Raw genomic sequence first — 52,704 nt, 5'->3', positions numbered from 1 at the left:
GGTGTCGGTGTCGGCGCTGTGCATGGCGCACTACCTCAACGACAGCGCGCGCCTGGGCTGGGCCTTGCGCCGCGCGATCGAAGACGAGTACGACGGCACAGTGGCCATCCTGGCCAGCGGCTCGCTGAGCCACCGCTTCGCGCAGAACGGCCTCGCGCCCGAATACGCCTTCAAGCTCTGGAGCCCCTTCCTCGAAACCCTGGACCGCGAGGTGGTGCGCCTGTGGCAGGCCGGCGAATGGCAGGCCTTCTGCGAAATGCTGCCCGAGTACGCGGTGAAGGGCCATGGCGAAGGCTTCATGCACGACACGGCCATGATGCTGGGCGCGCTCGGCTGGAGCGAGTACCGCGGCCAGGCCGAGGTGGTCACGCCGTACTTCGGCGCCTCGGGCACCGGCCAGATCAACGTGGTGTTCCCGGTCACGCCCGTCACGGGCAGCGCCATCCCGGCCGCCCAGGCCTCGTCGGCCCAGGGCTTCCAGGCCGTCTCGCGGCTGTAGTCGGAGCGCGCCATGCCCCACCTCGTGCTCCTCTACAGCGGCAATCTCGACCGCCCCGCCGCACAGGGCGGCACCGACATGGGCGTGCTGTGCCGCGCGCTCTGCGACGCCCTGCTCACCGTGCGCGACGAACAGGACCGCCAGGTCTTTCCCACCGGCGGCACGCGCGTGCTGGCGTTCCCGGCCGCGCACTGGGCCATCGCCGACGGCGGTGCGGCCGGCGAGGCCGCGGGCCGCGGCGGCGACTACGCCTTCGTGTACCTGAACCTGCGCATGGCCCAGGGCCGCAGCGCCGCGGTGCACCAGCGCACCGGGCAGACCATCGAGACCGTGGCCAAGGCGCACTTCGCGGCGCACCTGGCCGGGCGCGCCATCGGCATCACCGTGCAGGTGGACGAAGGCCATGAGGTCTTCGACGCCAAGAACAGCTCCATCCACCCCTTGTTCGCCCCGCGCAAGACCTGACATGCTCGACGACGCCACCATCGAACAACTCGCGGCCGAACTCGACCGCTCGGCACAGACGCGCGAGCCGCTGCGCCATTTCTCGCAGCGCTTTCCCACCATGACCATCGACGACGGCTACCGCGTGGGCCGCGCCTGGGTCGCGCTGCAGCGCGGCCGCGGCGATCCGGTGATCGGCCACAAGATCGGCCTCACGAGCCGCGCCATGCAGCTCTCGAGCCAGATCGACGAGCCCGACTTCGGCACGCTGCTGGGCTCGATGAAACTCGTGGCGCGCGCCGATGAAGAGCTGGAGATCCCCGTGAGCCGTTTCCTCGCGCCGCGCGTGGAGGTCGAACTCGCCTTCGTGCTCAAGGCCCCGTTGAGCGGCCGCGTGACCGTGGGCGAGGTGCTCGCCGCCACCGAATACGTGACGCCCGCCATCGAGATCATCGACGCTCGCATCGAGCAGTTCGACCGCGACACGAAAAAGCCGCGCAAGGTCTTCGACACCATCAGCGACAACGCGGCCAACGCCGCCATCGTGATCGGCGAGGGCGATGCGCGCTACCGCGTGAACCCGCTCACCACCGACCTGCCCTGGTGCGGCGCGGTGTTGCGCCAGAACGGCGTGGTCGAAGAAACCGGCCTGGCCGCGGGCGTGCAGGGCCACCCGGCCATCGGCATCGCCTGGCTGGCCGAAAAACTCGCGCCCTGGGGCGACCAGCTGCTGCCCGGGCAGATCGTGCTCGCGGGCTCGTTCACCCGCCCCGTGGCCGCCCGGGCCGGCGACCGCTTCGAGGCCGACTACGGCCCGCTCGGCGTGCTGCGCTTCCGATTCATCTGACCTTCCTTCACCGCCCATGCAGACCCCCGTCAACCCCTTCAAGCAGGCCCTGGCCGCCGGCCAGGCGCAGATCGGCCTGTGGGCCGCGCTCGCCAGTCCCTACAGCACCGAACTCGTCGCCAGCACCGGCTTCGACTGGCTGCTCATCGACGGCGAGCACGCCCCCAACGACGTGCGCAGCACGCTCGCGCAGCTGCAGGCCGTGGCCAGCGCGCAGAACGCCTTCCGCGACGCGCGCTCGCACCCCGTGGTGCGCGTGCCCGTGGGCACGGGCGAGGTCGGCACCGCGCTCATCAAGCAGTACCTGGACATCGGCGCGCAGACGCTGCTCGTGCCCATGATCGACACCGCCGAACAGGCCGCGCAGGTGGTGGCCGCCGCGCGCTACGCGCCGCTGGGCGTGCGTGGCATGGGAAGCGCGCTCGCGCGCGCTTCGCGCTGGCAGGCCCATGCGCGCTACGTGCACGAGGCCGACGAGCAGGTGTGCGTGCTGGTGCAGGCCGAAACCGCCACCGCCATGAAACACCTCGACGCGATCGCGGCCACGCCCGGCGTCGACGGCGTGTTCATCGGCCCCGCCGACCTGAGCGCGAGCATGGGCCACCGCGGCAACCCCGGCCATCCCGAGGTGCAGGCCGCCATCGCCGACGGCATCCGCCGCATCCGCGCCGCGGGCAAGGCGCCGGGCATACTGGCCACCACCGAGGCCGGTGCGCGCCAGTGGCTGGAGGCCGGCGCCCTGTTCGTGGCCGTGGGCGCCGACACCATGCTGCTCGCGGCCGGGGCCGCGCAACTGCTCGGCCAATTCAAGGGCCCCGTGGCCCAGGGACCCAACGGCTATTGAAGCCCACACCAGGAGACGCCCGATGAACGCCGCCCTGCAAACCAGCACCGTGCTGCCGCCCGGCATGCACCCCGACGAGTGGGCCGCGCGCCTGGAGCTTGCGGCCTGCTATCGCGTGTTCGCCATGCTCGGCTGGACCGAGATGATCTACAACCACATCACGCTGCGCCTGCCCGAGAGCGTGACGGGGCCCAGAAGCCCGCGCCCCGCCGCCGGGCCGCCCCAAGGCGGGGCAGCCCCCTCGGGGGGCAGCGAACCACGCGCAGCGGGGAGCGTGGGGGCCCAGTTCCTCATCAACCCCTTCGGCCTGCACTACAGCGAGGTCACCGCGAGCAACCTGGTGAAGATCGACCTCGAGGGCCATGTGCTCGACGGCTCGGCCCACCGCGTGAACCCCGCGGGCTTCGTGGTGCACGCCGCCATCCACGACGGCATCGAGGGCGCGCACTGCGTGATGCACACGCACACCACCGCGGGCGTGTCGGTGGCCTGCCTGAAGGACGGCCTGCAACAGACCAACTTCTACACCGCGCAACTGCACGGCATGGTGGCGTACCACGACTTCGAGGGCATCACCATCCACGCCGACGAAGGCCCGCGCCTGCTGAAGAGCATCGGGGACAGGCCCGCGGTGATCCTGCGCAACCACGGCCTGCTGGCCTGGGGCAGCACGCTGCCGCAGACCTTCGCGATCCTGTGGACCTTGCAACGCGCCTGCGAAATCCAGCTCGCCACTTTCAGCATGGGCGGGCCGCAGGCCGCGCTGCCCGTGCCCGAGGCGATCGCCGCGAAATGCACGCGCGACGCGCTGCAGTTCAACCCGAGCCACGGCGCCGGCCGCGATGTGTTCGACGCCCTGGTGCGCCAGGTCGACCGCATCGATTCGAGCTACCGCGCATGAGCGCCGCCGGGCCGCTCCCAAGGCGCTCAGCCCCGCAGTGCGCAGCACGGAGGGCAGTCCAGTGAGCACCGTCGCGCTTCAGCACGTCGCCATCGTCGGCGCCGGCGCCATCGGCGGCTGGCTCGGCACCCGGCTGGGCCTGGCGGGCTGCCAGGTGAGCGCGCTCGCGCGCGGTGAAACGCTCGCCGCGCTGCGCAGCCACGGCCTGCGGCTGCAGCAGGGCGGCGAGCTGCTGCAATGCGCCGTCCATGCCTCGGACCGCGCGGCCGACCTGGGCGTGGCCGACCTGGTCATCGTCGCCGTGAAAGCGCCCGCGCTGCCTGGCATCGCGCCCGCCATCGGCCCGCTGATCGGCCGCCACACCGTGGTGCTCACCGCCATGAACGGCGTGCCCTGGTGGTTCTTCGAAGGCTTCGGCGGCGCGTTGAAAGGCACGCCGCTGCCGGTGGTGGACCCGGGGGGCGCCATGGCCGCCGCCGTGCCCGCGCGCCACCTGCTCGGCGGCGTGGTGCACGCGAGCTGCTCGCTCGACGCGCCCGGCCTGGTGCGCCACCACTTCGGCAACGGCCTGATCGTGGGCGAGCCCTCGGGCGCGCCGAGCGAACGCGCACAGGCCGTGGTGGCCCTGCTGGCCAGCGCCGGCGTCAACGCCACGCTGTCGGCGCAGATCCAGAAAGACATTTGGTACAAGCTCTGGGGCAACATGACGGTCAACCCCGTGAGCGCGCTCACCGGCGCCACCACCGACCGCATCCTGGGCGATCCGCAGGTGCGCGGGTTCATCAGCGCCGTGATGCTCGAGGCCAAGGCCATCGGCGAGCGCATCGGCATCCCGATCGACCAGCAGCCCGAGGACCGCCACGCGGTCACGCTCAAGCTCGGCGCCTTCAAGACCTCGATGCTGCAGGACGTGGAGGCGCGCCGTCCGGTGGAACTCGACGCGCTGGTCGCCGTGGTGGCCGAGCTGGGCCGCCTCACGGGCGTGCCCACGCCCTTCACCGACGCGCTGCTGGGCCTGGCCAGGCTGCAGGCGCAGACGCTGGGGCTGTATCCGCAGGCGGTGCAGCAGGGTTAGTCCGCTGGTGCGTGCGGCGGCCGGCTTTCGAGAATCAAGCCATGCCCGCCATCTGGTCCTTTGATGCGCCCGCCGACGGCGCGCCCTCGCTGGGCGCGGCCGCGGTGTCGGCCCTGCTCGACTGCGCCAGCGCCCCGCCCAGCGCCGCGCGGCTGCTCGCCGCGGTGCGCGCGGTGGTGCCGGTGGAGTACCTCTCTCTCGTGGGCTTTCGGCGCGACACGCCCGAACTGGTGGAAGGCAGTTCGCGCCACACCCATGAGCGCGACGTGGTCGCCGAGTGTTTCGCCATCTACCGCCGCAGCTACTGGCGCAGCGACGCGCTGGTGCGCTTGGCCGACCGCGTGGCCCGGCGGCCCGCGCGCGAGGTGGCGGTGCTGCATTGCCGCGCCGACGAATTGCCCGTGGCCGGTTGGCGCAACGAGATCTACCGGCGCGAGCGCCTGACCGACCGCTTCACCCTGCTGCACGCGCCCGCGCCGGGGGCGGTGCAGGCCATCCACCTGTACCGCGACGAGCGCCAGGGGCTGTTCCAGCCCGATGAGATCCAGCGCCTGCTCGGCCTGGCGCCCCTGCTGCGCCAGGCGCACCAGGCGTCGCTGGCCGCCGGGGCGGTGGCGGCCGACCGGCAGGCCCAGGTGGCGCGGGCCCGGGACCGGCTGCAGCGGCTGGGGCCCGCGCTGTCGCCGCGCGAGGCCGAGGTGGTGGCCCGCATCGCCTGCGGGCTGGGTGCCGAGGGCATCGCCGCCGAGCTCGACGTGGCGCCGTCGACGGTGGTCACCCTGCGCAAGCGCGCCTACGCCAAGCTGGCGGAAGCCGGGCTGCCGGCCGACCGGCTGCGGCTGGCGCGCTGGCTGGCCTGATCCCCTGTCCATCCCCCCCGAAGGGGACGGGCCGCCCCGGCGCGCGGCCTAGCATGGCCGCCACACCCAAGCCGAGGAGACACCGCATGTGGCTGCGCAATTGCTGGTACGTGATCGCCTGGGACCACGAGATCCCGCCCGCCGACTCGCCGCAACTCTTCACCCGCACCGTGCTCGGCGAACCCGTGCTGGTCTACCGCACGCAGGCCGGTGAGCTCATTGCACTGGAAGACCGCTGCTGCCACCGCCACGCGCCGCTGTCGGTGGGCAAGCGCGAGGGCGACTGCGTGCGCTGCGGCTACCACGGCCTCAAGTTCGACCACCGCGGCCAGTGCGTGGAGGCGCCGGGCATCGAGATCGTGCCCGCCAAGGCGCGCGTGCGGCGCTACCCGCTGGTGCTCAAGAACCGCTGGGTCTTCGTGTGGATGGGCGATCCCGCGCTGGCCGACGACGCGCTGCTGCCCGACAACTTCAGCTGCGATTCGCCCGACTGGCAGCACAAGCCCGGCTACCTGCACTACGACACGCCCTACCTGCTCATTTGCGACAACCTGCTCGACTTTTCGCACCTGAGCTTCGTGCACGAAAAGACCCTGGGCGGCTCCACCCGCATCGCGCAGGCCCGCCCCACCATCGAACCCGTGCCCGGTCCCAACGCCGGCTGGCCGCAGATCGGCATCAAGGTGTCGCGCCACGTGCACGACGTGCCCGCGCCGCCGTTCTACCAGCGCTTCCGCCGCTTCGACACGAACCTTGACCGCTGGTTCGTCTACGACTTCCTGTTGCCCGGCACGCTGCTCATGCACTCGGGCGGGCGGCCCACCGGTACCGGGCCCGACCAGACCGGCCCGTCGGTGCGGCTGCATTCGTGCCAGACGCTCACGCCCGAGACCGCCACCACCACCCACTACTTCTTCCAGCAATCGCACCCGGTGGGCGAGGGCGATGCCACGGTGACGCAGAGCATCTACGACAGCCTGGTGGCCGCCTTCAACGAAGACCGCGACATGATCACCGCGCAGCACCGCAACCTGCAGCACAACCCCACGCTGCCCATGATGCCGCTGGCCATGGACGCGGCGCTGATCCAGTTCCGCCGCCTGCTCGAGGCCCGCGTGCAGGCCGAGCAGCAGACGCCGAGCCCCTGGCCGCACGCCCCCGTGGCCGCCTGAGCCTTGCCCTTTCCCCCCACGACAACCACGGAGACTTCCCATGAACCGCAAGACCTTCACCCTGGCCACCCTGCTGGCCCTGAGCGGCGCCGCGAGCGCGCAAACGGTGCTCAACGTGTCCACCTGGCTGCCGCCCACGCACGGCGCCAGCATGGCGCAGGTGCAGTGGTGCGAGGCGGTGGAAAAAGAAACCCGCGGCAGTGTGAAGTGCAACCACCTGCCCAAGGCGGTGTCGGCCCCGCCCGGCACCTTCGACGCGGTGCGCGATGGCCTGGCCGACGTGTCCTTCACCGTCGACGGCTACACGCCCGGCCGCTTCGTGTTCACCCAGCTCGCCGAATTCCCGTTCCTGGGCGACAGCTCGACCGCCACCAGCGTGGCCTACCAGCGCATCTACGAGAAGTACTTCGCGCCGCTGGGCGAGCACCGCGGCGTGAAGACGCTGGCGGTGTTCACCCACGGGCCCGGCATCATCTTCACCGTCAAGCAGCCGGTCACCAGCGCGGCCGACGCCGCCAGGCTCAAGTTCCGCATCGGCGGCGGCAACATCAACGAACTCTCCAGGCTCATGGGCTGGAACACCACCCTGAAGCCGGCCACCGATTCGTTCGAGCTGCTGTCCACCGGCGTCATGGACGGCACCTTCTTCCCCGACGAATCGCTGCAGTCCATGAAGCTCTCGATGGTGAAGCACGCCACCACCTTTCCTGGTGGCCTCTACAACACCAGCTTCGTGTTCATGATGAACCCGGCCAGGTACAACGCGCTCAAGCCCGAGGAGCGCGCCGCGATCGACAAGGTGTCGGGCGAGGCCGCCACGCGCCTGTTCGCCGCTGGTTGGGACCGCACCGACGCGGCCTCGCGCGAGATCCAGAAGACCACCGGCGTGCAGCGCCAGATGGCCAGCGAGGCCTTCGTCAACGAGGTCAAGGCCAAGCAGGCGCAGCTCGAGGACAAGTGGGTGGCCGCGGCCGAAGCCCGCGGCCTCAAGAACGCGCGCGCCGTGCTGGCCGAGTTCCGCGCCGAGACGCAGAAGCTCAAGTGAGGCTCAGCCCGCCAGCGCCGGGAAGATCTTGGTCAGGCCCGCGGCCATCACCTCCACCGACAGCGCCGCGAGGATCAGGCCCATGAGCCGGGTCATCACGTTGATGCCGGTCTGGCCGAGGAAGCGCGCGATGGGCTCGGCCAGCGTGAAGCACACCGCGGTGGCCAGCGCGATCACCACGCCATAGCCCACCAGCATGGCGTGCTGGAAGAAGGTGCGCGCCTGGTCGGCGTAGATCACCACGGTGGACATGGTGGCCGGGCCGGTGAGCAGCGGGATGGTGAGCGGCACCACCGCGATGCTGGTGCGCGCCGAGGTTTCGCTCAGGTCCTGGTCGTTCACCTTGGCCTCGGCCGGCCGCGCGTTGAGCATGGACAGCGCCGAGGTCAGCAGCAGCATGCCGCCGCCCACCTGGAAGCTCGCGAGCGAGATCGAGAAGAACTCGAGGATCTGCAGGCCGACCAGCGCGCAGGTGGCGATGACCGCGAACGCGCTGAAGGCCGAGATCATCACCGTGCGCTGGCGCTGCTGGCGGCTGAAGCCCTGCGTGTAGTGGATGAAGAAGGGCACGATCGCCAGCGGGTTGACGATGGCGAGCAGGGTGATGAGGGGCTTGAAGTCCATGGCGGCGGCGGGTGAACGCGCCGCATTGTGCGCCCGTCGCCGCCGATCCGGCGCCGGGCCGCCCCAAGCCGCATCAGCCCCCTCGGGGGGCAGCGACCGGCGCAGCCGCGGAGCGTGGGGGCTCAGGGTTCCTTAGCCGAAACATGCCATAGCCTTCCATTCGCAGCACCGGATCGCCGTGCTGGTTGAACATCTCCCAGGTGGTGCGCACCAGGCCCACGTCGGGGCGCTTGGCCATCACGCGCTTTTCGGTGATGGTGTGGCGCAGCGAGAGCGTGTCGCCCGGGTAGACCGGCTTGAGCCACTTCAGGCTGTCCAGCCCCGGCGAGCCCAGGCTCGAGGTCTCGTGCAAGAAGTTCGTGACCATGAGCCGCATGGCCATGGCGCAGGTGTGCCAGCCGCTCGCGCAGAGCGCGCCGAACACCGAGTCCTTCGCGGCTTCGGGGTCGAGGTGGAAGGGCTGCGGATCGAACTGGCTCGCGAAGGCCACGATTTCTTCGGCCGTGGGCGTGATGCTGCCGAGGTCGCGCACCTCGTTGACCGCGAGGTCTTCCCAGAAGTACTTGATGGGGGTTCGGCCGCCGGGCCGCCCCAAGGCCGAACGCGCCCCCTCGGGAGGCAGCGACCCGTGCAACGGCGGAGCGTGGGGGTCTTGCATCACCGGCCTCCGGACACGTCGATCAGCGCGCCCGTGGTGTAGCTGGCCGCGTCCGAGAGCAGCCAGGCGATCAGGCCGGCCACCTCGTCGGCCTTGCCCGCGCGCTGCATCGGGATCATGGGCGCGAGCTCCTTCGGCCGCTCGGGCCGGCCGCCGCTGGCGTGGATCTCGGTCTCGATCAGGCCCGGCCGCACCGCGTTCACGCGCACGCCTTCGGTGGCGAGTTCGCGCGCCAGGCCGATGGTGAAGCTGTCGATCGCGCCCTTGCTGGCCGCGTAGTCCACGTATTCGGTGGCCGAGCCCAGGCGCGCGGCCACGCTCGAGAGGTTCACGATGGACCCGCCGCTGCCGCCGTGCCTGGTGCTCATGCGCCGCACCGCCTCGCGCGCGCACAGAAAGCTGCCGATCACGTTGATGTCGAACATGCGCTTCCAGCGCGCCACGCTCATTTCATCGAGCCGGGCGCGCTGGTCGACCACGCCCGCGTTGTTCACCAGACCGGTGAGGCGGCCGAACTTGGCGTCGACCTGCTCGAACATGCGCAGCACCTGCGCCTCGTCGGCCACGTCGGCCTGCACCGCCATGGCCCGCCCGCCCGCGGCGCGGATCGCGCGCACCACCTCGTCGGCCGCGAGCGAGTTCGCGGCGTAGTTGACCGCCACCGCCCAGCCCGCCTGCGCGGCCAGCTGGCAGGTCCGCGCGCCGATGCCGCGCGAGCCGCCCGTGACCAGCAACACCTTGTCTGTCATACCCTGTCTCCTGCAACGTTCACGCGCATGGCGTACAAGATCGCCTGCGCCGCCCACCCCCCTGGCGGGCGTTGCCGATGATTACAACAGCCAACGGAGACCGCCATGCGTCGCCAGGTCGACTACTTCTTTGCCACCATGAGCCCCTGGGCCTACCTGGGCCATGCGCGCTTCGTGCGCCTGGCCGCCAACGCCGGCGCCGAGGTGCGCGTGCGCCCCATGGACCTGGGCAAGATCTTCCCGCTTTCGGGCGGGCTGCCGCTGGCCAAGCGCGCGCCGCAGCGCCAGGCCTACCGGCTGGTGGAGCTGCGCCGCTTCAGCGAATGGCTGCAGCTGCCGCTCAACCTGCAACCGCGGTACTTTCCGGTGGCGGGCGACCCCTCGGCCCGCCTCATCAGCGTGGTGGCCGAGCGCGACGGCAGCGCGGCCGCGCTGCACCTGAGCGGCGCGGTGCTGGCCGCGGTGTGGGCGCACGAGCAGGACATCGCCGACCCGGCCACGCTGGCCGCGCTGCTGCAGCAGACCGGGCTGAGCGCCGAGCGCCTCGCCCAGTCGCAGACCGACGCGGCCCAGGCGCTGGCCGACGCCCACACCCAGGGCGCGATCGACGCCGGCGTGTTCGGTGCGCCGAGCTACGTGATCGAGGGCGAGCTGTTCTGGGGCCAGGACCGGCTCGACTTCGTGGAGCGCCGCTTGCTGGCCTGAGCCCTTTCCCTTTTTCGTTCAACGCACAGGAGCACAAGACCATGGGCAAGACCCTCACCCTCCAGGCCGCCGACGGCCACCGCTTCCCCGCCTACGTGGCCGAGCCCGCGGGCCGGCCCAAAGGCGGCATCGTGGTGCTGCAGGAGATCTTCGGCGTCAACGCGCACATCCGCGCCGTGGCCGACGGCTACGCCGCCGCGGGCTACTTCGTGGTGGCGCCCGCCACCTTCTCGCGCATCGGCAAGGGCGAGGTGGAGCTGGGCTACACCGAGGCCGACATGAAGGAGGGCATGGGCCTGAAGGCCGGTGTCGAGGCGCTGCCCGCGCCCGGCGTGATCGCCGACATCCAGGCGGCGGTGGACCACGCGGCCCAGGCCGGCAAGGTCGGCATCGTGGGCTATTGCTGGGGCGGCCTGCTCACCTGGCGCGCGGCCGCGCTGGTCAAGGGCCTGAGCGCCGCGGTGCCGTATTACGGCGGCGGCGTGACCACGCCCGAGGAGGCCGCGCGCCAGCCGCAGGTGCCGGTGCTCGCGCACTTCGGCGAACAGGACCACTGGATCCCGCTCGACACGGTGGCGGCCTTCAAGCAGGCGCAGCCCGCGGTCGAGGTGCAGGTGTACGCGGCCAACCACGGCTTCAACTGCGACCACCGCGGCTCCTACGACAAGGCCTCGGCCGATCTCGCGCGCGAGCGCACCCTCGCGTTCTTCGCGAAGCACGTGGGCTGAGCATGAAGCGGGCCGCGCTGGCGCTGCTGCTCGGGCTGGGCGCGATGGGCATGGCCGCGGCGCAGTACCGCGGCCCGCTGTTCGACGCCCACCTGCACTACAACACCGAGGCCTGCCCGCACGAGGCCACGCCCCTGCCGGCCTGTCCGCACCCGCTGGCCGACGTGCTCGATCGCATGCAGCGCAATGGCGTGCGTGCGGTGCTGGCGAACTCGCGGCCCAACGACGGCACGCTCGCGCTGGCCAGGGCGCAGGACGCCACGCGCGCGGCCGGCGTCACGGTGGTGCCCTTCGTGCGGCTCTACCGCAACCGCGACGACTACAACAACTGGTTCCGCGACCCGAGCATCGTGGCGATGGTGAACACCGAGCTCGCGCGCGGCACACCGGCCGGCCCCTACCGCGGCCTGGGCGAGTTCCACCTCTACGACAGCGCCAACGCCGACGGCCCGGTGGCCCGTCAGCTCATGGCGCTGGCCGATGAGAAAGGCCTCGCGGTGCTGGCGCACGTGGACGACGTGGCGGTGGAAAAGCTCATGGCGCACACGCCATCCAAGGGCCGCCAGCTGCGCCTGATCTGGGCCCACACGGGCATCGGCGGCACGTCGGCGGCGCGGGTGGACGCGCTGTTCGCGCGCTTTCCCGGCCTGCACGGCGAGCTCTCGTACCGCCCGGGGCTGACCTGCGGCGAGGGCACGCTGTGCCCCGAGTGGCGCGCGCTGCTGCTCAAGTACCCCGACCGCTTCATGATCGGCTCGGACACCTGGGTGAACCAGCGCTGGCAGGCCTACGACGGCCTGATGCAGGGCTACCGCGCCTGGCTGGGCACGCTGCCGCCCGAGGTGGCGAAGAAGATCGCCTGGGACAACGGCGCATCGCTGTTCGGCCTGCCCGAACCCGCGCCGCGGTGAAGCGGGCGGCCCGACCCGCTAGCGGCCCGACGACGAGCGCAGGTAGCGCTTGCGCCAGAAGTACACGCTGAGCCCCACCGCCACGAACACCATCGAGCCCATCGCCCACCAGAAGCCGCCGCGCTCGTGGATGAAGGGGATGAACTCGAAGTTCATGCCGAAGATGCCCGCGATCAGGTTGAGCGGCAGGAACACGGCGGTGAGCGCCGTGAGCGTGCGCATGATGTCGTTGGTGCGGTTGCTCTGCGCCGAAAAATGCATCTGCACCGCGGTCTCGGCGTTCTGTTCGAGCCGGCGCACGTGGTGCACCACGCGCTCGATGTGTTCGAGCACGTCGCGGCTGCGCACCTTGAGCAGTTCCAGCCCGCGCTGGCCGCCGATGGCCTCGCCGGGCTCCCAGTCTTCGAGCGCCTCGGTCCAGTCCTGGATGGCGCTGCGCTGGTCTTCGCAGATCTCGTCGAGCTGGTGCAGCGAGATGCGCGCGTCGAGCAGCGAGTTCCAGTTGGTGAAGCGCGTGCGCGGGCTCAGCAGCTCGGCCTGCCAGTGATCGAGCTGGCGCGTGAGCTCGCGCCGCAGGTCGAGGTAGCCGTCGACCATGTGGTTCACGATGCGCAGCATCTGGTCGGCCGGGCTCGTGGGCAGGCCCGCGCCCGCGTTGCGCGAGGGCAGGCCGGCACTCGCAAGCAGGCGCGCCGCGTACTGGTCGAGCACGCCGCAGCCCGCGGGGTGCACGGTCACGAGCACGCGGTCGAACACCGCGAAGCCCACCGGGCTGGTGTCGATGCGGCGCAGCACCGGCGGGCCGCCGCGGCGCACCGGCTCGGTGAGCACCGCGCCGGGCTGGGCCATGTCGGTTTCGGACTGGCCCGCGGCGAGGCGGCGAAACACCAGGATGTCGTACTGCGAGGTGTAGTCGTAGTGCGAGGGCAGCTGGTTGTTGAGCAGGTCGGACACGTGCAGGTCGACCAGCGTGGTCCCGCACATCACCTGCAGCGCGGCCTGCACGTGGCCGTGTTCGAGCTCGAATTCGCGCCGTCCGCAGGCGACCCAGACGAAGCCGCGCGGCGGCAGCACCAGGGGCAGGGTGTGCGTCTCGGTGACCGCGCCGGGCTGGACGTGGAAGACCCGCATGCGTGGGGCCGCGGTGTCAGCCGCGCAGCAGGCGCGCGGCGTCGCGCGCGAAGTAGGTGAGCACGCCGTCGGCGCCCGCGCGCTTGAAGGCCAGCAGGCTTTCCATCATCACGGCGTCGTGGTCGAGCCAGCCGTTCTGCGCCGCGGCCTTGAGCATCGCGTACTCGCCGCTCACCTGGTAGGCGAAGGTCGGCATGGCGAATTCGTCTTTCACGCGGCGCACGATGTCCAGGTAGGGCATGCCGGGCTTGACCATCACCATGTCGGCGCCTTCGGCGATGTCGATGGCGACTTCGCGCAGGGCCTCGTCGGTGTTGCCCGGGTCCATCTGGTAGACCTTCTTGTCGGCCTTGCCCAGGTTGGCGGCCGAGCCCACGGCATCGCGGAAGGGGCCATAGAAGGCGCTCGCGTACTTGGCGCTGTAGGCCATGATGCGCGTGTGCACGTGGCCCGCGGCCTCGAGCGCGTTGCGGATGGCGCCGATGCGGCCGTCCATCATGTCGCTGGGCGCCACGATGTCCACGCCCGCCGCGGCCTGCGCGAGCGCCTGCTTCACGAGGATCGCGACCGTGGGGTCGTTGAGGATGTAGTTGTGCGCGTCGAGCACGCCGTCCTGGCCGTGGCTGGTGTAGGGGTCGAGCGCCACGTCGGTCATCACACCGAGCTGGGGGAAGCTGGCTTTCAGCGCGCGCACCACGCGCGGCACCAGGCCGTCGGGGTTCATGGCTTCCTGGCCATCGGGCGTCTTGAGCGCCGGGTCGATCACCGGGAACAGCGCCATCACGGGAATGCCCAGCTTCACGCAGTCCTCGGCCACGGGCAGCAGCAGGTCCAGGCTCAGGCGCTCCACGCCGGGCATGGAGGCCACGGCCTCGCGCCGGCCCTCGCCCTCGAGCACGAACACCGGGTAGATCAGGTCCGAGGGGTGCAGCCGGTGCTCGCGCACCAGATCGCGGGTGAAGGCATCGCGGCGCAGGCGGCGCGGGCGGGCGGCGGGGAAGGGGGCTGGGGTGTGCATGGGCCCATTGTGGCAAATGCGGCGGCGGGCAATGAGCCCGGGTTTGCGTGCGGCAATCCACAAAAACTAAAACTTCCCGCTACATGCCTCTGTCTTTGGCGGCATTTCGGGTGCAAATTTCGTTTCATCGACAAACCCGGTCCGCCCCGTCAGAACTTTTCTCTGCCCGGCGGCCCACATGGATTCACGGAACACAGCCTTGAAACGTCCTATGGCCACGCCCAAAAAAGACCAGCCAGGCGCCGCCGGAGCGGCGGGCTCGTTGCGCAGCAACGAGGCCTGGTCGTTGTCGGAGCACGCGCCTGCCCTGCTGGCTTCGGCGGCGGAGCAGATCGGTGAAGCCCTGCAGGTGCTGCAGGGCGGCATCGACCAGTTGCAGGCCCAGAGCCGGCTGGGCCCGCAGGCCCAGTGGGCGCTGAGCGTGCCCATGCACCGCATCAAGCGCCTCACGGTGGTGATGCAGCAATTGCAGCGCTTCCACTCGGGCCGCATCCGCCAGTCGCACGAGAAGGTCGACCTGGCGCGCGTGGCCGAAGACTGCCTGCAGGACCGCCGCAAGGAGTTCGCGCTGCTCGGCGTCGAGATGCGCCGCAAGCTCAAGCCGGTCGACGTGCTGATCGACCCCACCGTGGCGCATGCCTTCCTCAGCGCACTGGTCGACTGGGCCCTGCCGCTCGGCCGGCGCATTGACGTGCGCGTGGACGTGAACCACTGGCCGCCGCACGCGCGCCTGCAGGTGCGCATCCACAACGACGGCGCGCCGCCCTCGTCGTCGGCGCCGGTGCTCGACAACCTCGACTGGGCGCTGGCGCGCCAGATCGCGGCCACGGCGGGCGGCATCGACCTGCAGCGCGAGGCGACGGCCGAAGGCATCACCGCGATCGCCCTGTTCCATCGCACCGCGCAGTCGGTCGACGGCATTTCGGCCATCGACCTCACCGCCGACGACCCCACCTCGGCGTTCAAGTCGCTGCAGGGCATCTACGCGCTGGTGATCTCGCCCGCGCTGCAGGTGCGCGCCGACGTGCGCGACGCGCTGCGCGAGATCGGCGTGGCCGCCGACAGCGTGGTGGACCTGCAGCAGGCCGCCGATGCGGTGCGCCACCGCATGCCCAGCATCGTGGTGATCGACGCCGACCTGCGCGGCCCCGACTTCGACCGCTTCCGCAGCCAGTTGCTGCGCGAGGCCATGGACATGCCCTTCGTGGAAATCTCGGGCGACGACAGCGCGTTCGCGATGTCCGGCTTCAGCGAGACCTCGATGGCCAGCGTGGGGCGCGGCAGCATCCGCGAATCGCTGGGCACGGCGGTGATGTTCGAGCTCGCGAAGTCGATCTGATCCGCAACCGGTTTTGAGGCGCGGCCGGGACGGCCGCAACAGAGAAGGGCGCCACTGGCGCCCTTCTCGCTTTCCGGGGGCGGGTGATCAGCCGGCGTCGAGGGATGCCACCAGCGCTTCGCCCCAGGCCCAGGGGCCGGTGAGCGTCACGGTCACGGCCAGCCAGTCGCCGTCGCGCTGCTCGTGCACGTCGGCGTCCCAGACGCCACCCTCGTCGAGCGGCCCGCGCGGGCCCGGGCTCAGGCGCTCGGCGCGCGCGAGCACCGCCTGCACCTCGACCATCAGCGCGGCGCGCTCGGCCTCGCGCACGCTGGCCATGGCCTCCCAGGTGCCTGTGCCCTCGCCGTCGTCGCTGGCGTCGAAGATCAGGTACTGCAAGGCCACGCGCGCACCGGCCTCAGCCCGCCTTCACCTTCAGGCGCCAGGCGTGCAGCAGCGGCTCGGTGTAACCGCTGGGCTGCTCCTTGCCCTTGAACACCAGGTCGAGTGCCGCCTGGTAGGCCTTGCTCGTCTTGGCGTTGCCGGCCAGCGGGCGGTAGAGCTTGTCGCCGGCGTTCTGCTTGTCCACCTTGGCGGCCATGCGCTCGAAGGTCTCGCGCACCTGCGCTTCGGTGACCACGCCGTGGTGCAGCCAGTTGGCGATGTGCTGGCTGCTGATGCGCAGCGTGGCGCGGTCTTCCATCAGGCCCACGTCGTTGATGTCGGGCACCTTGGAGCAGCCCACGCCCTGGTCGACCCAGCGCACCACGTAGCCCAGGATGCCCTGCACGTTGTTGTCGAGCTCGGCCTGTTTCTCGGCCGCGCTCCAGTTCGGGCTGGTGCTCACCGGCACGGTGAGCAGGCCGGTGAGCAGGTTGTCGCGTTCCTGGTCGGCGTTGGTTTTCTCGAGTTCCTTCTGCACGTCGCGCACCAGCACCTGGTGGTAGTGCATGGCGTGCAGCGTGGCGCCGGTGGGGCTGGGCACCCAGGCGGTGTTCGCGCCGGCCTTGGGGTGGGCGATCTTTTGCTTGAGCATCTCGGCCATCAGGTCGGGCATGGCCCACATGCCCTTGCCGATCTGCGCCTTGCCGCGCAGGCCGCACGACAGGCCCACCAGCACGTTGTTGCGCTCGTAGGCCTGGATCCAGGCGCTGCTCTTCATGTCGCCCTTGCGCACCATGGGGCCGGCCAGCATGGCGGTGTGCATCTCGTCGCCGGTGCGGTCGAGGAAGCCGGTGTTGATGAAGGCCACGCGGTCGGCGGCGGCGGCAATGCAGGCCTTGAGGTTGACCGAGGTGCGGCGCTCCTCGTCCATGATGCCCAGCTTCACCGTGGCCTGCGGCAGGCCCAGCAGCTGCTCGACGCGGCCGAACAGCTCGGCCGCAAAAGCCACCTCGCGCGGGCCGTGCATCTTGGGCTTGACGATGTAGACCGAGCCCTTGCGCGAGTTGCGCAGCGGGTGCTTCTTGTCCTTCTTCAGGTCGTGGATCGCGATCGCGGTGGTGATGACCGCGTCCATGATGCCCTCGGGGATCTCCTGCGCGTCGGGGCCCCAGAGGATCGCGGGGTTGGTCATCAGGTGGCCCACGTTGCGCACGAACAGCAGCGAGCGGCCGTGCAGGCGCACCGTCTTCTTGCCGTTCGGGGCGGTGTACTCGCGGTCGCCGTTGAGGCCGCGCGTCATCACCCGGCCGCCCTTCTCGAACGACTCGGTCAGCGTGCCCTTGAGGATGCCCAGCCAGTTGCGGTAGGCCAGCAGCTTGTCTTCGGCGTCCACCGCAGCCACCGAGTCCTCGAGGTCGAGGATGGTGGACAGCGCGGCCTCGACCACCAGGTCGCTCACGCCCGCGGGGTCGGTCTTGCCGATCGGGGTGTCGGGGCGGATCTGGATCTCCAGGTGCAGGCCGTTGTGCTGCAGCAGCACCGCGCTCGGGGCCTTGGCCTCGCCCTGGTAGCCGATGAATTGCGAAGCGTCTTCGAGCTTGCTGGTCTTGCCGTCGGCCAGCGTGACCACGAGCTCGCCGTCCTTCACGCGATAGCCGCGCGAGCCCACGTGCGAGCCTTTCTTCAGCGGCGCCGTGCGATCGAGCACGTAACGCGCGTACTCGATGACCTTGGCGCCGCGCTTGGGGTTGTAGCCGCCCTTGGGGCCGACCTTCTCGGTGCCTTTTTCTTCGGCGATCGCGTCGGTGCCGTAGAGCGCGTCGTAGAGCGAGCCCCAGCGCGCATTGGCCGCATTGAGCGCGTAGCGCGCGTTCAGGATCGGCACCACCAGCTGCGGGCCGGCCTGCACCGCGAGTTCGTCGTCCACGTTCTTCGTGGTGGCCTTGACCTTGCCCGGGTCGGGCACGAGGTAGCCGATGGTTTCAAGGAACTTGCGGTAGGCCGCCATGTCGCGCACCGGGCCGGGGTTGGCGCTGTGCCAGGTGTCGAGCTCGGCCTGCAGGCGGTCGCGTTCGGACAGCAGCGCGGCGTTCTTGGGCGCCAGTGCGCGCACCAGCGTGTCGAAGCCCTGCCAGAACGCGGCGGGCGCGACGCCGGTGCCGGGCAGCACCTCGGCGTTGATGAAGTCGTGCAGCGCGGTGTCGACCTGCAGGCTGTGGATCGTGGTGCGGTTCGTCATGCAAAGGCTCCGGAGGCGATGAAGAAAAGGGGATCAGAAGAAATCGAGCACCGCACGCAGGTTGGTCCCGATCGCGGTGGGCTGGGTGTCGAGCTGTTCGAAGGGCAGGTTGGCGCGGTTGACCCACAGCGTCTGGTAGCCGAACCAGGTGGCGCCAAGCACGTCCCAGGCGTTGCTGCTCACGAACAGGATCTGCGAACGCGGCAGGCCCGTGGCCAGTTCGCCCAGCGCGTACAGCTGGGGCGAGACCTTGTAGGCGCGCGCGTCCTCGGCGCTGATCACGGGGTCGAGCAGGCCGTCGAGCCCGGCGCTGCGCAGCGCGATGCCCAGCATCTCGGGGTCGCCGTTCGACAGGATGCCGGTGGTCACGCCCTGCAGCCGCAGCCCCTGGATCACCTCGCGGTTCTCCGGAAAGGCCGAGAGGTGGCGGTACTGGTTCATGAGGCTGGCCGCGGCCGGGGCGTAGGCGTCCCAGTCGTCGGCGGCCTGCGGCACCAGCGCCTGGATGGCGTAGCGCAGCGCGCGCTCGGTGAGCTCCCAGAACGGGCGGTGGCGCGCGGGGTCGCCGCTCATGGTCACCAGGCGCGAGTAGTCGATCTGGCGCTCGCGCCAGAGCACCGCGAGCCGTGCGCCGCGACCGGGGAACAGCTGTTCCGCGCGCAGGCCCACGCTGTACACGTCGAACAGCGTGCCGTAGGCGTCGAAGAGCACGGCCTGGGGTTTGGGCATGGGGCGTACTCTATTGCTGACTTCGAAAATCATTGATGGCGCCTCGCGCCATTTATCCATGACTTTTTTGGGTGTAATCTGCGCCACCCGACGCCATGGACAAACTCAAACAGCTCGAAACCTTCGTCTCCGTGGCCAGCCGCGGCAGCCTCACGGCGGCAGCGCGCGCCGAATCGGTGGCGCCCGCCATCATCGGCCGCCGGCTCGACGCGCTCGAGGCCCGGCTGGGCGTGAAGCTGCTGGTGCGCACCACGCGGCGCATCTCACTCACGCACGAGGGCAGCGCCTTCCTCGAAGACTGCCAGCGCCTGCTGACCGACCTCGCCAACGCCGAAGCCAGCGTGAGCGCGGGCGGCGTGAAGGCCAGCGGCCACCTGCGCATCACCGCACCCGCGGGCTTCGGCCGGCGCCACGTGGCGCCGCTGGTGCCGCGCTTTCGCGAACTGCATCCCGAGGTCACGGTCTCGCTCAACCTGTCCGACCGCGTGGTGGACGTGGCCGGTGAAGGCTACGACTGCGCGGTGCGCGTGGGCGACCTGCCCGACTCCTCGCTGGTGAGCCTGCGCCTGGCCGACAACCGCCGGCTCTGCGTGGCCGCGCCGGCCTACCTGCAGCGCCGCGGCACGCCCGCGCTGCCCGCCGAGCTGGCCCGGCACGACTGCCTCACGCTCTCCAGCGACGCCTCGCAGACCCGCGGCTGGGCGTTCTCATTGCCGGTGGAGGGCGGCGAAGCGGGTCAGCGCGAGGTGCACTACCTGCGCCCTTCGGGCCCGATGGACTGCAGCGACGGCCAGGTGCTGCACGAGTGGTGCCTGGCCGGCCTGGGCCTGGCCTGGCGCAGCACCTGGGAAGTGGAGGCCGACATCCGCGCCGGTCGCCTGGTGAGCGTGCTCGACGCCTTCGCGGCGCCGCCCAACGGCATCTACGCGCTGTTTCCGCAGCGCAAGCACCTGGCGCTGCGGGTGCGCCTGTGGATCGACTTCCTCAAGCACGAGTACGGCCGCAGCGACTACTGGCGCGGCTGAAGCGGCCGCGCGCAGGGTTCAGAACAGGCTGGCGAGCAACCAGGCCGCGGTGCCCCACATCATCAGCGCCACCAGGCCGTCGAGCAGGCGCCACAGGTGCAGCGAGTTGAGCCGGCGGCCCATCCAGAAGGCCGCCGTGCCGAGCACGGTGAACCAGATCACCGAGCCGGTGGCCGCGCCCAGGCCGAAGACCTCGCTCGCGGGGCCATAGGCCAGCGAGGCGGTGCCGATCAGCACGGCGGTGTCGAGCCAGGCGTGCGGGTTGAGCCACGAGAACGCGAGCGCCGAGAGCACGGCCTGCTTGCGCGAGGTGGGCGGCGGCGCGAGCGGCTGGCCGTCGGCGCTGCGCGGCGCGGGGGAGCGGAAGCGCTGGAAGGCCTGCCAGCCGTACACGCCCAGGAACAGCACGCCCGCGCCGATCAGCGCACCCTGCAGCTTGTCCGACAGACCGCCCAGCTGGGCCAGGCCGAGCACGCCGAGCGCGATCAGCACGATGTCGGCCAGCGCGCAGACCGCCACCGTGAGCCACAGGTGCTGGCGCTGCAGGCCCATGCGCAGCACGTGCGCGTTCTGCGGGCCGATGGCCATGATCAGGGACAGGCTCAGCACCATGCCGGCGGAGAAAACGGGAAAGCTCAGGGTCATGATCGGCTCGCGCGGGGAAACGGGTCGGCGGGGAACAAGGGGTGACAGCGGGTCGCATGGTGCCGCAAACCGGGCTGGTGTTTAATCGAGTTGATTCGAACTCCATTCGCTCAATTCCTTTTTAAGCAAATGCTCGATCCCCGCCAACTCGAAGCCCTGGCCGCCGTGGTGGAGCACGGCGGCTTCGGCCCGGCCGCCCAGGCGCTCAAGCTCACGCTCGCGGCGGTCTCGCTGCGCATCAAGTCGCTCGAGGACCAGTTGGGCCAGCGCCTGCTGGTGCGCGGCAAGCGGGTGCGCGCCACGCCCGCGGGCCAGGCCCTGCTGGGCCACGTGAAGCAGGTGCGCCTGATGGAGGCCGACCTGCTGGCCGGTCTGCGCGGCGGCGAGGCGCGCGCGGGCGAGCGCTGGCAGAGCCTGTCGGTGGCGATCAACGCCGATTCGGTGTCGAGCTGGTTCCTGCCCGGCGTGGCGCCGCTGCTGGCGCGCCAGCGCCTCTTGCTCGAGATCGTCATCGACGACCAGGACCACACGCACGACGCCCTCAAGCGCGGCGACGTGATGGGCTGCGTGACCACGCGCGCCGACGCCATGCGCGGCTGCGTGGCCGAGCCGCTGGGCGTGATGCGCTACCACTGCGTGGCTTCGGCCGCGGTGGTGCAGCGCTGCCGCACGCCGCGCGGCGCGTTGTCGCCGCACAAGCTGCTGGCCCAGCCCGCGGTGATCTTCAACCGCAAGGACGCGCTGCAGGACGCCTTTCTCGAGCAGCACATCGGCCTGAAGCAGCCCGCCTACCCGCGCCACTACGTGCCCGCGGTGGAGTCGTTCGAGACCGCGATCGAGCTCGGCCTGGGCTGGGGCATGGTGCCGGAGCAGCACCTGCCCAAGCACCCCACGCTGACCGAGCTGCTGCCTGGTGCCACGGTGGACGTGGCGCTGTACTGGCAGCACTGGGCGCACGAGCCGCCGTCGGCGCAGCGCCTGACGACCGCTGTTAAGGCCGCGGCGCGCGAGCGGCTGGCACCCCTGGCCGCCGCCTAAAATCCCGCGATGCTCCAGATCCAACAAGACCTGCTCGCCGCGCTGGCCGCCGAGCTGGAAAAAATCAGCCCCGGCGCGGGCGCGAAGGCCGCGTTCGAGTCGCCCAAGGTGGCCGCGCACGGCGACTTCGCCGTCACCGCGGCCATGCAGCTGGCCAAGCCGCTCAAGCTCAACCCGCGCGCCGTGGGCGAGCAGCTGCGCGCCGCGCTGCTCGCGCAGCCGCCCTACGAGCGCTGGGTCGAGGCGATCGAGATCGCCGGCCCGGGCTTCATCAACATCCGCCTCAAGCCCGAGGCCAAGCAGCAGGTGGTGCGCGAGGTGCTGGGCGCGGGCGCGCACTACGGCCGCCAGCCCGACAACGGCCAGCGCCTGATGGTGGAGTTCGTGTCCGCCAACCCCACGGGCCCGCTGCACGTGGGCCACGGCCGCCAGGCCGCGCTCGGCGACGCCATCTGCAACCTCTACGAGACGCAGGGCTGGCGCGTGCACCGCGAGTTCTATTACAACGACGCGGGCGTGCAGATCAACACCCTGGCCACCTCCACGCAGCTGCGCGCCCAGGGCCTCAAGCCGGGTGACGCGGGCTGGCCCGAAGCGGCCTACAACGGCGACTACATCCAGGACATCGCCAACGACTTCCTCGCGAAGAAGACCGTGCAGGCCGACGACCGCGCCTTCACCGCCAGCGGCGACGCCAACGACCTCGACGGCATCCGCCAGTTCGCCGTGGCCTACCTGCGCCACGAGCAGGACCTCGACCTGCAGGCCTTCGCGGTCAAGTTCGACCACTACTACCTCGAGTCCAGCCTGTACACCAGCGGGCGCGTCGAGGCCGCGGTGAACAAGCTGATCGCCAACGGCAAGACCTACGAGCAGGACGGCGCGCTGTGGCTGCGCAGCACCGACTACGGCGACGACAAGGACCGCGTGATGCGCAAGTCCGATGGCTCGTACACCTACTTCGTGCCCGACGTGGCCTACCACATCGCCAAGTGGGAGCGCGGCTTCACCAAGGTGGTGAACATCCAGGGCACCGACCACCACGGCACCATCGCGCGCGTGCGCGCCGGCCTGCAGGCCGCCGACGTGGGCATTCCCCAGGGCTACCCCGACTACGTGTTGCACACCATGGTGCGCGTGGTGCGCGGCGGCCAGGAGGTGAAGATCAGCAAGCGCGCCGGCAGCTACGTGACGCTGCGCGACCTGATCGAATGGACCAGCAAGGACGCGGTGCGCTTCTTCCTGCTCAGCCGCAAGCCCGACACCGAATACACCTTCGACGTCGACCTGGCCGTGCAGCAGAACAACGACAACCCTGTGTACTACGTGCAGTACGCGCACGCGCGCATCTGCTCGGTGCTCGCGGGTTGGGGCGGCGACGTCGCCACGCTGGTCGAGGCCGACCTGTCGCCGCTCGACAGCGCGCCCGCGCAGGCGCTGATGCGCCAGCTCGCCAAGTACCCCGAGATGCTCAGTGCCGCTGCGCGCGATTTCGCGCCGCACGACGTCACCTTCTACCTGCGCGAGCTTGCCGCGAGTTACCACAGTTACTACGACGCCGAGCGCATCCTGGTCGATGATGAGCGCGTCAAACGCGCGCGGCTGGCGCTGGTCGCGGCCACCGCACGCGTGCTGCACAATGGCCTGGCCGTGCTGGGCGTGAGCGCCCCGCAGAAGATGTAGTTGCCCGCGAGCCCCATGAAGAAATCCGCCTCCTCCAAATCCCGCAGCAGCAGCCTGGGTGGCACGCTGATCGGCCTGGCGATCGGCCTGCTCGTGGGCCTGGCCGCGGCGCTCGCGGTGGCCGTGTACGTCACGCGCGTGCCGGTGCCCTTCGTCGACCGCGGCCTCACGCGCAGCGCCGAAGACGACGCCAAGGAAGCCGAGCGCAACAAGGGCTGGAACCCCAACCGCAGCATCAGCGGCATGCCCGCGGCCAGCGGTGCGCCCACCCCGCCGCCGGTCACCACACCGGGCAGCGAAGGCGCGATCTCGGTGCCGCCCGCCGATGGCCGGCCCCTGCCGCCCAACACCAACGCCTCCAAGGACCCGCTGGGCGACCTCGTGAATTCACGCCTGGCCCAGCAACCGGCGGCCGCACCCGCACCCGCGACTGCGCCGGCCGCTGCCGCCGCGCCCAAGGCCGGTGCCGCAGCCCCCGCCGCGGGCGGTGACGCCGGCGTGGGCGCCGACCCCTTCACCTACTTCGTGCAGGCCGGCGCCTTCCGCAGCCCCGACGACGCCGAGGCCCAGCGCGCGCGCCTGGCCATGCTGGGCATCTCGGCCAACATCGACGAGCGCGAGCAGAACGGGCGCACCGTGTACCGCGTGCGCGTGGGCCCGTTCGCGCAGAAGGCGCTGGCCGACCTCACGATCGAGCAGCTGCAGGTCAACAAGGTCGACGCCGCGCTGGTGCGCGTGCAACGCTGAGGCGGCGCGGGGCGCGCGGGAACTTTCCCCCGCCAGCCCTGCCCAAGCGCTCGTTCCCAACGACGGAGTTCTTCTTCCATGTACCGCCGCGATTTCACCCTTTCCCTGCTGGCCAGCGGGGCTGCGCTGCCCGCATTCGCCCAGCGCGTCGCCCCGCGCGAGGGCACCGAGTACCAGCGCCTGCCCAAGCCGGCGCCGGTCGACACGCCCGCCGGCAAGATCGAGGTGGTGGAGTTCTTCGCCTACTCCTGCGTGCACTGCTTCAACTTCGAGCCGCTGCTCGAAGACTGGGAGAAGCGCCTGCCCGCCGACGTGGTGCTGCGCCGCACGCCCGTGGCCTTCTCGCCGGCCTTCGTGCCCATGCAGAAGCTGTACTACACGCTCGAATCCATGGGTCTGGTGGGCCGCCTGCACGCCGCGGTGTTCAAGGCCATCCACGTCGATCGCCTGCCCCTGACCACCGACGGCCCCATCACCGACTGGGTGGTGCGCCAGGGCGTGGACCGCGCCAAGTTCACCGAGACCTTCAACAGCGGCGCCGTGATGACCAAGGCCTCGCGCGCCGCCGCCCTGCAGGACGCCTATGCCGTCGAAGGCACGCCCGCCCTGGGCGTGGCGGGCCGCTTCACCGTGCCCGGCCAGGGCCCCAACACGCTGGTGGTCGCCAACGCGCTGATCGCCAACGTGCGCAAAGGCTGAGGCCGGCGGCAAAAAAGTCTCGCGCCGGGTCGCCCTGGCCCGGCGATCGGCGCACCGGGGTGTTTAGAATGGCATGCAAGTTTCGTGCCCTCCATATGCCCCGCCGCCCACGCTCCCACCCCCTGTCCGCCGCCCTGCTCGCCGCAGGCCTGGCCGTTTGCGGCGTGGCCGCGCACGCCGAGCAGGCCGACCGGCTCAAGCCGCTCAACGCCGAGGCCGACAACCTGCGTTACGACGACGCACGGCAGGTCAGCATCTTCACGGGCAACGTGGTGATCACCAAAGGCACCATCGTGATCCGCGGCGCGCAGGTCGAGGTGCGGCAGGACGCGCAGGGCAACCAGTTCGGCATCGTGCAGGGCAGCCCGGGCTACTTCAAGCAAAAGCGCGAAGGGGTCAACGAGTTCATCGAAGGCGAGGGCAAGCGCATCGAGTACGACAGCCGTGCCGACACCGTGCGCTTCATCGGCGACGCCGTGATGCGCCGCTACCTGGGCACGCAACTCAATGACGAGACCCGGGGCAACGTGATCGTGTACGACAACCGCAACGAGGTCTTCACCGTCGACGGCAACCCCGGCGGCGGCAACACCACGGGCACGCTGGGTGGCCGCGTGCGCGCCACGCTCACGCCCATGCCGCGCCCCGGCGAGCCGGGCGCCGTGCCCACGCCGCCGGCTTCGAGCACACCGCTGCGGCCCTCGGGCTCGATGGGAGGGGCCCGTCCGTGAGGGGGGCTTCGCCGGTCTCCGATTTCGCGCCCACCGAGTTCATCCCCGGGGGCGCCAGCCGCCTGCAGGCGCGCGGCCTCAAGAAGGCCTATGGCAGCCGCCTGGTGGTCAAGGACGTGTCGCTCTCGGTCGACAAGGGTGAGGTCGTGGGCCTGCTGGGCCCCAACGGCGCGGGCAAGACCACCTCGTTCTACATGCTCGTGGGCCTGCTGCGCGCCGATGGCGGGCAGATCCTGCTCGATGGCCAGCCCATCGAACGGCTGCCCATTCACCGCCGCGCGCGTCTGGGCCTGGGCTACCTGCCGCAGGAAGCCTCGATCTTCCGCAAGCTCACCGTGGCGCAGAACGTGCGCGCCGTGCTCGAGCTGCAGGAAGACGAACGCGGTCGCGCGCTGGGCAGCGCCGCGATCGAACAGCGCTTGGACGCGCTGCTGCGCGACCTGCACGTCGAGCACCTGCGCGATTCGCCCGCGCCCGCGCTCTCGGGCGGCGAGCGCCGCCGCGTCGAGATCGCGCGCGCCCTGGCCACCAGCCCGCGCTTCATCCTGCTCGACGAGCCCTTCGCGGGCATCGACCCGATCGCGGTGATCGAGATCCAGCGCATCATCGGTTTCCTCAAGTCGCGCGGCATCGGCGTGCTCATCACCGACCACAACGTGCGCGAGACCCTGGGCATCTGCGACCGGGCCTACATCATCAACGACGGCCACGTGCTCACCAGCGGCACGCCGTCGGAGATCGTCGAGAACGCGGACGTGCGCCGCGTGTACCTCGGCGAACACTTCAAGATGTGATGAAGCAGAGCCTGTCGCTGCGCGTCTCCCAGCACCTGGCGCTCACGCCCCAGCTGCAGCAGTCGATCCGCCTGCTGCAGTTGTCCACGCTGGAGATGGCGCAGGAGGTCGAGCAGATGCTCGACGAAAACCCCTTTCTGGAGCGCAGCGAGGACGGCAGCGAACGCGAGGCCTTCGGCGTCGACGGCGCGGCCGACGCGCCGGTGAGCGCGGGCGAGCAGATCGCCGACGCGGCTTCGGTGGCCACGGCCGGCACCGGCGAGGCGGTGGCCGACAGCGCCGACGCGGGCGATGCCGACGCGCTCGAGGCGCGCCTGGACGGCGCGAGCCCGGTCGAAGAAAGCTGGGAGGGCGACGGCTCGGTGGAGATCGCGCCCGACGACAGCGAGTGGGGCGGTGACGCGCCCGCGCGCACCAGCGGCAGCGGCGACGACGACGAGACCGCGAGCGCGGCCGAGCTCGCGCGCTCGCAGGTCTCGCTGCAGGACCACCTGCACGAACAGGCGCGCTGCATGCGCCTGGGCGACGAAGACCGCGCGGCCCTGGTCTTCCTGATCGAATCGCTCAACGACGACGGCTACCTCGACGACAGCCTCGAGGCCCTGGTGCCCGCGTTCCTGCAACTGCTGGGCCGTCCCTTGCCCGACGACCCCGAGGCCGCGCTCGAAGCGCGCGAGGCCGCCGAGCAGCAGTTGCGCACCGCGCTGCAGTGGCTGCAGCACATGGACCCGCCCGGCGTGGGCGCGCGCGACCTCGCGGAATGCCTGCGGCTGCAGATCCTGGAGCTGCGCAACACGCCCGAGGCGCGCGCCGCGCTCGCGCTGTGCGGCCAGCCGCTCGAGCTCGTGGCCAAGCGCGACATCCGCAAGCTGTGCAGCGCCTGCCGGCTCGACGACGAGACCGTGCGCGCCGCGCTCGCGCTGATCGCGCGGCTCGAACCCAAGCCCGGCCGGCGCTTCGTCGACGTCGAGCGCAACATCGTCGTGCCGGACGTGATCGTCACGCGCGCGGGCCGCGGCTTCAAGGTCATCCTCAACCCCGACGTGATGCCGCGATTGCGCGTGCACGACGTCTACGCCAACGCCCTGCGGCAGAACCGCGGCGGGCGCGACAGCGGCGGCGAAGGCGGCCATGCGGCCATGCAGCAGCGGCTGCAGGAAGCGCGCTGGTTCATCAAGAACATCCAGCAGCGCTTCGACACCATCCTGCGCGTGTCCAGCGCCATCGTCGAACGCCAGCGCAACTTCTTCATGCACGGCGAGCTCGCCATGCGCCCGCTGGTGCTGCGCGAGATCGCCGACGAGCTCGGCCTGCACGAATCCACCATCAGCCGCGTGACCACCGCGAAGTACATGGCCACGCCCTTCGGCACCTACGAGCTCAAGTACTTCTTCGGCTCCTCGCTGGGCACCGAAACCGGCGGCAACGCCTCGAGCACCGCGGTGCGCGCGCTGCTCAAGCAGTTCATTGCCGCCGAAGAGGCCAGCAAGCCGCTGTCGGACAACCAGCTGTCCGACCTGCTCAAGGAGCAGGGCATCGAGTGCGCGCGCCGCACCGTGGCCAAGTACCGCGAAGCCATGCGCATCGCCCCCGCGAACCTGCGCAAATCCCTGTGAACCAGCTACAGCTCTTTCTGCCTTGCGCCGCCGGCGTCGAGGACTTCCTCGCCGCCGAGGTGCAGCGCATCACCGGTGTCGGGCAACTGCAGCGCTCGCGCGGCGGCGTCTCGCTCGAAGCCTCGTGGCGCGATGCGCTGCGCCTGAACCTGCACAGCCGGCTCGCGCAGCGCGTGCTGGTGCGCCTGTGGCACGGCCCCTACCGCGACGAGCGCGACCTGTACGACGCGGCCATGGACGTGGCCTGGGAGATCTGGTTCACGCCGCAGCAGACCATCAAGGTCGAGCTCACGGCCCAGCACAGCCCGCTGCAGAGCCTGAACTTCGCGGCGCTCAAGCTCAAGGACGCGGTCTGCGACCGCTTCCGCGACAAGCGCGGTGAACGCCCCAGCGTGGACACGCAGCGCCCCGACGTGCGCCTGTTCGGCCACCTCACGGCCGAGACCCTCACGCTCTACATCGACACCACGGGCGAGCCGCTGTTCAAGCGCGGCTGGCGCGAAGACAAGGGCGATGCGCCGCTGAAAGAGACCCTGGCCGCGGCCATGATCGCCGCCACCGGCTGGGACGCCAGCGCCGACCAGCCGCTGGACGCCATCGCGCCGCTCTACGACCCCTGCTGTGGCAGCGGCACGGTGGTGATCGAGGCCGCCCAGATCGCGCTCCACATCGCACCCGGCCTGCGCCGGCGCTTCGCCTTCGAACGCCTGCTGCCCTTTCAGGCCCACGTGTGGCAGGCCCTCAAGGCCGACGCGGTGGCGCAGCAGCGCGAATGGCCCGCGGGCCACGCGCCCATCGTGTTCGGCAGCGACGTGTCCTTTCGCATGGTCGACTTCGCGCAGCGCAACGCCGAGCGCGCAGGCGTCGCCCATGCGGTCGAACTGCGCGGCGGTGACGCCTTGCAGCGCACGCCGCCCACCGCGCGCCCCGGCGTGCTGCTGCTCAACCCACCCTATGGCGAGCGCATCGCGGCCGCCGGCGTGGCCGGGGAAAACGCGGCCGCGCGCGCGCAGCGCATGGCGCCACGCGCGCCCCGCACCTTCACCGTGGGCGCGCCGCGGCCCGCCGCCGCAGGCCAGGGCCGCGAAAGCGCGCAGATGGCCGACGGCAGCGACGGCAGCGATTTCTTCAACCGCCTCGCCGCGCACTGGAAGACCCACTACGCGGGCTGGAGCGCGTGGTTGCTCACGCCCGATTTCAAGCTGCCCGGCAAGATGCGCTTCAAGGAGTCGCGCCGCGTGCCGCTGTGGAACGGCCCCATCGAATGCCGGCTGTTCCGCTTCGACCTCGTGGCGCGCGCGCCGCGGCCGCCCGCGCAAGCCTGACATGGTCATCGACACCGCCCTGGTGCTCGACACCAACATCGCCCTCGATCTCTTCGTCTTCGACGACCCCGCGACCGCACCCCTGCGCGCGCGCATCGAGGCGCAGCCCGGCACCTGGCTGGCCACGGCCGCCATGCGTGAAGAACTCGTGCGCGTGCTCGCCTACCCGCAGATCGCGCGCCGCCTCCAAGCGCAGGCGCGGCCCGCGCAGGCCGTGCTCGAGGCCTTCGACCGCTGCGCGCGCCTGGTGCCCGAGGCGCCCAAGTCGGCCTACACCTGCAAGGACGCCGACGACCAGAAGTTCATCGACCTCGCCTCGGCGCACCGCGCCACGCTGGTGAGCAAGGACGACGCCGTGCTGTGCATGGCCAGGCGCCTGTCGCGCCTGGGCGCGACCGTGTGCCGCGAATGGAAGGAGCCCGTGCATGCGCCGTGAACCGGTGTTCGCCCTGGTGGCCCTGGCGGCCGCGCTCAGCGGCCCGCCCGCGCAGGCCGTGCCGCGCTGCGAGCTCAACGGCGAAAGCGTGAACCCCAACAACGGCCACACCACCGCGGGCAAGAGCGGCGTGATGCGCTGCACCGACGACGACGGCATGGTGCGCCTGCGCGAGCAGACGCTGCGCGACGGCCGCTTCGTGGGCCCGGTGGTGGTGGTGACGGCCGACGGCGAGCGGCGCGAGTTCAGCGTGAACGAACGCGGCAACCGCCACGGTGTGGCCCGCACCTTCGACGCGCGCGGCACGCTGCGCCAGGAAGAAAACCTCCACGACGGCAGCGCCGTGGGCGTGCAGAAGACCTTTGCCGAGGCCGGGTACCTGCAGACCCTGCGCTTCGTGGCCGATCGCCGCACGCTGCTGAGCATCGGCTACCTCGCCGACGGCACGCTCAGCGAGCTGCGTTGCGCGCCGGTGTCCTTGGTGCCGCAGGACCGCGAGGTCTGCGGCCATGCGGGCCGCGCGGCCGAGGCCACGCTGTACCGCGAACCGGGCAAGCCCTCCGGCAGCGTGAGCCACCTGCAGGGGCAGTTGCAGCGGCAGACCGTGCTCGATCGCGAAGGCCGGCTGGTGCGCGACGAAACCCTGCGCGAAGGCCGCCGCGTCAAGCGCGTCTACTACGCCTCGGGCAGGCCGCGCTCCGAAACCGATTTCATCGAACGCGACCCCAACGGCCCGGGCGGGCGCGAAGGCGTGGCGCGCGAATGGCACGAGAGCGGCCAGCTGACGCAGGAAACGCACTGGGCCGAGGGCTACGAGCAGCGCGTGCAGCAGTGGTACCTCAATGGCCAGCCCAAGCTGCGCCAGCAGACCCGCCGCGAGGGCCGCGACCAGGAGCGCACCACCGAGAGCTTCTGGGACAACGGCCGCCCCGCGGCCGTGAACACCGAGCGCAACGGCCGCCTCTGGGGCTGGCAGAAGTACTTCAGCGAAGACGGCGTGCTGCTGCGCGAAGACGAACACGGCGAGCGCGGCCTGCTGCTGCGGCGCAAGCGGTACAACGCACAGGGTGTGCTCGAGCGCGAAGAGCGCTTCCTCGAAGACGGCTCGCGCATCTGAGCGTCGCGCGCGCGACGCCTCGTGCGCTCAGGCCGGCAGCGAGAAGCTCTCGGCGCTCGCGCGCCGCCACCAGGTGGTGAACACCGCGTGCTCGCCCTCGGGGTCGTCATCGAGCAGCGCGCCCGGCGCCGTGGTGGGCAGCAGGTTGGCGAGCAGGCGCACCTCGTTGTCGCTCACGCGCCGCACCAGGTGCTGGGCCGTGATCTCGCCCGGGTGGCGCAGGCCCGCAGCCTGTACCAGTTCCTGCAGCGCGCGCAGCGTGTTCTGGTGAAAGCGCCACACGCGCTCGGCCTTGTCGGGCACCACCAGCGCCTGCTGGCGCAGCGGGTCCTGGGTGGTCACGCCCGTGGGGCACTGGCCGGTGTGGCAGCTCTGCGCCTGGATGCAACCGAGCGCGAACATGAAGCCGCGCGCGCTGTTGCACCAGTCGGCGCCGATGGCCAGCGCGCGCGCGATGTCGAAGGCGCTCACCACCTTGCCCGCACAGCCCACGCGGATGCGCTCGCGCAGGTTCACGCCCACCAGCGTGTTGTGCACCAGGCGCAGGCCTTCCTGCAGCGGCGCGCCCACGTGGTCGATGAACTCCAGCGGCGCCGCGCCAGTGCCGCCCTCGGCACCGTCGACCACGATGAAGTCGGGCGTGATGCCGGTCTTGAGCATTGCCTTGACGATTGCGAACCACTCCCAGGGGTGGCCGATGCACAGCTTGAAGCCCACGGGCTTGCCGCCCGAGAGCTGGCGAAGCCGCGCGATGAAGGCGAGCATTTCCAGCGGCGTGCCGAAGGCGCTGTGCGCGGCGGGCGAGACGCAGTCCACGCCCTCGGGCACGCCGCGCGCGGCCGCGATTTCGGCCGTCACCTTGGCGCCGGGCAGCACGCCGCCGTGGCCGGGCTTGGCGCCCTGGCTCAGCTTGAGCTCGATCATCTTCACCTGCGGATCGAGTGCGTTGGCCACGAACTTCTCCTCGCTGAAGCGGCCGTCGTCGCTGCGGCAGCCGAAGTAGCCCGAGCCGATCTCCCAGATCAGGTCGCCGCCGTGCAGGCGGTGCCATGCCGAGATCGAGCCCTCGCCGGTGTCGTGCGCGAAGCGGCCGCGCGCCGCGCCCGCGTTGAGCGCCTGGATCGCGTTGGCCGACAGCGCGCCGAAGCTCATGGCCGAGATGTTGAAGACGCTGGCCTCGTAGGGCTGGCTGCAATCGGGTCCGCCGATGGTGATGCGGAAGTCGTGCGTGGGCAGCACGGTGGGCGCGATCGAGTGGTTGATCCACTCGTGGCCGTTGGCCTTCATGTCGCGCTGCGAGCCGAAGGGGCGCTTGTCGGTCTCGCCCTTGGCGCGCGCGTAGACCAGGCTGCGCTGGCTGCGCGAGAAGGGCTGGGCCTCGGTGTCGCTTTCGATGAAGTACTGCCGGATCTCGGGCCGCACGTACTCGAGCATGAAGCGCAGGTGCCCGATCACCGGGTAGTTGCGCAGCACCGCCTTGCGCGTCTGGCGCAGGTCCCACACGCCCAGCGCGGTGAGCGCCCCGAACAGCAGGAACCAGCCGCCGCCGACGCCGAAGGCCACCCACGTGAACAGGCTCAGCAAGGCGATCACGGCGCACACGGCGAGCGCCGTGTAGCGGACGGGGTAGAGGGCATTGAGTCGTTCGAGCATCGTGGGGCCCTGGGTGGGGGATCGGCTTGGGCGCGAAATGGTGCCTGGGCATTATTTGCCAGCCGGGGGCCGGTCCGAACAATGGCTTGCACACCCCGCCGCGCGTGGCAGGCCGAGCGGTCCGGGTTCCTGCCCATCCGCCTGCGTGGAGCCGACCATGTTTCCCATCCTCATGGACGAACCGGATTCGATGAAGGTGCCGCCGGCCAGCTGGCAGTTGCTGCAGAACGCCTGGCGACCCGCGGCACCGCGGGCCGAACGGCGCGACGTGCGCGCGCGCCGCGAGCAGGCCCGCGAAGCGCCCGCGCCCACGCCGCTGGCCACGCTGGCCTTCGGCCTCACCGGTCAGCCGCCGCGCCCGCACTGACCGCCGCCGCCGGGGGCGGCGCACTACACTGGCGGCCTTTTGCCGCCGCCCGGCCCACCGTCCCCATGAGCCAAGACCCTGGCGCGCCGCTGCAAGGCGCCGACTTCGAAGAACTCGACACGCTGCTCGACGAGCTGCGCACGCGCGACGACGAGGTGCCCGAATGGGAGTTCCTCGAAGGGGCCATGGCCGCGCTGGTCTGCACGCGCCGGCCGGTGCCGGCCTCGGAATGGCTGCCCCTGCTGCTCGGCACGGGCGATCTGCCCACGCTGCCGCAGGCCGAGGGCACGCACTTTCCGAACACCGCGGCCTACGAGCGCTTCATGGCGCTGTGGGCGAGGCGTGAGGCCGAGGTGCGCCAGGCCCTGGCCACCGAGGTGCAAGGCCTCGACGACGAGCGCAGCTACCACCCCGAGGTGATGGACGTGCGCGGCGCGCTCGCTGCGCTGCCCGAGGCCGAGCGCCCGCCCGCCGACCAGCCCGTGCCGTCCTACGGCCAGGTGTGGGCGCTGGGCTTCCTGTTCGTGGTCGAGCAGTGGGACGACGACTGGGCCCTGCCGCGCGACCGCGAAACCGCGCAGTGGATCGAAGAAGCGCTCGACACCATCGACGTGCTCACCCAGGACGACACGGGCAAGCCCTCGGTGAACCTGCACGACGAGCAGGCCCCGCCCAGCGTGAGCGAAGCGCGCATCGACGAGTTCGCGGCGGCCCTGTGGGCGGTGTACGACCTGCACCGCATCTGGCGCAGCCTGGGGCCGCGCGTGCAGCCGCTGCGCCAGCAAGCCACACCCGGCCGCAACGACCCCTGCTGGTGCGGCAGCGGCCAGAAATTCAAGAAGTGCCACGGCGCCTGAGCGCCGCACGGGCCGTGCGCGGGGCGGCGCCTCAGCCCAACAGCTCGAACGGGCCGCCCTTGTCGATCGCGCGGTGGTAGGCCGGGCGGTCGTGGATGCGCTGCAGCCAGTCCATCAGGCGCGGGCGGCTGTTGTCGAGGCCGCCGCGCGCGGCCGCGGCCTCGATCGGGAAGCTCATCTGCACGTCGGCCGCGCTGAAGGCCGGGCCCGCGAACCACGGTGAGCTGGCGAGCTCGGCCTCGAGGAAGTCGAGGTGGGTGCGCAGGTTGGGCGTGATGAAGCGCCCTTTCACCGTGGCCGAGATGGCCTTGGCCACGGGGCGAACGATCAGGGGCGCTTTCTCCACCTGATCGAACACCAGCTTGAGCAGCAGCGGCGGCATCAGCGAGCCCTCGGCGTAATGCATCCAGTAGCGGTAGCGCTGGAACTCGGGCGTGCCCGGTTCAGGGCGCAGCTGCGGGCCGTGGCGCTCCACCAGGGTTTCGATGATCGCGCCCGATTCGGCCAGCACCAGGGGGCCGTCGGTGACCACGGGCGACTTGCCGAGCGGGTGCACCTTCTTGAGCTCGGGCGGAGCGAGCATGGTCTTGGGGTCGCGCTCGTAGCGCACGATCTCATAGGGCAGGCCCAGCTCTTCGAGCAGCCAGAGCACGCGCTGCGAGCGCGAGTGGTTGAGGTGGTGGACGCGGATCATGGGTATGGCCTGCTCGGGTTGGGTGGTGTGCCCGCAGTATGCCGCGCCGGCTTCAGGCCAGGGCCTCGGGCAGGGCGTTCGCGAGCAGGTCCCACACCGCGCGGATGCGCGGGTTGCTGCGGATCTCGCGGTGCACCACGAGCCACACGGGCAGTGGCGGGATCGGCAGACCAGGCAGCACCTGCACCAGGCCGGGCCGCTGGCGCGCCGCGTAGCGCGCGATGAAGCCGATGCCCAGGCCCGCGGCCACCAGGGCCTCGCCGGCCATGAGGTCGTCGGTGCGCAGCGCGAAGTGCTCGCGCCCGACCGCCAGCCCCATCTGCGCGAAGCCGCGCAGGATGTCGGTCTGCCGGTCGTTGCCGATCAGCTCGTGTTGCAGCAGGTCGGCGGGCTGGCGCGGCGTGCCGCGCCGGCGCAGGTAGTCCTGGTGGGCGTAGGCGCCCAGGCCCACCTGGCCCACGCGGCGGCTCACGAGCGAGCCCTGGTCGGGCCGCACCATGCGGATCGCGATGTCGGCCTCGCGCTGCAGCAGGTTGCTCACCGCGTTGCTCACCACCAGTTCGACCTGGATGTCGGGCCACTGCAGCCGCAGGCCTTGCAGGATGGGCGGCAGCAGCACGCAGGCGACCGGCTGGCTGGCGCCGATGCGCACCGTGCCGGGCAGCACGCGCTGCGCGCCACTGGCCTGGCGCCCGAGCTGGTCGGCCGCCGCCGCCATGGCGCGCGCGGCGTCGGCCAGGCGGGTCGCGTCGGGCGTGGGCAGCAGGCCGCGGCCGGTGCGCTCGAACAGCGTCAGGCCCAGTTGCGCTTCGAGTTCGGCGATGTGCCGGCCCAGCGTGGGCTGGTGCATGTTCAGGGCGCGGGCGGCGCCCATCAGGCTGCCCTGGTCGAGCGCCGCCAGGAACGAGCGGATCAGTGTCCAGTTGAAGTTGGCCTCATTCATGGATGCATGGCTGGTATCCCGATTCATGGAATTGTGAATGGGTGAGCGGCTCACCACAATCCGGCTCACCGCATCAACAGGAGCCTTCCATGGACCGCCGTTCCCTCTTGCGCATCGCTGGTGGTGGCGCCATCGCCGCCGCGCTCGCCCCGGTCGCGGGCTGCAGCAGTGCGCTGCCCCCGCAGGCCCTGGCCGCCTGGCGTGGCCCGGGCGACGAGCCCGATGTGCGGCGCTGGATCCTCGCCCACGCCATCCTGGCGCCGCATTCGCACAACCTGCAGAGCTGGCTGGTGGACCTCTCGGTGCCCGACCAGATCACGCTGCGCATCGACCGCGAGCGCCTGCTGCCGCAGACCGACCCCCTGTCGCGCCAGATGATGATGAGCCAGGGGACCTTCATCGAGCTGCTCGACCAGGCCGCGCGCGAAAAGGGCCTGCGCGCGGACATCGCCCTGTTTCCCGACGGCGTGTTCGGCCCTGCCGCGGTCGACGACCGGCCGATCGCCCGCATCCGGCTGATTCCCGATGCCGGCGTGCGCCGCGACCCGCTGTTCGCGCAGGTGTTCCTGCGCCGCACCAACCGCGAGGCCTACGCCCCCCAGGTGCCGAGCGCCGAGTCGCAGCGGGCCATCGGGCAGGCCAGTGCGGGGCAGGGGATGCGCGTGGGTTTCGTGACGAGCGATGAACCGGCGCTCATCGCGCAGCACCGGCGCATCGCGCTCGAGGCCTGGCGCATCGAACTCACCACGCCGCGCACGCTGCTCGAGTCCTACCGGGTGCTGCGCATCGGCCCGAAGGAGATCGCGGCGCACCGCGACGGCATTTCGCTCAACGACCCGCTGGTGCGTGCGCTGACCCAGGTGGGCCTGTTCGACCGCAGCGTGGCGCCCGCGCCGGGCGACCGCACGATCACGCGCCAGATCGACGACTTCGGCGCCCGCCTGACGGCCACGCCGGCCTTCTACTGGCTGATCACCGAGGGCAACGACCGGATCACGCAGGTCAATGCCGGCCGCGCCTGGGTGCGCGCCCAGCTCGCGGCCACGGCCCAGGGCCTGTCCATGCAACCCATTTCGCAGGCCCTGCAGGAGTTCCCCGAGGTGCAGGCGCCTTACCGCGAGATCCACGACCTGCTGGGTGCGCCGGCGCCGCGCCACACGGTGCAGATGTGGGCCCGCCTGGGGCAGGGGCCGGCCATCGGGCCCGCCCCGCGGCGCGGCGTGGATGCCCACCTGCGCGCCGCCTGAAGCGGCCGCCGCAGCTCAGGCCGTGAGCTCGAACGCGGCGCTGGCCACGGCCACGCCGTTGACCAGCAGGTCCACCGCGTGGCGGCCCGGGTACAGGCGCCGCGTGGTGACCTCGCGCAGCGAATGCGATTTCTGCAGCGCGCGGACTTCGCCGGGCGCGAGCTCGAGCTTCCAGCCCTTGAACACCTTGGGCGCGCTCGCGCCGTTGGCCTTCACGTGGTGCACCGCGTAGTCGACCACCAGGGTCTGCGGCGCGCGCGCGTTGCTGCGCAGCGTGGCCTGGAGCGCCACCGCGCCGCCCACGGCCACGCGCGCCGGGGCGATGGCCAGCGTGGCCTCGCCCTGCAGCCCCTGCGACAGCCCCCAGGCCGCGAGCGTGGGCGCGTGGCCGGCCTTGATGAGGCCGCGGCTCGCATGGCGCAGCAGCGCCTCGCGCTGCGCGCCGGCGCGCGCGCGGTGCTCGCGCACCCACTCGGCCACCAGCCCGGGGTGGTCCTTGGCGATGTCGTTGAGGTGGTTGGCCACGCTGCGGCGCACGTAGGCGCTGGGGTCGTCCTGCAGCGCGCGCAGCAGCGGCAGCGTGGGTGAAGGGTCGATCACCAGGGCCTGCAGCCGCAGGCCCCAGGGCAGGCGCGGGCGGCTGCCCTCGCTCGCGAGCCGGCGCACGTGCGCGCTGGGGTCGCGCGTCCAGCGCTGCAGCACGGGCCACACGGCCTCGGGCTGCTGGTGGATGAAGGGCCGGATGGCGAACTCGCCCGTGAAGCGCTGGGTGATCGCGTGCAGGCACTGCAGCGCGCGCTCGGGCTGGGCCTGGCCCTGGCGCGCCACCCATTCACCGGTGCCCCAGAGCGCCCAGCCCGCGATGCCCTCGGGGTGCAGCGCGCCCTGCAGGCCCACGGGTTCGCCGTCGGCGTCGATGGCCAGCGGCGGCGCAAGCGCGGCCTCGATCAGCCCGCAGGCGCGGTCGAAGTCGTCGGGCAGCGTGGCCTGCAGCGCGTCGGCCCAGCGCAGCGCGCGGGCCTTGAACTCGAGCGCGTCCAGGCCCTCGCTCACCAGCGCCTCGAAGCGTGGTGCGTCGAAGCCGCGCCAGTGGCGGCGCAGGTGCAGCGCGGCGTGGCGCGCGGTGGCGGGGTTGATGAGGTTCTTGAACGGCTCGGCCATGGCGGCTCAGGGCAGGCGCTGCAGCAGGCCCGCGAGCGCGTGCGCCACCGTGGCGCGGCGCACCGCGGCGCGGTCGCCGTCGAAGCGCTGGCGCTCGGTGAACACGCCGGCCGGCGTGCACCAGCCGAACCACACCGTGCCCACCGGCTTCTCGGGCGAGCCGCCGGTGGGGCCGGCCACACCGGTGACGGCCACCGCGCAGCGCGCGGCCGAGCGCTCGACCGCGCCGCGCGCCATGGCGCGCGCCACCGGCTCGCTCACCGCGCCGTGCGCGGCGATGAGTTCGGCCGGCACGCCGAGCAGCTCGGTCTTGGCCAGGTTCGAGTAGCTCACGAAGCCGCGCTCGAACCAGTCGCTGGAGCCGCTGAGATCGGTGCAGGCGCCCGCGATCAGGCCGCCGGTGCAGCTCTCGGCGGTGGCCATCATCCAGTTGCGCTCGCGCAGGCGCGCCGACAGGGCGTCGAGGGTGGCGGGCAGGGTGTCTTGCATGGGTGGGCCGCTCGGGTCAGAAGCGCCAGAGCGCGATCACGAGCAGCGTGCACAGCGCGGCCGCGAAGTCGTCGAGCAGGATGCCGAAGCCGCCGCGCGGGCCGAAGCCCTTGAAGGTCTGGTCGGCCCAGGCCATGGGCCCGACCTTGACCGCGTCGAACAGCCGGAACAGCGCGAAGGCCGCGAGCTGGGCCCAGAAGCCCGCGGGCGCGATCAGCCAGAGCACGAGCCAGAAGGCGACCACCTCGTCCCACACGATGTGGCCCGAGTCGGCCACGCCCAGGTGCTGTGCGGTGACGGTGCAGGCCCACCAGCCGATCAGCGTGGCGACCGCGAGCAGCAGGCCCCAGGTGGGGTGCGGCACCACGGGTTCGAGCGCCAGCCAGGCCACCCAGGCCCACAGCGTGCCCGCGGTGCCGGGCGCCACGCGCGCCAGGCCCGCGCCCGCGCCGAGCGCGATGAAGTGGGCGGGGTGGGCGAACAGGAAGCGCCAGGTGGGGCGGGCGAGCGGGGCGGCGGAGGGCATGCGTGGATGATAGGGGCGCACCCCCCGCCGGCGCTCAGTGCGGCGCGCCTTCGGCGGTGGGCAGGGCGGCCGTGGACCAGCGGCGCAGCGTGTCGGCCTGTTCCTGGATCGCCTTGACCATGCGCGTGAGCGCGTCCTGCGCGGCGCGCTTGGACGACAGCGAGAAATCGCTCTTGAACTCGTCGAACTCGGCGCGGCCCTCGCCCTGCACGCGCACCGTGGTGATGGTGCGCGTGCCCTTGCTGTCGCGGAACGCGAATTCAAGCGTGACGGTGAACACCGTGGGCGGCCAGGTGAACAGGCTGGGCGAGTACGAGGTGGTGGTGATCTCGGGCGTGACGATGACGGTGGCCGGATCGGTGCCCACGCGCGGGTCGCTCAGGCTGCTGGCGAGGCTGGCGCGCGTGAAGACCTCGCCGAGCGCGATGTACATGCCGGTCTGCAAGTCCTTGTAGGGCTTGTAGCTCACCTTGTCGCCACCGCCGCCGGGCGTGACCACCTCTTGCGCGAGCTGGGCGTCGCTCACCACCAGCACCACGGGGCGGTCGATCTTCTGGCCGCCGCCCTTGCCCATGAGCTGGGCGGGATCGGGCGTGAGCTGGATGGGGTGGGCGCAGCCGCCGAGCACGAACAGCACGGCCAGGGCGAAGAGGGCAAGCAGGCGGGAGGGCATGGGGGGTCCTTATTGCAGGGCGGCGATGAAGGCGGGGTCGGCCCAGAGCTTGCCGATCAGCTGTTGCACGAGCACGGGGTATTGCTGCACCGCGCGCGGGATGGCCACAGCGCCGACGAAGGAGGAATCCCAGGTGGCTTCGGCGCGTTTGACGGCCTCGTAGCGCGTCTGCCCGGCGCGCTTGACCACGAAGCTGGCCTCGATGTGGCCGCTGTTGGTGGAAAAGCCGCCGGCCGCGATGTCGTTGCTCAGCAGCTGGCCGCTGATCTCGAGCGGCGAGGCCGGATCGAGCTTGCCCGCGAGCTGCAGTTCCACGCGCAGGGCCTCGGCCAGGTAGGCCGCGTAGTCGTTGCCCACGGGCGAGGTCATGGGGCTGCCGCGCAGGCCGATGCTGTTGCCGCCCGTGGCGCCCGGCTTCACGCTGAAGCTGCCCAGCGCCGCCGGCCGGATGCCGCTGTTGCGCGCGCGCTCGATGCCGCTGGCGTCGGGCGAATAGGCGGGCGCATTGAGGGCGCAGCCGTGCAGCAGGGCGACCAGCAGCACGAGCACGAGGGACGCGAGTCGGGTCATGGGAAGGCGCATGGTGTGAGGCCTCGGAAGGTTGGGGGCGGGACGGCGCAGCCATCGTAGACGAGCGCACCCGTTGGCGACGCCTCGGCCTGCGCGGGTGTTGCCTGCCATCGACACCGGCAGGCACCTGCGCGACAGCCGCCGCGCGGCGCGTCAGTCAACGCGTCAGTCGGCCGCGAAGTGGTCGAAGCCGCGCGTGCGCAGCGGCACGGCCTGGCGCTGCGCATCGAGCACGCGCAGCCCCGGCGCGGCCGTGATGCGGCCGATGCGCGTCACCGCCACGCCGGTCTGTGCGCCCGCTGCGCGCACGGCGGCGTGCGCGGCCGGGTCGGCGGTGAACAGCAGCTCGTAGTCGTCGCCGCCCGCGAGCAGGCAGTCGAGCCGGTGCGGCCGGTCCAGCGCCAGCAGCGCGGGCGCCACGGGCAGCGCGTCGGCCTCGATCTCGGCGCCCACGCCGCTGGCTTTGAGGATGTGGCCGATGTCGCCCGCCAGGCCGTCGCTCACGTCGAGCGCGGCGTGCACGCCCGGGGTCGCGGCCAGGGCCTGGCCGAGCGCGAGGCGCGGCGTGGGGCGGTCCATGCGGTCGGCCACCGCGGCCGGTTCGCCGCGCGCCCAGGCTTCGCCGCGGCGCAGCGCGAGCGCCAGCCGCGCCTCGCCGGTGCGGCCGCTGAGCCAGAGCTCGTCGCCCGCGCGCGCGGCATCGCGGCGCAGCGCCTGGCCGGGGCGCCGTTCGCCGAACACGGTGATGCACAGGTTGAGCGGGCCGCGCGTGGTATCGCCGCCGACCAGCGGGCAGGCGTGCGCGTCGGCCAGCGCGAACAGGCCGCGCGCGAAGGCCGCGAGCCAGGCCTCGTCGGCCGCGGGCAGGGCGAGCGCCAGCGTGAAGCCCAGTGGCCGCGCGCCCATGGCCGCGAGGTCCGACAGGTTCACCGCCAGCGCCTTGTGGCCCAGCGCCTCGGGCTCGGCGCCCGCGAAGAAGTGCCGGCCTTCGACCAGCATGTCGGTGCTGATGGCGAGCAGGTGGCCCGGCGTGGGCCGCAGCAGCGCGCAGTCGTCGCCCACGCCGAGCACCACCGCTTCGGGGGCCGGCGCGGGGCGCGTGAAGTGGCGCGCGATGAGTTCGAACTCGCCCATGCGCGGCCTCAGGCCGCGCTGGCGGCCGGGGGCACGCGCGGCGGCACCAGGAAGGACAGCGGCGCAGCGCGCAGCCGGCGGCGGATGGCCGCGCCGATCACCTGGCGGTTGGTGGTGCTGACCGCCTGCGCCTGCAGCGCGAGGCGGAAGGCGAGGTAGAAGCTCACCGTGAGGTTGAGCGGGCCGATGAAGAGCACCGAGGCCGCGGCCCACCAGAACTCGGGCATGCGCAGCACCTCCAGGCCGATGGCGAAGCCGGCCGCGGTGAGCTGTCCCGCGGACAGGGTGACGTGGCGCACGTCGAGCCCCAGGCCGAAGAACTGCGCGAACGCCGGCACCAGGCCGAGCATGAAACCCAGCGAGATGTTGGCCGCCAGGCCCGACATGTTGGCGCGCAGCCAGGCGGCCCAGCGCGCCGCGCGCACGCGGCCGAGCACGCGCGTGAAGCGCGGGTTGTGGGCGATCGCCGAGTCGAGGTTGTGCAGCACGAACCAGTTCTCGACCCAGCCCGCGACGATGCTGCTGGCGAACAGCAGCACGCCGGTGAAGGCCGCGAAGAACAGCGTGGGGCCGAGCAGGTGCAGGTCGTGCATCACGTGCATGGCCTTCTCGGGGCCGATGATGGCTTCGCCCCGGAAGAACTGCAGCAGTGCGCTGATCAGCAGCACGGTGGGAATGACCATGCCGATGTTGCCCAGGATGGCCGCGATCTGCGAGCGGAACAGGTGGGCGATCTCGTCGACGAAACGCCGCACCGCGCCCGTGGCCTTGATGTCCTTGAGCTTGGCGACCATGGCCGGCGCGGTGACCGCGGGCTGCTTGGTGGCCACGGTCCAGTGCAGCAGCATCACCAGCACGAAGCAGGCCGCGTAGTTGAAGCCGGCCGCGAAGCCGCCCCAGAAGGCCGACAGGCCCAGGCCGTAGAGCGCGAACTTGATCCAGGTGGTGAAGGCGATGATGAAGCCGCCGCCCGCGGCCTTGCCCAGCATCTCCTTGTACTCGGCGGCGTTGCGCGTGATGTAGTGCTCGCCGCTCTCGGCGCTGCGCTCGGCCACCTTGGCGGCCGTGAGGTGCGAGCTGCTGGCGATCAGCGCGCGCAGGCTGCGGTTTTCGATGCCGACCTGCGCCAGATCGCCGAGCAGCGCGGCGTTGGCGCGGCCCGATTCGCTCGCGAGCAGGCAGTCGAGCAACTGCTTGATGCGCACGATGCGCTCGCGCAACTGGCGCAGCCGGAACACGATGCCCACCGAGATGCCGTGCTCTTCGAGGTGGTGGTAGACCGAGTAGGCCGCGTGGCGGCAGGCGTCGAGCTGCTCGCGCAGGCGTTCGGCGGCCTGCGCGGCCTCTTCGCTGCGCGGGCCGTGCACGCGCACCTCGCGGCGCAGCGCTTCGAAGGTCGAGGGCAGCTCGTGGAAAGGCCGCGCGGCGCGGGCCTCGTCGGACATGCGGATGCGGATCTCGGCCGCGAAGCCGGTGGCGCTGACCTGGCTCACGCAGCAGGTGAGAGCATCCATCAGCGCGTCGTTCCAAACCGGCTCGGCCTGCCCGGGCAGCGTGGCGCCCAGGCGCTGCAGCGTGGTGGTGTCGAGCGCCTTGATCCAGCGCACGTCGAAGCGCGTGGGCAGCAGCAGCGAGAACAGGTCAGCGAGGTCGCGCGTCTCGGGCGTGCCGGGCAGCAGCTTGCGGCGCAGCCGGTGGCCGAATTCGCTCAGGAAGGCGGTGCGCGGGGCGAAGCCGAAATCGGCCAGCAGGGGCGTGAGGTCGACCGTGGCGATGAAGGCGCGCAGCCAGCGGTGCCAGCGCTCGCGCAGCGCCGGGTCGGCTTCCAGCGCCGAGACGAAGGCGCGCACGCGCTCGACGCTGGTGGCCACCTCGGCCGCGTCGCCGCGCACCCAGGCCAGGGCGTCCATGAGCCAGAGGTGGCGCTGGGCCAGCGGGGCCTCGGGCGCGAGCCCGTCGAGCAACTGCTGCAGGTCCATGCGGGGCATCGGCCGGGTGCTCAGTGCAGCACGCGCGGCGGGGTGTCCATGCCGCCGTCGGCGCGCAGCGCGAACTCGGGCACCGGTGCCTCGAAGCGTTCGCCGTCCTCGCCCACGCAGAAGAAGCTGCCGCGCATGCTGCCCCTGGGCGTGCGCAGCCGCGTGCCGCTGGTGTACTGGAACGACTCGCCGGGCCGCAGCAACGGCTGGTGGCCCACCACGCCCAGGCCTTTCACCTCTTCGGTCTGGCCATGGGCGTCTTCGATGATCCAGTGGCGCGCGATCAGCTGGGCCGTGACCTCGCCGGCGTTGGTGATGGTGATGGTGTACGCGAAGGCGTAGAGGTCTTCCTCGGGCGCGGACTGCTCGCTGAGGTACTGGGGCTCCGCCTCGCAGGTGAAGAGGTGCTTGGGCATGGACGGCATGTTACCTGCGGCCCGCCTTTCCGAGCCCGGCCTGAGACAATGCGCGCCGAGCCCGAACCCCGCTTCCCGAACCGCCCCGCCATGACCACCTTCCGCATCGCACCGTCCATCCTCTCGGCCGACTTCGCCCGCCTGGGCGAGGAGGTCCGCCACGTCGTCGCCGCGGGTGCCGACTGGATCCACTTCGACGTGATGGACAACCATTACGTGCCCAACCTCACCTTCGGCCCCATGGTGTGCCAGGCGCTCAAGCCGCACGCGAAGAAGCCCGACGGCACGCCGGCCCCGATCGACGTGCACCTGATGGTGCAGCCCGTGGACGCGCTGGCCCAGGCCTTCGCCGACGCCGGCGCCGACCTCATCAGCTTCCATCCCGATGCGAGCACCCACGTGCACCGCAGCGTGCAGGCCATCAAGGCGCGCGGCCTCAAGGCCGGCCTCACCTTCAACCCCGGCGCGCCGCTCGACGTGCTCGACTGGCTGATCGACGACATCGACCTGATCCTGATCATGAGCGTGAACCCGGGCTTCGGCGGCCAGGGCTTCATCGACTCGGCGCTGCGCAAGATCGAGCAGGCGCGCAAGCGCATCGAGGCCAGCGGCAAGGACATCCGCCTCGAGGTCGACGGCGGCATAAAGCCCGACAACATCCGCCGCGTGGCCGACGCGGGCGCCGACACCTTCGTGGCCGGCAGCGCGATCTTCGGCAAGCCCGACTACAAGGCCGTGATCGACCAGATGCGCGCGGCGCTCGGATGATCGGGCGCATCCAGGCCGTCATGATCGACCTCGACGGCACCCTGGTCGACACGCTCGGCGACTTCGACGCCGCCCTCAACCGCACCCTGGCCGACCTCGCGCGCCCCCCGGTGACGCGCGCCGACATCGAGCGCATGGTGGGCAAGGGCTCGATGCACCTGATCCGCTCGGCGCTGCAGCACGGCGGGCTCGACGCCGGGGCCGCGCAGGCGCTGCTCGATCGGGCCTGGACCCGCTACCAGGCGCATTACCAGGCGGTCAACGGCCGGCACAGCGCGGTCTACCCGGGCGTGGCCGAGGGCCTGGCGGCGCTGGCCGCGCGTGGCCTGCCGCTGGCCTGCCTCACCAACAAGCCGCTGGCCTTCGCGCGCGAGCTGCTGGTGCGCAAGGGCCTGGCCGGGCACTTCCGGCAGGTGTTCGGCGGCGACAGCTTCGCGCGCAGCAAGCCCGACCCGCTGCCCCTGATCGAGACCTGCCGCGCGCTGGGCACCGCGCCTGCGAACACGCTGATGGTGGGCGATTCGCTCAACGACGCGCAGGCCGCGCGCGCCGCCGGCTGCCCGGTGGTGCTGGTGCGCTACGGCTACAACCACGGCGAGCCGATCGCACACGCCCCGCACGACCGGCTCATCGATTCGCTCGCCGAGCTCGAGGCGCTGATCGCCTGAACGCGCTCAGGGCTGCTTCTTGCCCACGCCCAGCAGCGCGTCCTTGAGCTGCCAGTCGGCCGGCTTGGGGCCGAGCCAGATGCGCAGCAGCGCATCGTAGAACTCGGGCTCCTTGAAGGGCTCACCCTCGATCTGGCCGCGCACGGTGAGCACCGTGCCCGTGCCGGGCAGCCAGTCGACGGTGAAGGTGTCGCCCTTGTTGAGCTTCTTGTGGGCGGCAAAGATCTGGCTCATGCGCAGCACGCCCGGGATCAGCTTGGAAAACGCCGCGCGGTCCATGTTGTCCTCGATGCCGCGCGAGAACAGCTTGCCGAGCTCGGTGGCGTCGATGTCGCGCAGCATGGTGATGGTGATGCGCTTGGGCCCGGCCGTGCCCAGCACGCCCTCGGTCGTGGTGGCCTTGGCCGTCAGGTAGAGCCCGGCCGTGTAGACCTGGAACACCGCCTTGTAGCGCACGCCCGCGCCGTTGAGCACCAGCGGGCTGCCGCCGACCGTGGCGCGATCCTGCAGCGTCACGCCGGCGAGCTCCACGGGGGCGGCCAGCGCGGGCAGGCTGGCCAGCAGCGCGCCGCCAAGGACCAGCGCGCGCAGCGGGGAGAGGGGGTTGGGCACCATGGTCGGGTTCGCCTCCAGAAGTGAACGGTCGTTCGATTTCCTGCATTGTCCTGGCGCCTTTCGGGCTTGACCAGCGGGTAAGGCCCGAGGCGCGCGCGGCGGTGAACAGGCTTATCGGCCTGTCGCGGTGCTTTGTTATAGTGCGCCACCATGTTTCGTCCCTGCACGCTCACCCTCGGCTCGCAGCCGCGCCATTTCGGCGGGGGAGCCTGGCCCTGGCGCAAGCCAGCCTGAACGTGCACACCTCCCCCCGCGGGGACCGGCCGGGCGCCTGAGCGCCGCGCTTCCCCGCAACGCCCCCCGGCAGCGCGCCTGCCGGACCGACAGGAACCCCCGGCCCACCCGCTGCGCGCAGCGCCTCCGTGGCCCCGGACGGATGGAACGAACATGATCACCGAACTCGAATTCAAGAGCCTCACCCAGCAGGGCTACAACCGCATCCCGCTGATGCTCGAGGCCTTCGCCGACCTCGAAACCCCGCTCTCCCTGTACCTCAAGCTCGCGCACGGTCGCGGCGACGGCCGCCACAGCTTCCTGCTCGAATCGGTGGTGGGCGGCGAGCGCTTCGGCCGCTACAGCTTCATCGGCCTGCCCGCGCGCACCCTGCTGCGCGCCAGCGGCTTCGGTGCCGACGCGAAGACCGAGGTGGTGCGCGACGGCGAGGTGGTGGAGACGAACCGCGGCAACCCGCTCGACTTCATCGCCGCCTACCAGCAGCGCTTCAAGGTGGCGCTGCGGCCCGGCCTGCCGCGCTTTTGCGGCGGCCTGGCCGGCTATTTCGGCTACGACGCGGTGCGCCACATCGAGAAGAAGCTCGAGCACAGCTGCCCGCCCGACACCCTGGGCTGCCCCGACATCCTGCTGCTGCAGTGCGAGGAGCTCGCGGTCATCGACAACCTGTCGGGCAAGCTCTACCTCATCGTCTACGCCGACCCGGGCCAGCCCGAGGCCTACAGCAACGCCAAGAAGCGGCTGCGCGAGCTCAAGGAATCGCTCAAGTACTCGGTGAGCGCGCCACAGGTGAAGGCCACGCAGGCGCACCCGGCCGAGCGCGGCTTTGCCAAGGCCGACTACCTCGCCGCGGTGGAGCGCGCGAAAGAGCTGATCGCCGCGGGCGATTTCATGCAGGTGCAGGTGGGCCAGCGCATCCAGAAGCGCTACACCGAGTCGCCGCTGTCGCTGTACCGCGCGCTGCGCTCGCTCAACCCCTCGCCCTACATGTACTACTACCACTTCGGCGACTTTCACGTGGTGGGGGCGAGTCCGGAGATCCTGGTGCGCCAGGAGCACACCGACGAGGGGCAGAAGGTCACCATCCGCCCGCTCGCGGGCACGCGCCCGCGCGGCGCCACGCCCGAGAAGGACAAGGCCACCGAGGTCGAGCTGGTCAACGACCCCAAGGAGCGCGCCGAGCACGTGATGCTGATCGACCTCGCGCGCAACGACATCGGCCGCATCGCGAAGACCGGCAGCGTGAAGGTCACCGAGGCCTTCGTGGTCGAGCGCTACAGCCACGTGATGCACATCGTGAGCAACGTCGAGGGCATCCTCAACGACGGCATGACCAACATGGACGTGCTCAAGGCCACCTTCCCCGCGGGCACGCTCACGGGCGCGCCCAAGGTGCACGCCATGGAGCTCATCGACCGGCTCGAGCCGGTCAAGCGCGGCATCTACGGCGGCGCCTGCGGCTACCTGAGCTACGCGGGCGACATGGACGTGGCGATCGCGATCCGCACCGCGATCGTGAAGGACCAGACGCTGTACGTGCAGGCCGCGGCCGGCGTGGTCGCCGATTCGGTGCCCGAGATGGAGTGGCGCGAAACGGAGCACAAGGCGCGCGCGCTGCTGCGCGCGGCCGAACTGGTCGAGGAGGGTCTGGAATGAGCGCGATCAAGGTCCTGATGGTGGACAACTACGACTCCTTCACCTTCAACATCGTGCAGTACCTGGGCGAGCTCGGCGCCGAGGTGACCGTGGTGCGCAACGACGAGGTCACGGTCGATGAGCTGCAGGCCCGGCTCGACGCGGGCCGCATGGACCGGCTGGTGATCTCGCCCGGCCCGTGCTCGCCGGCCGAGGCCGGCATCTCGGTGCCGGCCATCCGCCACTTCGCGGGCAAGCTGCCCATCCTGGGCGTGTGCCTGGGCCACCAGAGCATCGGCGCGGCCTTCGGCGGCACCATCGTGCGCGCGCAGCAGCTCATGCACGGCAAGACCAGCGAGATCACCACCACGCAGCGCGGCGTGTTCGCGGGCCTGCCCGAGCGCTTCACCGTGAACCGCTACCACTCGCTCGCGATCCGCCGCGCCGACTGCCCGCCCGAGCTCGAGGTGACGGCCTGGACCGACGACGGCGAGATCATGGGCGTGAAGCACAAGACCCTGGCCATCGAAGGCGTGCAGTTCCACCCCGAGAGCATCCTCACCGAACACGGCCACGCCATGCTGCGCAACTTCCTGGAGCAGGTTGCATGAACACCGTCGATCTGCGCAGCGACACCGTCACCCAGCCCACCCCCGCCATGCGCGAGGCCATGATGGCCGCGCCGCTGGGCGACGACGTGTTCGGCGACGACCCCTCGGTGAACGCGCTGCAGGAGCAGATCGCTGCGCTCACCGGCAAGGAGGCCGCGCTGTTCATGAGCAGCGGCACCCAGAGCAACCTCTGCGGCATGATGGCCCACTGCGGTCGCGGCGACGAATACATCGTGGGCCAGAACGCCCACACCTACCGCTACGAAGGCGGCGGCGCCGCGGTGCTGGGCAGCATCCAGCCGCAGCCGCTCGCGCAGGACGCGCAAGGCCTCATGAAGCCCGCCGAGGTCGAGGCCGCAATCAAGCCCGACGACCCGCACTTCGCGCGCACGCGGCTGCTCTGCCTGGAGAACACCTGGAACGGGCACGTGATGCCCGAGGCCTACCTGCGCGAGATGACCGCGCTCGCGCGCCGACACGGCCTGGCGGTGCACCTCGACGGCGCGCGCGTGTTCAACGCGGCCGTGCACAACGCGGGCCCGGGCGGTGACCCGTTCGCGGCGCTGCGCGCCATCACCGACCTGTTCGACAGCGTGTCCGTGTGTTTCAGCAAGGGCCTGGGCGCGCCCGTGGGCTCGGCGCTGTGTGGTCCGCGCGAACTCATCGAGCGCGCGCGCCGCTGGCGCAAGATGGTGGGCGGCGGCCTGCGCCAGGCCGGCCTGCTCGCGGCCGCGGCCTCGCACGCCCTCGACCACCACGTGCACCGGCTGGCCGACGACCACGCGCTCGCGCAGCGCCTGGCGCACGGCCTGGCGGGTATCGACGGCCTGCGCGTGCGTTCGGCGCAGACCAACATCGTGTTCGTCGACGTGGCCAACGGCCGCGGCCCCGACCTGCTCGCGCACCTGCAGCGCGATGGCGTGCTCGCCACCGGCCTGATCGGCGTGCGCTTCGTGACCCACCTGGGCGTGGACGCGGCCGGCATCGACCGCGCCATCGCGAGCGCGCGCGCGTTCTTCGACCAGGCCGTGCCCCAAGGCGCCGTGCAGGCGCGCGGCCCCGCCGTCTACTGAGCCGGAGCGCGCCATGCCCGAGCTGCCGCAACTGCTCCTGTTCATCGCGGCCGGCTGGCTGCTCAACCTCACGCCGGGGCCCGATGTGCTCTACATCGTGAGCCACGGCCTGCGCAGCGGTGTGCGCGCGGGCACCGCGGCCGCGCTGGGCATCGTGGCCGGCTGCTTCGTGCACGTGTTCGCGGCGGCCGCCGGCCTGAGCGCGCTGCTCGCGACCTCGGCCACCGCGTTCACCCTGGTGAAGTGGGTCGGCGCCGCCTACCTGCTGTGGATGGGTGTGAAGCTGCTCTTTTCGCGCGGCGGGCGGCTGGACCTGAATGCCGCCGCTGCGCCCGAGGCCCCCGCGCGCCTCGACCTCTGGGCCATCTGGCGCCGCGGCTTCCTCACCAACGTGCTCAATCCCAAGGTGGCGCTGTTCTTCCTGGCCTTCGTGCCGCAGTTCATCCGGCCCGACGCCGCACACCCCGCGCTCGCCTTTCTGTGGCTCGGCGTGCTGTTCAACCTGAACTCGTTGCCGATCAACCTCGGCTACGCCTGGCTCGCGGCCTGGGCCGCGCGGCGCGTGCACGCGCTGCAGCGCGCCATGGGCTGGATGGACCGCGCCGCCGGTCTGATGTTCATCGGCTTCGGCCTGCGCCTGGCGCTCGCCGATCACCCCACGAAACCCTGAGGAGACGTCGCATGGTCCAACGCATCCACCACATCACGCCGCAGGAGGCCCTGCAGCGCACCATCGAGCACCGCGAGATCTTCCACGACGAGATGCTTCACCTCATGCGCCTCATCATGGGCGGTGAGATGTCGCCCGTGATGATGGCCGCGCTCATCACCGGCCTGCGCGTCAAGAAGGAAACCATCGGCGAGATCACCGCGGCCGCGCAGGTGATGCGCGAGTTCTCCACCAAGGTGCACGTGGCCGACAAAACCCACCTGGTCGACATCGTGGGCACGGGCGGCGACGGCTCGCACACCTTCAACATCTCGACCTGCAGCATGTTCGTGGCCGCGGCCGCGGGCGCGCGCGTGAGCAAGCACGGCGGGCGCAGCGTGTCGAGCAAGAGCGGCAGCGCCGACGTGCTCGAAAGCCTGGGCGTGAACATCAACCTGACGCCCGAGCAGATCGCGCGCTGCATCGAGCAGGTGGGCGTGGGCTTCATGTTCGCGCCCAACCACCACCCGGCCATGAAGAACGTCGCGCCGGTGCGGCGCGAGCTGGGCATCAAGACCATCTTCAACATCCTGGGGCCGCTCACCAACCCGGCCTCGGCGCCCAACATCCTCATGGGTGTGTTCCACCCCGACCTCGTGGGCATCCAGGTGCGCGCGCTGCAGCGCCTGGGCGCGGAGCATGCGCTCGTGGTGTACGGCCGCGACGGCATGGACGAGGTCTCGCTGGGCGCGGCCACCATGGTGGGCGAGCTGCGCAACGGCGAGATCGTCGAATACGAGATCCACCCCGAGGACTTCGGCATGACCATGGCGGGCAGCCGAGCGCTGCGCGTGGAAACGCCCGAGGCCTCACGCGCCATGCTGCTCGGCGTGCTCGAACGCCGCGACGATCCGGCCCTCAAGGCCGCGAGCGAGATCGTGGTGCTCAACGCGGGCGTGGCGCTGTACGCGGCCAACGTCGTCACCGACATCGGGGCGGGCATTGCGCTGGCGCGCCGCACGCTCGAATCGGGCGCGGCCCTGGCCAAGCTCGAGCAGCTCAAGGCCTTCGCGGCCGCGTGAGGGAGCGACCATGAGCGACATCCTGAACAAGATCGTGGCCACCAAGCGCGAGGAGGTGGCCGCCGCGAAGAAGAAGAAGCCGCTCGATGTGGTGCGGGCCGACGCCGAGAGCCGCGTGCTCACGCGCGATTTCGTGGGCGCGCTGCGCGCCAAGATCGCGGCGGGCCAGGCCGCGGTGATCGCCGAGGTCAAAAAGGCCAGCCCGAGCAAAGGCGTGCTGCGCGAGAACTTCATTCCCGCCGACATCGCGCAGAGCTACGCCGATGGCGACGGCAAGGTCAGCGCGGCCTGCCTGTCGGTGCTCACCGACCGCCAGTACTTCCAGGGTTCGCCCGATTTCCTCAAGCAGGCGCGCGCGAGCTGCGACCTGCCCGTGCTGCGAAAGGATTTCCTGGTCGACGCCTACCAGGTCTATGAGGCGCGCGCGATGGGCGCCGACGCCATCCTGCTGATCGCGGCCTGCCTCGACGACGCGCAGATGGCCGAGTTCGAGGCCATCGCACGCTCGCTCGACATGGCGGTGCTGGTGGAAGTGCACGATGGTGATGAACTGCAGCGCGCGCTCAAGCTCAAGACGCCGCTGGTGGGCGTGAACAACCGCAACCTGCGCACCTTCGAGGTCTCGCTCGACACCACGCTGGGCCTGCTGCCCCAGCTGCCGGCCGACCGGCTGCTCGTGACCGAGTCGGGCATCCTCGCGCGCGCCGACGTGCAGACCCTGCGCGCGGCCGGCGTGAACGCCTTTCTGGTGGGCGAGGCCTTCATGCGCGCCGACGAGCCCGGCATGGCGCTGGCCGAACTGTTCGCATGAGGCTGACGCACGCGGATCCCGCGCGCTGGCCGGTGGCCCCGGGCTGGGCGCCGGACGTGGCCGCCTTCTTCGCCTCGCCGCGCGGCCAGGCGCTCATGCACTTCCTGCAGCAGCGGCTGCAGCAGGGCGCCACCATCTACCCGCCCGAGCCGTTGAGGGCCCTCGCGCTCACGCCGCCCGAGGCGGTGCGCGTGGTCATCCTGGGCCAGGACCCGTACCACGGCCCGGGGCAGGCCGAGGGGCTGGCGTTCTCCGTGGCGCCCGGTGTGCCCTTTCCGCCGAGCCTGCGCAACATCTTCGTCGAGCGCCATCGCGATCTGGGGCTGCAGCCGCCCCTGAGCGGCTCGCTCGGGCACTGGGCCGAACAGGGCGTTTTGCTGCTCAACACCTGCCTCACGGTCGAAGACGGAAAGCCCGCCAGCCATGCCGGCCAGGGTTGGGAAGCACTCACTGATGCGATCATCGCCCGGGTGGCCGGGCAGCCAACGCCCACCGCCTTTCTGCTCTGGGGCGCGCACGCCCAGAAGAAGGCCTCGCTCGTTAGCGGCCAGCACCGCGTCTTCATGGCCAACCACCCCTCGCCCTTGTCGGCGCGCCGCGGGCCTGTGCCCTTCATCGGCTGCGGGCATTTCGGCCTGGTCAACCAGTGGCTGACGGGGCAGGGACGGCCCGCGATCGATTGGTAACGTGCGGGATCTGGCCGACCGACATTTTTCCATGGCATAATCGTCGGCTGCGCTACGGAGGGGTGCCCGAGTGGCTAAAGGGGGCAGACTGTAAATCTGTTGGCTTACGCCTACGCTGGTTCGAATCCAGCCTCCTCCACCAAGCGCGATCCGAATGGCATGTCAGCCCGGGCGGGAGTAGTTCAATGGTAGAACCCCAGCCTTCCAAGCTGATGACGCGGGTTCGATTCCCGTCTCCCGCTCCATGTCGGCCGGGTGTTGTTTGAATGGTTTTCGAGCATCGGGCGCGTGCCCGGTGCTTCGCCCATGTGGCTCAGTGGTAGAGCACTCCCTTGGTAAGGGAGAGGTCGCGGGTCCGATTCCCGCCATGGGCACCAGTTGCTTGATCGTTGATCGGTATTTCGGCAATTTCGTTTTTGGAGCTGAAAA

General features: G+C 71.1%; 57 protein-coding genes and 3 tRNA genes (1 of these 60 only partly in view). 39 read left to right on the top strand and 21 right to left on the bottom strand.

Annotation, left to right across the window (positions count from 1 at the left end; genetic code table 11):
- From hpaD to WDZ95_RS21340, 9 genes are all read left to right on the top strand, one after another.
- Positions 1-499: the 3' portion of a 3,4-dihydroxyphenylacetate 2,3-dioxygenase gene (gene hpaD / locus WDZ95_RS21380; RefSeq protein ID WP_425781495.1), read on the top strand. The gene continues 425 nt to the left of window position 1, outside the view; only the last 499 of its 924 coding nucleotides appear in the window; its start codon lies off the left edge, out of view; the stop codon is at positions 497-499.
- A gap of 12 nt (positions 500-511) precedes the next feature.
- Positions 512-964 carry a 5-carboxymethyl-2-hydroxymuconate isomerase gene (locus WDZ95_RS21375; protein ID WP_425781493.1) on the top strand — a complete coding sequence of 151 codons (453 nt, stop codon included), beginning with the start codon at positions 512-514 and terminating at the stop codon, positions 962-964.
- Between the two features lies 1 nt (position 965).
- Positions 966-1,790 carry a 2-oxo-hept-4-ene-1,7-dioate hydratase gene (hpaH, locus tag WDZ95_RS21370; RefSeq protein ID WP_425781491.1) on the top strand — a complete coding sequence of 275 codons (825 nt, stop codon included), beginning with the start codon at positions 966-968 and terminating at the stop codon, positions 1,788-1,790.
- Between the two features lie 16 nt (positions 1,791-1,806).
- Positions 1,807-2,634 carry an aldolase/citrate lyase family protein gene (locus tag WDZ95_RS21365; protein ID WP_425781489.1) on the top strand — a complete coding sequence of 276 codons (828 nt, stop codon included), beginning with the start codon at positions 1,807-1,809 and terminating at the stop codon, positions 2,632-2,634.
- Positions 2,635-2,656: 22 nt separating this feature from the next.
- A complete protein-coding gene (locus tag WDZ95_RS21360) occupies positions 2,657-3,535 on the top strand; it encodes a class II aldolase/adducin family protein (protein WP_425781487.1) in 879 nt (292 codons plus the stop codon).
- A gap of 61 nt (positions 3,536-3,596) precedes the next feature.
- The gene (locus tag WDZ95_RS21355; RefSeq protein ID WP_425781485.1) at positions 3,597-4,610 is read left to right on the top strand and encodes a 2-dehydropantoate 2-reductase; all 1,014 of its coding nucleotides are present in this window, start codon (positions 3,597-3,599) and stop codon (positions 4,608-4,610) included.
- 41 nt (positions 4,611-4,651) lie between these two features.
- The gene (locus WDZ95_RS21350) at positions 4,652-5,470 is read left to right on the top strand and encodes a helix-turn-helix transcriptional regulator (RefSeq protein ID WP_425781483.1); all 819 of its coding nucleotides are present in this window, start codon (positions 4,652-4,654) and stop codon (positions 5,468-5,470) included.
- Between the two features lie 86 nt (positions 5,471-5,556).
- Positions 5,557-6,642, top strand: coding sequence for an aromatic ring-hydroxylating dioxygenase subunit alpha (locus WDZ95_RS21345; protein ID WP_166229580.1), 1,086 nt, complete (start codon positions 5,557-5,559; stop codon positions 6,640-6,642).
- 40 nt (positions 6,643-6,682) lie between these two features.
- Positions 6,683-7,687, top strand: a complete 1,005-nt coding sequence (locus WDZ95_RS21340; protein ID WP_166229582.1) for a TRAP transporter substrate-binding protein — start codon at positions 6,683-6,685, stop codon at positions 7,685-7,687.
- A gap of 3 nt (positions 7,688-7,690) precedes the next feature.
- Here the strand turns inward: WDZ95_RS21340 and WDZ95_RS21335 are convergent, their stop codons facing one another.
- From WDZ95_RS21335 to WDZ95_RS21325, 3 genes are all read right to left on the bottom strand, one after another.
- Complete coding sequence (locus WDZ95_RS21335; RefSeq protein ID WP_166229584.1) at positions 7,691-8,311, bottom strand: MarC family protein; 621 nt, start codon at positions 8,309-8,311, stop codon at positions 7,691-7,693.
- Positions 8,312-8,384: 73 nt separating this feature from the next.
- On the bottom strand, positions 8,385-8,969 hold the full coding sequence (locus WDZ95_RS21330; RefSeq protein ID WP_425781480.1) for a MaoC family dehydratase: 585 nt from the start codon (positions 8,967-8,969) through the stop codon (positions 8,385-8,387).
- Entirely contained in the window at positions 8,969-9,718 is a 750-nt protein-coding gene (locus WDZ95_RS21325; protein ID WP_166229588.1) for an SDR family oxidoreductase, read from the bottom strand. The genes WDZ95_RS21330 and WDZ95_RS21325 overlap by 1 nt, the downstream gene beginning before the upstream one ends.
- Before the next feature lie 105 nt (positions 9,719-9,823).
- Between WDZ95_RS21325 and WDZ95_RS21320 the strand changes: the two genes are divergently transcribed.
- From WDZ95_RS21320 to WDZ95_RS21310, 3 genes are read left to right on the top strand one after another with little or no spacing between them, the layout of a single operon-like run.
- A complete protein-coding gene (locus tag WDZ95_RS21320) occupies positions 9,824-10,423 on the top strand; it encodes a 2-hydroxychromene-2-carboxylate isomerase (RefSeq protein WP_425781478.1) in 600 nt (199 codons plus the stop codon).
- A gap of 41 nt (positions 10,424-10,464) precedes the next feature.
- Positions 10,465-11,151 (top strand): dienelactone hydrolase family protein, encoded by a 687-nt coding sequence (locus tag WDZ95_RS21315; protein WP_425781476.1) that lies wholly within the window; start codon positions 10,465-10,467, stop codon positions 11,149-11,151.
- A gap of 2 nt (positions 11,152-11,153) precedes the next feature.
- Positions 11,154-12,062, top strand: coding sequence for an amidohydrolase family protein (locus tag WDZ95_RS21310; RefSeq protein WP_425781474.1), 909 nt, complete (start codon positions 11,154-11,156; stop codon positions 12,060-12,062).
- 18 nt (positions 12,063-12,080) lie between these two features.
- Here the strand turns inward: WDZ95_RS21310 and WDZ95_RS21305 are convergent, their stop codons facing one another.
- On the bottom strand, positions 12,081-13,193 hold the full coding sequence (locus WDZ95_RS21305; protein WP_425781472.1) for a magnesium transporter CorA family protein: 1,113 nt from the start codon (positions 13,191-13,193) through the stop codon (positions 12,081-12,083).
- A 16-nt stretch (positions 13,194-13,209) separates the two neighbouring features.
- Positions 13,210-14,211, bottom strand: a complete 1,002-nt coding sequence (hemB, locus tag WDZ95_RS21300; protein WP_425781470.1) for a porphobilinogen synthase — start codon at positions 14,209-14,211, stop codon at positions 13,210-13,212.
- Between the two features lie 211 nt (positions 14,212-14,422).
- Here hemB and WDZ95_RS21295 point away from each other — a divergent pair, with 211 nt between their 5' ends.
- Positions 14,423-15,550 (top strand): hypothetical protein, encoded by a 1,128-nt coding sequence (locus WDZ95_RS21295; RefSeq protein ID WP_425781468.1) that lies wholly within the window; start codon positions 14,423-14,425, stop codon positions 15,548-15,550.
- A gap of 87 nt (positions 15,551-15,637) precedes the next feature.
- Here WDZ95_RS21295 and WDZ95_RS21290 read toward each other — a convergent pair whose 3' ends face one another.
- The 3 genes from WDZ95_RS21290 to WDZ95_RS21280 are packed head-to-tail and all read right to left on the bottom strand — an operon-like array spanning position 15,638 to position 18,881.
- On the bottom strand, positions 15,638-15,934 hold the full coding sequence (locus tag WDZ95_RS21290) for a hypothetical protein (RefSeq protein WP_425781466.1): 297 nt from the start codon (positions 15,932-15,934) through the stop codon (positions 15,638-15,640).
- Between the two features lie 13 nt (positions 15,935-15,947).
- A complete protein-coding gene (locus tag WDZ95_RS21285; protein ID WP_425781464.1) occupies positions 15,948-18,152 on the bottom strand; it encodes a malate synthase G in 2,205 nt (734 codons plus the stop codon).
- A 33-nt stretch (positions 18,153-18,185) separates the two neighbouring features.
- Entirely contained in the window at positions 18,186-18,881 is a 696-nt protein-coding gene (locus WDZ95_RS21280) for a haloacid dehalogenase type II (RefSeq protein ID WP_425781462.1), read from the bottom strand.
- 95 nt (positions 18,882-18,976) lie between these two features.
- Between WDZ95_RS21280 and WDZ95_RS21275 the strand changes: the two genes are divergently transcribed.
- On the top strand, positions 18,977-19,906 hold the full coding sequence (locus tag WDZ95_RS21275) for a LysR family transcriptional regulator (protein ID WP_166229608.1): 930 nt from the start codon (positions 18,977-18,979) through the stop codon (positions 19,904-19,906).
- 18 nt (positions 19,907-19,924) lie between these two features.
- Here the strand turns inward: WDZ95_RS21275 and WDZ95_RS21270 are convergent, their stop codons facing one another.
- Positions 19,925-20,551: a LysE/ArgO family amino acid transporter gene (locus tag WDZ95_RS21270; RefSeq protein ID WP_425781460.1), complete on the bottom strand. Its 627-nt coding sequence runs from the start codon at positions 20,549-20,551 to the stop codon at positions 19,925-19,927.
- A gap of 129 nt (positions 20,552-20,680) precedes the next feature.
- Between WDZ95_RS21270 and WDZ95_RS21265 the strand changes: the two genes are divergently transcribed.
- The 10 genes from WDZ95_RS21265 to WDZ95_RS21220 all read left to right on the top strand — a co-directional run bounded on the left by WDZ95_RS21265 (position 20,681) and on the right by WDZ95_RS21220 (position 30,737).
- The gene (locus WDZ95_RS21265) at positions 20,681-21,589 is read left to right on the top strand and encodes an HTH-type transcriptional regulator ArgP (RefSeq protein WP_425781458.1); all 909 of its coding nucleotides are present in this window, start codon (positions 20,681-20,683) and stop codon (positions 21,587-21,589) included.
- A 9-nt stretch (positions 21,590-21,598) separates the two neighbouring features.
- Positions 21,599-23,272, top strand: a complete 1,674-nt coding sequence (gene argS / locus WDZ95_RS21260) for an arginine--tRNA ligase (protein WP_425781456.1) — start codon at positions 21,599-21,601, stop codon at positions 23,270-23,272.
- 15 nt (positions 23,273-23,287) lie between these two features.
- A complete protein-coding gene (locus tag WDZ95_RS21255) occupies positions 23,288-24,019 on the top strand; it encodes an SPOR domain-containing protein (protein ID WP_166229615.1) in 732 nt (243 codons plus the stop codon).
- Positions 24,020-24,097: 78 nt separating this feature from the next.
- Positions 24,098-24,718, top strand: coding sequence for a thiol:disulfide interchange protein DsbA/DsbL (locus WDZ95_RS21250; protein WP_287469798.1), 621 nt, complete (start codon positions 24,098-24,100; stop codon positions 24,716-24,718).
- A 95-nt stretch (positions 24,719-24,813) separates the two neighbouring features.
- Entirely contained in the window at positions 24,814-25,449 is a 636-nt protein-coding gene (gene lptA / locus WDZ95_RS21245) for a lipopolysaccharide transport periplasmic protein LptA (protein WP_166229619.1), read from the top strand.
- Positions 25,446-26,243, top strand: a complete 798-nt coding sequence (gene lptB / locus WDZ95_RS21240; RefSeq protein ID WP_425781453.1) for an LPS export ABC transporter ATP-binding protein — start codon at positions 25,446-25,448, stop codon at positions 26,241-26,243. Before lptA ends, lptB begins: the two co-directional genes overlap by 4 nt.
- Positions 26,243-27,859: an RNA polymerase factor sigma-54 gene (locus WDZ95_RS21235; protein ID WP_425781451.1), complete on the top strand. Its 1,617-nt coding sequence runs from the start codon at positions 26,243-26,245 to the stop codon at positions 27,857-27,859. The genes lptB and WDZ95_RS21235 overlap by 1 nt, the downstream gene beginning before the upstream one ends.
- The gene (locus tag WDZ95_RS21230; RefSeq protein WP_425781449.1) at positions 27,856-29,184 is read left to right on the top strand and encodes a THUMP domain-containing class I SAM-dependent RNA methyltransferase; all 1,329 of its coding nucleotides are present in this window, start codon (positions 27,856-27,858) and stop codon (positions 29,182-29,184) included. Before WDZ95_RS21235 ends, WDZ95_RS21230 begins: the two co-directional genes overlap by 4 nt.
- Position 29,185: 1 nt before the next feature.
- Entirely contained in the window at positions 29,186-29,620 is a 435-nt protein-coding gene (locus WDZ95_RS21225) for a PIN domain-containing protein (RefSeq protein WP_287469795.1), read from the top strand.
- Positions 29,610-30,737 carry a toxin-antitoxin system YwqK family antitoxin gene (locus WDZ95_RS21220; protein ID WP_425781446.1) on the top strand — a complete coding sequence of 376 codons (1,128 nt, stop codon included), beginning with the start codon at positions 29,610-29,612 and terminating at the stop codon, positions 30,735-30,737. Before WDZ95_RS21225 ends, WDZ95_RS21220 begins: the two co-directional genes overlap by 11 nt.
- A gap of 27 nt (positions 30,738-30,764) precedes the next feature.
- Here WDZ95_RS21220 and WDZ95_RS21215 read toward each other — a convergent pair whose 3' ends face one another.
- The gene (locus tag WDZ95_RS21215; protein ID WP_425781444.1) at positions 30,765-32,390 is read right to left on the bottom strand and encodes an FMN-binding glutamate synthase family protein; all 1,626 of its coding nucleotides are present in this window, start codon (positions 32,388-32,390) and stop codon (positions 30,765-30,767) included.
- A 157-nt stretch (positions 32,391-32,547) separates the two neighbouring features.
- On the opposite strand from WDZ95_RS21215, the gene WDZ95_RS21210 reads away from it, so the two are divergent.
- Together WDZ95_RS21210 and WDZ95_RS21205 are read left to right on the top strand one after the other, a co-directional pair.
- Positions 32,548-32,757, top strand: coding sequence for a hypothetical protein (locus tag WDZ95_RS21210; protein WP_166229631.1), 210 nt, complete (start codon positions 32,548-32,550; stop codon positions 32,755-32,757).
- Positions 32,758-32,822: 65 nt separating this feature from the next.
- Complete coding sequence (locus tag WDZ95_RS21205) at positions 32,823-33,614, top strand: UPF0149 family protein (protein ID WP_166229633.1); 792 nt, start codon at positions 32,823-32,825, stop codon at positions 33,612-33,614.
- A gap of 31 nt (positions 33,615-33,645) precedes the next feature.
- On the opposite strand, the gene WDZ95_RS21200 is transcribed toward WDZ95_RS21205, so the two are convergent.
- Both WDZ95_RS21200 and WDZ95_RS21195 read right to left on the bottom strand, forming a co-directional pair.
- A complete protein-coding gene (locus WDZ95_RS21200; RefSeq protein WP_166229635.1) occupies positions 33,646-34,308 on the bottom strand; it encodes a glutathione S-transferase family protein in 663 nt (220 codons plus the stop codon).
- Between the two features lie 52 nt (positions 34,309-34,360).
- On the bottom strand, positions 34,361-35,251 hold the full coding sequence (locus WDZ95_RS21195) for a LysR family transcriptional regulator (protein ID WP_425781441.1): 891 nt from the start codon (positions 35,249-35,251) through the stop codon (positions 34,361-34,363).
- A gap of 89 nt (positions 35,252-35,340) precedes the next feature.
- Here WDZ95_RS21195 and WDZ95_RS21190 point away from each other — a divergent pair, with 89 nt between their 5' ends.
- Positions 35,341-36,498: an Acg family FMN-binding oxidoreductase gene (locus WDZ95_RS21190; protein WP_166229639.1), complete on the top strand. Its 1,158-nt coding sequence runs from the start codon at positions 35,341-35,343 to the stop codon at positions 36,496-36,498.
- A gap of 15 nt (positions 36,499-36,513) precedes the next feature.
- On the opposite strand, the gene WDZ95_RS21185 is transcribed toward WDZ95_RS21190, so the two are convergent.
- The 8 genes from WDZ95_RS21185 to apaG form a co-directional block, all read right to left on the bottom strand.
- Positions 36,514-37,659, bottom strand: a complete 1,146-nt coding sequence (locus WDZ95_RS21185) for a DNA alkylation repair protein (RefSeq protein WP_166229641.1) — start codon at positions 37,657-37,659, stop codon at positions 36,514-36,516.
- Between the two features lie 6 nt (positions 37,660-37,665).
- Positions 37,666-38,148 carry a CinA family protein gene (locus WDZ95_RS21180; RefSeq protein WP_166229643.1) on the bottom strand — a complete coding sequence of 161 codons (483 nt, stop codon included), beginning with the start codon at positions 38,146-38,148 and terminating at the stop codon, positions 37,666-37,668.
- A gap of 16 nt (positions 38,149-38,164) precedes the next feature.
- Positions 38,165-38,674: a phosphatidylglycerophosphatase A family protein gene (locus WDZ95_RS21175; protein WP_287469787.1), complete on the bottom strand. Its 510-nt coding sequence runs from the start codon at positions 38,672-38,674 to the stop codon at positions 38,165-38,167.
- 34 nt (positions 38,675-38,708) lie between these two features.
- Positions 38,709-39,347 carry a hypothetical protein gene (locus WDZ95_RS21170; RefSeq protein ID WP_287469786.1) on the bottom strand — a complete coding sequence of 213 codons (639 nt, stop codon included), beginning with the start codon at positions 39,345-39,347 and terminating at the stop codon, positions 38,709-38,711.
- A 9-nt stretch (positions 39,348-39,356) separates the two neighbouring features.
- The gene (locus tag WDZ95_RS21165; protein ID WP_425781438.1) at positions 39,357-39,929 is read right to left on the bottom strand and encodes a hypothetical protein; all 573 of its coding nucleotides are present in this window, start codon (positions 39,927-39,929) and stop codon (positions 39,357-39,359) included.
- Positions 39,930-40,082: 153 nt separating this feature from the next.
- Positions 40,083-41,051, bottom strand: a complete 969-nt coding sequence (gene thiL, locus WDZ95_RS21160) for a thiamine-phosphate kinase (RefSeq protein WP_425781436.1) — start codon at positions 41,049-41,051, stop codon at positions 40,083-40,085.
- Positions 41,052-41,059: 8 nt separating this feature from the next.
- Positions 41,060-43,030, bottom strand: coding sequence for a site-specific recombinase (locus tag WDZ95_RS21155; protein ID WP_425781586.1), 1,971 nt, complete (start codon positions 43,028-43,030; stop codon positions 41,060-41,062).
- A gap of 20 nt (positions 43,031-43,050) precedes the next feature.
- Entirely contained in the window at positions 43,051-43,446 is a 396-nt protein-coding gene (gene apaG, locus WDZ95_RS21150; RefSeq protein ID WP_425781434.1) for a Co2+/Mg2+ efflux protein ApaG, read from the bottom strand.
- Between the two features lie 90 nt (positions 43,447-43,536).
- Here apaG and rpe point away from each other — a divergent pair, with 90 nt between their 5' ends.
- Both rpe and WDZ95_RS21140 read left to right on the top strand, forming a co-directional pair.
- A complete protein-coding gene (gene rpe / locus WDZ95_RS21145; protein ID WP_166229657.1) occupies positions 43,537-44,214 on the top strand; it encodes a ribulose-phosphate 3-epimerase in 678 nt (225 codons plus the stop codon).
- On the top strand, positions 44,211-44,882 hold the full coding sequence (locus WDZ95_RS21140) for a phosphoglycolate phosphatase (protein WP_425781432.1): 672 nt from the start codon (positions 44,211-44,213) through the stop codon (positions 44,880-44,882). The genes rpe and WDZ95_RS21140 overlap by 4 nt, the downstream gene beginning before the upstream one ends.
- A gap of 6 nt (positions 44,883-44,888) precedes the next feature.
- Here WDZ95_RS21140 and WDZ95_RS21135 read toward each other — a convergent pair whose 3' ends face one another.
- Positions 44,889-45,497 (bottom strand): chalcone isomerase family protein, encoded by a 609-nt coding sequence (locus WDZ95_RS21135; protein WP_425781430.1) that lies wholly within the window; start codon positions 45,495-45,497, stop codon positions 44,889-44,891.
- A 387-nt stretch (positions 45,498-45,884) separates the two neighbouring features.
- Here WDZ95_RS21135 and trpE point away from each other — a divergent pair, with 387 nt between their 5' ends.
- The 10 genes from trpE (at position 45,885) to WDZ95_RS21085 (ending at position 52,652) form a co-directional block, all read left to right on the top strand.
- Positions 45,885-47,384 (top strand): anthranilate synthase component I, encoded by a 1,500-nt coding sequence (gene trpE / locus WDZ95_RS21130; RefSeq protein WP_166229663.1) that lies wholly within the window; start codon positions 45,885-45,887, stop codon positions 47,382-47,384.
- Positions 47,381-47,974 carry an anthranilate synthase component II gene (locus tag WDZ95_RS21125; protein WP_425781428.1) on the top strand — a complete coding sequence of 198 codons (594 nt, stop codon included), beginning with the start codon at positions 47,381-47,383 and terminating at the stop codon, positions 47,972-47,974. Before trpE ends, WDZ95_RS21125 begins: the two co-directional genes overlap by 4 nt.
- The gene (gene ltaE, locus WDZ95_RS21120) at positions 47,971-49,047 is read left to right on the top strand and encodes a low-specificity L-threonine aldolase (RefSeq protein ID WP_425781426.1); all 1,077 of its coding nucleotides are present in this window, start codon (positions 47,971-47,973) and stop codon (positions 49,045-49,047) included. The genes WDZ95_RS21125 and ltaE overlap by 4 nt, the downstream gene beginning before the upstream one ends.
- A gap of 13 nt (positions 49,048-49,060) precedes the next feature.
- Positions 49,061-49,717, top strand: a complete 657-nt coding sequence (locus tag WDZ95_RS21115) for a LysE family translocator (protein ID WP_425781424.1) — start codon at positions 49,061-49,063, stop codon at positions 49,715-49,717.
- Between the two features lie 11 nt (positions 49,718-49,728).
- A complete protein-coding gene (gene trpD, locus WDZ95_RS21110) occupies positions 49,729-50,778 on the top strand; it encodes an anthranilate phosphoribosyltransferase (protein WP_425781422.1) in 1,050 nt (349 codons plus the stop codon).
- A 10-nt stretch (positions 50,779-50,788) separates the two neighbouring features.
- A complete protein-coding gene (gene trpC, locus WDZ95_RS21105; RefSeq protein ID WP_425781420.1) occupies positions 50,789-51,589 on the top strand; it encodes an indole-3-glycerol phosphate synthase TrpC in 801 nt (266 codons plus the stop codon).
- Positions 51,586-52,275, top strand: coding sequence for a uracil-DNA glycosylase (locus tag WDZ95_RS21100; RefSeq protein WP_425781419.1), 690 nt, complete (start codon positions 51,586-51,588; stop codon positions 52,273-52,275). The genes trpC and WDZ95_RS21100 overlap by 4 nt, the downstream gene beginning before the upstream one ends.
- A gap of 56 nt (positions 52,276-52,331) precedes the next feature.
- Positions 52,332-52,417: transfer RNA gene (locus WDZ95_RS21095), tRNA-Tyr, on the top strand.
- Positions 52,418-52,446: 29 nt separating this feature from the next.
- Positions 52,447-52,520 (top strand) — tRNA-Gly (locus WDZ95_RS21090).
- Positions 52,521-52,577: 57 nt separating this feature from the next.
- Positions 52,578-52,652, top strand: a tRNA-Thr gene (locus WDZ95_RS21085).
- Positions 52,653-52,704 lie beyond the last annotated feature (52 nt).

The sequence above is a fragment of the Hydrogenophaga sp. T2 genome, from assembly GCF_049843535.1.
In the GTDB taxonomy this organism is placed as follows: domain Bacteria; phylum Pseudomonadota; class Gammaproteobacteria; order Burkholderiales; family Burkholderiaceae_C; genus Hydrogenophaga; species Hydrogenophaga crocea.
Note: the sequence above shows the minus strand (reverse complement) of the source record. Positions and strands in the feature narration are given on the sequence as shown.

What these genes read in the sequence shown, in the direction of transcription:
- WDZ95_RS21375 (WP_425781493.1), top strand. Translation starts at nt 512, where the DNA reads ATGCCCCACCTCGTGCTCCTCTACAGCGGCAATCTCGACCGCCCCGCC.
- hpaH (WP_425781491.1), top strand. Translation starts at nt 966, where the DNA reads ATGCTCGACGACGCCACCATCGAACAACTCGCGGCCGAACTCGACCGC.
- WDZ95_RS21365 (WP_425781489.1), top strand. Translation starts at nt 1,807, where the DNA reads ATGCAGACCCCCGTCAACCCCTTCAAGCAGGCCCTGGCCGCCGGCCAG.
- WDZ95_RS21360 (WP_425781487.1), top strand. Translation starts at nt 2,657, where the DNA reads ATGAACGCCGCCCTGCAAACCAGCACCGTGCTGCCGCCCGGCATGCAC.
- WDZ95_RS21350 (WP_425781483.1), top strand. Translation starts at nt 4,652, where the DNA reads ATGCCCGCCATCTGGTCCTTTGATGCGCCCGCCGACGGCGCGCCCTCG.
- WDZ95_RS21345 (WP_166229580.1), top strand. Translation starts at nt 5,557, where the DNA reads ATGTGGCTGCGCAATTGCTGGTACGTGATCGCCTGGGACCACGAGATC.
- WDZ95_RS21340 (WP_166229582.1), top strand. Translation starts at nt 6,683, where the DNA reads ATGAACCGCAAGACCTTCACCCTGGCCACCCTGCTGGCCCTGAGCGGC.
- WDZ95_RS21335 (WP_166229584.1), bottom strand. Translation starts at nt 8,311, where the DNA reads ATGGACTTCAAGCCCCTCATCACCCTGCTCGCCATCGTCAACCCGCTG.
- WDZ95_RS21330 (WP_425781480.1), bottom strand. Translation starts at nt 8,969, where the DNA reads ATGCAAGACCCCCACGCTCCGCCGTTGCACGGGTCGCTGCCTCCCGAG.
- WDZ95_RS21325 (WP_166229588.1), bottom strand. Translation starts at nt 9,718, where the DNA reads ATGACAGACAAGGTGTTGCTGGTCACGGGCGGCTCGCGCGGCATCGGC.
- WDZ95_RS21320 (WP_425781478.1), top strand. Translation starts at nt 9,824, where the DNA reads ATGCGTCGCCAGGTCGACTACTTCTTTGCCACCATGAGCCCCTGGGCC.
- WDZ95_RS21315 (WP_425781476.1), top strand. Translation starts at nt 10,465, where the DNA reads ATGGGCAAGACCCTCACCCTCCAGGCCGCCGACGGCCACCGCTTCCCC.
- WDZ95_RS21310 (WP_425781474.1), top strand. Translation starts at nt 11,154, where the DNA reads ATGAAGCGGGCCGCGCTGGCGCTGCTGCTCGGGCTGGGCGCGATGGGC.
- WDZ95_RS21305 (WP_425781472.1), bottom strand. Translation starts at nt 13,193, where the DNA reads ATGCGGGTCTTCCACGTCCAGCCCGGCGCGGTCACCGAGACGCACACC.
- hemB (WP_425781470.1), bottom strand. Translation starts at nt 14,211, where the DNA reads ATGCACACCCCAGCCCCCTTCCCCGCCGCCCGCCCGCGCCGCCTGCGC.
- WDZ95_RS21295 (WP_425781468.1), top strand. Translation starts at nt 14,423, where the DNA reads ATGGCCACGCCCAAAAAAGACCAGCCAGGCGCCGCCGGAGCGGCGGGC.
- WDZ95_RS21285 (WP_425781464.1), bottom strand. Translation starts at nt 18,152, where the DNA reads ATGACGAACCGCACCACGATCCACAGCCTGCAGGTCGACACCGCGCTG.
- WDZ95_RS21280 (WP_425781462.1), bottom strand. Translation starts at nt 18,881, where the DNA reads ATGCCCAAACCCCAGGCCGTGCTCTTCGACGCCTACGGCACGCTGTTC.
- WDZ95_RS21275 (WP_166229608.1), top strand. Translation starts at nt 18,977, where the DNA reads ATGGACAAACTCAAACAGCTCGAAACCTTCGTCTCCGTGGCCAGCCGC.
- WDZ95_RS21270 (WP_425781460.1), bottom strand. Translation starts at nt 20,551, where the DNA reads ATGACCCTGAGCTTTCCCGTTTTCTCCGCCGGCATGGTGCTGAGCCTG.
- WDZ95_RS21265 (WP_425781458.1), top strand. Translation starts at nt 20,681, where the DNA reads ATGCTCGATCCCCGCCAACTCGAAGCCCTGGCCGCCGTGGTGGAGCAC.
- argS (WP_425781456.1), top strand. Translation starts at nt 21,599, where the DNA reads ATGCTCCAGATCCAACAAGACCTGCTCGCCGCGCTGGCCGCCGAGCTG.
- WDZ95_RS21255 (WP_166229615.1), top strand. Translation starts at nt 23,288, where the DNA reads ATGAAGAAATCCGCCTCCTCCAAATCCCGCAGCAGCAGCCTGGGTGGC.
- WDZ95_RS21250 (WP_287469798.1), top strand. Translation starts at nt 24,098, where the DNA reads ATGTACCGCCGCGATTTCACCCTTTCCCTGCTGGCCAGCGGGGCTGCG.
- lptA (WP_166229619.1), top strand. Translation starts at nt 24,814, where the DNA reads ATGCCCCGCCGCCCACGCTCCCACCCCCTGTCCGCCGCCCTGCTCGCC.
- WDZ95_RS21235 (WP_425781451.1), top strand. Translation starts at nt 26,243, where the DNA reads ATGAAGCAGAGCCTGTCGCTGCGCGTCTCCCAGCACCTGGCGCTCACG.
- WDZ95_RS21225 (WP_287469795.1), top strand. Translation starts at nt 29,186, where the DNA reads ATGGTCATCGACACCGCCCTGGTGCTCGACACCAACATCGCCCTCGAT.
- WDZ95_RS21220 (WP_425781446.1), top strand. Translation starts at nt 29,610, where the DNA reads ATGCGCCGTGAACCGGTGTTCGCCCTGGTGGCCCTGGCGGCCGCGCTC.
- WDZ95_RS21215 (WP_425781444.1), bottom strand. Translation starts at nt 32,390, where the DNA reads ATGCTCGAACGACTCAATGCCCTCTACCCCGTCCGCTACACGGCGCTC.
- WDZ95_RS21210 (WP_166229631.1), top strand. Translation starts at nt 32,548, where the DNA reads ATGTTTCCCATCCTCATGGACGAACCGGATTCGATGAAGGTGCCGCCG.
- WDZ95_RS21205 (WP_166229633.1), top strand. Translation starts at nt 32,823, where the DNA reads ATGAGCCAAGACCCTGGCGCGCCGCTGCAAGGCGCCGACTTCGAAGAA.
- WDZ95_RS21200 (WP_166229635.1), bottom strand. Translation starts at nt 34,308, where the DNA reads ATGATCCGCGTCCACCACCTCAACCACTCGCGCTCGCAGCGCGTGCTC.
- WDZ95_RS21195 (WP_425781441.1), bottom strand. Translation starts at nt 35,251, where the DNA reads ATGAATGAGGCCAACTTCAACTGGACACTGATCCGCTCGTTCCTGGCG.
- WDZ95_RS21190 (WP_166229639.1), top strand. Translation starts at nt 35,341, where the DNA reads ATGGACCGCCGTTCCCTCTTGCGCATCGCTGGTGGTGGCGCCATCGCC.
- WDZ95_RS21185 (WP_166229641.1), bottom strand. Translation starts at nt 37,659, where the DNA reads ATGGCCGAGCCGTTCAAGAACCTCATCAACCCCGCCACCGCGCGCCAC.
- WDZ95_RS21180 (WP_166229643.1), bottom strand. Translation starts at nt 38,148, where the DNA reads ATGCAAGACACCCTGCCCGCCACCCTCGACGCCCTGTCGGCGCGCCTG.
- WDZ95_RS21175 (WP_287469787.1), bottom strand. Translation starts at nt 38,674, where the DNA reads ATGCCCTCCGCCGCCCCGCTCGCCCGCCCCACCTGGCGCTTCCTGTTC.
- WDZ95_RS21170 (WP_287469786.1), bottom strand. Translation starts at nt 39,347, where the DNA reads ATGCCCTCCCGCCTGCTTGCCCTCTTCGCCCTGGCCGTGCTGTTCGTG.
- WDZ95_RS21165 (WP_425781438.1), bottom strand. Translation starts at nt 39,929, where the DNA reads ATGCGCCTTCCCATGACCCGACTCGCGTCCCTCGTGCTCGTGCTGCTG.
- thiL (WP_425781436.1), bottom strand. Translation starts at nt 41,051, where the DNA reads ATGGGCGAGTTCGAACTCATCGCGCGCCACTTCACGCGCCCCGCGCCG.
- WDZ95_RS21155 (WP_425781586.1), bottom strand. Translation starts at nt 43,030, where the DNA reads ATGGACCTGCAGCAGTTGCTCGACGGGCTCGCGCCCGAGGCCCCGCTG.
- apaG (WP_425781434.1), bottom strand. Translation starts at nt 43,446, where the DNA reads ATGCCCAAGCACCTCTTCACCTGCGAGGCGGAGCCCCAGTACCTCAGC.
- rpe (WP_166229657.1), top strand. Translation starts at nt 43,537, where the DNA reads ATGACCACCTTCCGCATCGCACCGTCCATCCTCTCGGCCGACTTCGCC.
- WDZ95_RS21140 (WP_425781432.1), top strand. Translation starts at nt 44,211, where the DNA reads ATGATCGGGCGCATCCAGGCCGTCATGATCGACCTCGACGGCACCCTG.
- WDZ95_RS21135 (WP_425781430.1), bottom strand. Translation starts at nt 45,497, where the DNA reads ATGGTGCCCAACCCCCTCTCCCCGCTGCGCGCGCTGGTCCTTGGCGGC.
- trpE (WP_166229663.1), top strand. Translation starts at nt 45,885, where the DNA reads ATGATCACCGAACTCGAATTCAAGAGCCTCACCCAGCAGGGCTACAAC.
- WDZ95_RS21125 (WP_425781428.1), top strand. Translation starts at nt 47,381, where the DNA reads ATGAGCGCGATCAAGGTCCTGATGGTGGACAACTACGACTCCTTCACC.
- ltaE (WP_425781426.1), top strand. Translation starts at nt 47,971, where the DNA reads ATGAACACCGTCGATCTGCGCAGCGACACCGTCACCCAGCCCACCCCC.
- WDZ95_RS21115 (WP_425781424.1), top strand. Translation starts at nt 49,061, where the DNA reads ATGCCCGAGCTGCCGCAACTGCTCCTGTTCATCGCGGCCGGCTGGCTG.
- trpD (WP_425781422.1), top strand. Translation starts at nt 49,729, where the DNA reads ATGGTCCAACGCATCCACCACATCACGCCGCAGGAGGCCCTGCAGCGC.
- trpC (WP_425781420.1), top strand. Translation starts at nt 50,789, where the DNA reads ATGAGCGACATCCTGAACAAGATCGTGGCCACCAAGCGCGAGGAGGTG.
- WDZ95_RS21100 (WP_425781419.1), top strand. Translation starts at nt 51,586, where the DNA reads ATGAGGCTGACGCACGCGGATCCCGCGCGCTGGCCGGTGGCCCCGGGC.